Source organism: Cupriavidus sp. D384, assembly GCF_001652915.1.
In the GTDB taxonomy this organism is placed as follows: Bacteria; Pseudomonadota; Gammaproteobacteria; order Burkholderiales; family Burkholderiaceae; genus Cupriavidus.
The window spans coordinates 1-57671 of record NZ_BBQI01000065.1 but is presented as its reverse complement, the minus strand read 5'-3'; the positions used below and the strand labels follow the sequence as shown (position 1 = coordinate 57671).

The window sequence follows — 57671 nt, the reverse complement described above, 5'->3', positions numbered from 1 at the left end:
GCGCCAGGCGTTTTTCAGCAGCCGGCAGCGTGCGCAACCGGCACCAGCGGCGCGCCAGTTCGACCACGAAGCCGATGCGTTCGGCGTCGGGCCGGTAGCGCACCACATCGACTTCGGTATGCGGGCAGCGATAGGCCAGCCCCTTGAAGCTGACCGCGCGCGTGATGATGCGGCCGTCCACTTCGGGCATTGCCACATGCATGGCCACGTCGCGCGTGCCCAGGCCCTGGCTGTCGGCCAGCCAATCCTCGCGGTTGCCGCCGCTCAGGATCACCTGCAGCACCGGCGCATCGTTCGCCAGCGGGTGATCGGCACCGGCTCCGTCCCCGGCGTTGTCGAGCGACGCCACCGAGAACGCCGTGGTGTTGAGCACGAGCGACACGCCGTGCGCGTCGCACAGCCGCTGCAGCACGTCGCGGCAGATCGGTTCCTTCAGCGAGCTGACGGCCAGCGGCAGCGGGCACAGGCCTGCATCGAGCAGCGCCTCGGCCATCGCGTCGAACACATCGGTATTGCCGGCCTGCAGGTGCGACCGATAGAACAGCAACGCCACCACCGGCGCGCCGTCGAGGCCGCGCGCCGTCCATTCGCGCTGCCAGTCTTCCGCCGTGGCTACGCCGCGATCGCGATGGTAGAGCGCGGCCTGCGGCAGCACCTGCGCTGGCAGCACCGGCGTGCCGTGGCCCCAGGCATGCTGACCCAGGCAGCGGAAAAACTGTTCGGCATTGCCGGCCCCGCCCTCGCGCAGATAGCGCCAGAGCTGGTGCGACAGCGCCGCTGGCGCATTGCCAAGCCGCGCCAGGTTGTCGTCCTCGTCCAGGTCGCCGGAGAACATCACCAGCAGCTGACCGCGTGCGCGCGCCAGTTCGGGCAGACGTTCCAGCCCGTAGGCCCAGTCGCTGGCCCCGCCCAGGTGGTCCACCACCACCACCCGCGCGTGCTGCAGCACTTCGTCGATATAGAGATCGAGCGACGCCGGCTGGCGCAGGTACATCTGGTTGGCAAGCCGCACGCTCGGGTAGCCGGCACCGAGCCTGGGCACCGCGGCGGCCAGTAGCGACAGCGTGGTGTCAGCCGCGCTCAGGACGACGATATCGCCCGGTGTCTGTTCGATGCGCAGCACCACGGCGCTGTCTTCGACAAAGCCGCCGGGCCGGGTGGACAGCAGGTGCATCGCTTCGGTTGCCTGGACTGCTTCAGCGGTCAGCGCGCCAGCGCGGCATCCAGCGACGCCTGCAGCGCGGCGCCGTCAAGTTCCTGGCCGATCAGCACCACGCGCGTGCCCTGCGGCTCGCCGGCACGCCACGCGCGATCGAAATAGCTGTCGAAGCGCTGGCCCACGCCATGCAGCACCAGGCGCATGGCCTTGCCCGGCAGCGTGGCAAAGCCCTTTACGCGGTAGATCGTGTGCTCGGCCACCAGCTTCTGCAACGCCGCCACCAGCGCATCGCGGTCCACCGTGCCCGCCTGCACCACCACCGAGTCGAATTCGTCATGATGGTGATCGGCGTGGTCAGGGTCGTCGGCACTGCCATGATGATCGGGGCGCAGGTGGATCGTGTCTTCCGACGCGCGCTGCAGGCCCAGCAGCATGCTCACGTCGAGCTTGCCGGCCTGCGCCGGCACGATCTTGACCTCGGCCGGGATCTCGGGCCGCACCAGCGCTTCCACGGCAGCCAGCTGCGCGGCGTCCATCAGGTCGGTCTTGTTCAGGATCACCAGGTCTGCGCTGGCAAGCTGGTCTTCGAACAGTTCATGCAGCGGCGATTCGTGGTCCAGGTTCGGATCGGCGCGGCGCTGGGCGTCCACCGCCACCGGATTGGCGGCAAACTGGCCGGCAGCGGCAGCGGGACCGTCGACCACGGTCACCACGGAATCCACCGTGAATGCATTGCGGATGCTGGACCAGTGGAAGGCCTGCACCAGCGGCTTGGGCAGCGCCAGGCCCGACGTTTCGATCAGCACGTGGTCGATCTGGTCGCGGCGCTCCAGCAGCTGTTCCATCACCGGAAAAAACTCCTCCTGCACCGTGCAGCACAGGCAGCCGTTGGCCAGTTCGTACAACTGGCCGGTGGGCTCGCCCGCATCGTCACAGCCGATACCGCAACCCTTCAGGATCTCGCCGTCGATGCCCAGTTCGCCGAATTCGTTGACGATCACCGCAATGCGGCGGCCGTTGGCGTTGTCGAGGATATGGCGCAGCAGGGTGGTCTTGCCGCTGCCAAGGAAGCCCGTAACGATGGTGGCCGGGATCTTGGAGGTTTGCATGCTGGGGCTCAGGCGGAATTTGCGAAGGCGATCAGGATACGGAGATCGGCGGGGGCTGTCTATTTGCGTGTGGCGATGGGCTGTCTGCTATCCCGCCCGGAGGCGAGGGCCAGCGGTGCAATCCACGACGGGTCTTCACCTGATGCGCCGCGCCCTCTCCCCCAACCCCTCTCCCGCTCGCGGGAGAGGGGAGCAAAACCCGCCATCGACAAATCCGACGTTGCGGGAAAGCGGAGCAAAACCCGCCGCGGTCTTCGACAAAACCGAGGTTGTTCTCCCCTCTCCCGCACGGCGGGAGAGGGGCGGGGGAGAGGGCCAGCGCATCCACGGCTACTAGCGTCTGCCCCGGCGCCACCCGGCGTAGGCTCCGGCGCCGATGGTCAGCGCCGCCAATGCCAGCGCAAACGCCAGGTGCCGCGCACGCTCGGCGGGCGCTGCCGCTACCGGCATGGCCTGGGGCGCCAGCCGCTGGCCGGTCACATGTCTGGTATCCGCCTGCGCGACAGCTGGAGCGGGCGGCTCGGCAGGCGCTGCAGGCTCCGGCCGCACCGGCGCCACCTTCGCCTCCACTGGCCGGGTCGACGCCGCCTTTGCACCCGGCCCGGCCGGCCCCACCACCGCATCGGCCAGTTCCCGCCCCAGTGCCTTCATGTCGATCCGGGCAGCCCTGCCCTGCCGTGCGATATGCGCCATCAGCACCGGGTTGCCGCAGGTATTGGCCGTGCACGACAGCCCGTCGCGCTGCACGCTTTCGGCGTACTGGCGCAGCAGTTCGCGACGCTCGGCATCGGTAAAGCGGTAGCTGCCCTGGCGGTCCACTTCCAGCAGGCGCGCCAGAATGCCCTGCTGCGCGTGCGGATTGGCCGAGCGGAAGAACGCATCCATGCCCATGCCGAGCTTGTCGGCCACATAGACGTCGTAGGTCTTCTGCCAGAACGCGCCGGGCATCTGCTCGGGCACGGTGGCCTGAAAGCCGTACAGGTGCTCCACTTCCTTGTACATCTCGCGGGCGCCCGCGTAGCCCGAGCGCTGCATCGCGGCGATCCACTTCGGATTCCACTGGCGCGCGTTGAGTTCGGTAGCCAGCCACGTGCGCGCATCGACGGTCTGCGTCTGCCCCTCGCGGCGCAGGTTGTGCAGCCACAGTGGCGGCGCCGTGCCGCTGACCACCCGTGTGGCGGCCGTCAGCCCGCCCGCATACTGGTAGGTGTCATCGTTGTCCAGCGCCCCGTAGAGCGTGCTGGTGCGCGAAAACAGCACGGCCTGGTTCGATTTCAGGTGGCTGGCCAGCGCTGCGGGCGCCGATTCACCCCAGCCATCGGCCGAATACGCGAAGTTCATGTAGCGCAGGTACTGGCGGGCAAGGCCGTCAGGCGGTCCCTGCGCGTCGCGGCTCTGCTCCACCATCTGCTGCACGCCAATCGCGTAATTGCCCGGCTTGGCCGCGAACACGCGTGCCCGTGCCAGCCTGCCGGCCTGCTCCGGCTCCACGCCCTGCCGGGCCAACTCCGCGGCGACGTCCCGGTCATGGCGGCTAATTGCATTATTACCAGCGGCGGCAGCCAGCCGGGCAGCCTTGTCCAGCAGCGCGATCTTGTCGCCAAACCCGTCGCGGTAGATGCCGGACGTGGTCAGCAGCACGTTCACGCGCGGCCGGCCCAATTCGGCGTCAGGAATCAGCCGCACATCCTCCACGTTGCCGCGCGCATTCCACACCGGCTCCACGCCCATCAGGTAAAGCGCCTCGGCTTCCATTGCCCCCTGGTGGCGTTCCGTTTCGCCGTACCAGAGCACCATCGACAGCGATTCCGGCCATGTGCCGTGCTCGCGCCGAAAACGCTCCAGCGTCTGCCCGGCCATCGTCTTGCCCAGCGTCCAGGCGGCACGCGTGGGAATGCGGGCCCCGTCGAAGGCATGCAGGTTGCGGCCCGTGGGCAGGCTGTCTGCAACCCGCACGGGGTCGCCCAGCGGGCCACTGGGCAGGTAGCGGCCGGCCAGCACCGTGACCAGGCCGTCCAGTTCGGCCTGGGGCGATGCACGCAGGTCGGCCAGCCATTGGCGGCCGGCATCCAGGGCGCGGCGCGTATCGTCGCCGGCACCGTCCGCCAGGGCCGGTTGGCGGCCAGCCACCAGATCGGCGGCCCATGCGTGCAACGGGGCCGCATCGGCCCGGGTCCGGGCGCCAAGCATCATCGCCAGCGCGTCGGTCTGGTCGGCTTGTGCCGGCATCTGGCCCAGCACGTGGATACCCAGCGGCATCGGCTCGGCCTCCACCTTGTGCAGGAACGCATGCACGACCGGCTCGATGGTGTCCCACGGCGCCCGGGTGTCCAGTGCCAGTTGCTGGTCGAGCTTCAGCGCCCGGATCTGTTCCAGCGCCTGCTTCCGGTACTGCTCGGACAGTTCCGGCGCGCTGTCTCGCGTCGCATCGGCCTGCTCGATCGCTTCGTCGAGCGATGCCAGCGCCGGCGCCTGCCCTGCGGCCGCCAGCAGCGGCGCCAGATGGCTCACCAGCACAGCCGCGCTGCGGCGCCTGGCCTGGATGGCCTCGCCGCCGCCATCCTGGATGTAGATATACGCATTCGGCAGGTCGCCCAGCAGGGCCTCCGACGCATCGTCGCCAGACTGCCCCACCTGCTTGCCGGGCAGCCATTCCAGCGTGCCGTGGCGGCCCACATGCACCACGGCATCGGCGCCAAAGGCATGGCGGTACCACAGGTAGGCGGCCACATACGAATGCGGCGGGGGCGTGATCGTGTCGTGCGCGGCGTCCATCGCCCGGTCAAACGTGGAGCGCAGCGGTTGCGGGCCGACGAAGACATTGCCGAAGAACAGCCCCGGCACCACGAAAGCCGGCGCGCCATGCGCATCGTGCGCGCGCATCAGCGGATTGCGTTCCGGCGGGCCCCAGGCGCGCAGCACGGATTCGCGGAACGGCGCGGGCAAGGCATCGAACCAGCGGCGGTATTGCGCCAGCGGCACCAGCTTGACGTGTCCGGCGCGAACCATGCGGTCCAGTTCGCCGGGCGACCAGGTTTCCACATTGCGGCCGTTGGCCTCCAGCAGCGCGGTCAGCGTGGCCGTATCGGGCAGGTCGCGCCCGGTGTCGTAGCCGGCCGCCTGGAGCCGCCGCAGGATCTGCGTGAGCGTGGGCAGCGTTGCCAGATAGCTCGCGCCAATATTGCCCCGCCCCGGCGGATTGTTGTAGTAGAGCACTGCCACATGCTTTTGCGCGGCCGGTTTGTCCTGCAGCGCGATCCAGCGCTGCACGCGTGCGACCACCGCATCCACGCGCTCGGGCACGGCGGCACTCGCCTTCGCGCCGTCGCGGTCTTCCTGCGTGGCGAACAGCAATGGCTCCGTGGCGCCGCTGCGTTCGGGCGCGTTCAGCAACAACGGCAGCCGCTCTCCCGCAATGCCGCGCATGTCGGCATGCCAGGCCGCAGCGCTATCGCGCGTGGCAATCAGGTTGATGGTGTGCAGCCCGTGGCGCGCCAGCCAGTCCTTGTCTTCGGCACGCGGAATCGTCAGGTTCAGGGCCAGCAGTGCGCGCAACGGCGTGGCGCCGTCCTGCGTCAGCAGCGCATCCAGGCCCGACACCGGCCAGCCGAAGACCGGCACGGCGCCAATGCCCTGCCGCTGCAGCGCATCGACCAGTGCATCGACGTGCGCCAGGTCGCGCTGGCGATAGTTGGTGGCATAGAACGAAATACCGACCAGCGGTGCATCGCCGCGCACCAGTCCGGCCGATCGATACCAGCGCAGGTATTCGGCCAGCGACGCAAACGGTTGCGGTGCGCGCGGATGATAGATGCCGGCCGCCGGCACAGGCTTGGGCGGTGGCACGGCAATCGGTGTCATGCCGGCGGCGCGCTGCCGGGCCGCCACGGCCACAGCGAGCGCTGCGGCCAGGTTATCGACACCGCCCGCTTCCCAGTAGGGCTGCATGGCAGCGTTCAGCGCAGCGTCGGTGCGTACGTGCCAGGCCGCCTCGGCCACCTCCGCGGGCGCGGCCGACAGCATCGCGCCGCGCATTTGCGCCTGGCGCACGCCCGGCGCCATCTGGCGCAGCACGGCACCGGGTACGAACCAGGTCTGGATGACATCGGCCCGGGCCAGCGTGCCGGCATCGGGTGCGGTCGTCGCGAACGTGAAATCGGCGATGTCGTTGCCGTGCGCGGCGCGGAATGCGTCGGCGGCGGCCGGTAGCAGGTGCGTTTGCGAGGCCACCACCAGCACGTGCACCGGGGCGCCCCATGCCAGCATCGGCAGGATCAGGCACAGGCCAAGAAGGTACGGCAGCAGGCGCTGGCAGGCGGCGGGCATCGCGGACACGTCAGAAGCGGACTGGAATGCTTGAAAAGACGCTTGGAGGCAAGCGTAAAGACGGCGCACGAAGAGACGCCGGCGCGGCATTCTACCCGCCCGGCAGGCGCTCCTGTCATCCGGCTGTGATGTGGCCGTCATGCACATCGGACTGCGTCTGTCCCGGATGTTGCAGGATCCTGACGGTCTGTGGTTTTTTTACCGATGACAGTTTTTGCCGGGCCAGTCCGTGATAACGCTTTCAAACGGCAGCTTTCGCCACAATCGGCAAGTTCACCGTAGGGCCGGAGGTAAAAAAGACAAAGCCGGGACGTACCCCAAGGCACTTCCCGGCTGATGGGCGGTAAATCTACCCCACCATCCAGGTGACGGCAATCATTCTTGTGGGGGACCCCACATGAACCATGGTGACCCATCGTGTACCTTGCGCCGGATCGTCTATATTTGACCGCATGGCGCGCACACAACCGAAACGACTCACCAGCCGTACGACAGCCCCGGGAGGTAACTGCCATGCGTTCGCTTGCAAACTTGTTCAGTCCGCCGACGCCAGAGAAGATCGCCGAGAAGGAACTGCAAGACATGAGGCTGACGCTTTTCCAGGCAGAACGTCGCCTGCTTGAAGCGCAGATGCAAGTCGATTACTACCGCAACATGATCGCCTTCCTCGAAGAGGTACACGCCACCGGCGTGGAAGGCGTGGCCGACCGGCGCTTTGCGTCGGCGCCGCAACCCGGAACGCCCCAGCTGCAATCGGCCCCGGCACGCAGCACCCCTGGCCTGGCCACGATCCCGATCGTTCCCACGGCCGCCTGACCCAGCCTGGAAGCCTGACAAGCCGTCGCACGGACGCCCCGGCGCCCGTGCGATACTGGCCGTTTTCCCGCATCTACAGGAACGGCCATGAGCTTGCTGCCCGCGATTGAAATCGAAACCGCCCCCAATCCGACCCACGCCGTGATCTGGATGCACGGGCTTGGCGCGGACGGCAGCGACTTCGTTCCCGTGGTGCCCGAGCTGGGCTTGCCCGATACGCTGGCCGTGCGCTTTGTCTTTCCGCATGCCCCGGCCATTCCGGTGACCTGCAACGGCGGCTATGTCATGCCCGCCTGGTACGACATCTACTCGCTCGACGAAGCCGGCCGCAAGGCCGACGTGGCAGGCATCGGGCAATCGCGCGACGCCATCCGCGCCCTGATCGACCGCGAAAACGCCCGGGGCATTCCGGCCGCCAACATCGTGCTGGCCGGATTCTCGCAGGGCGGCGCCATCGCCTACACCACGGCACTGACGCATCCGCAGGCACTGGCCGGCGTGATCGCGCTGTCCACCTATATCCCGTCGCCCGAACTGATCGCCGCCGAAGCCACGCCGGCCAACGCCGCCACCCCGGTCTTCGCCGCCCATGGCACCGCCGACGATGTGGTGCCCCTGGGCCTTGGCACCCGCGCCCGCGATTTCCTCACCGAACGGGGCCAGCCGGTAACGTGGCACGCATACGGCAACATGCCCCACTCTGTCTGCCTGGAAGAAATTGCCGATATCGGCACGTGGCTGCAGGCGCGCTTCGGCTGACAGGACACTGCGGGGATTGCGCTACCATTGCGCGCCCCGCCATTCAGAACTTTCGCAAATGATCCCCGCCTCGCCGCCGCCGCGTATCGATTTCAACACCCGCAAGGCCCTGATGTTCGCGCTGATGGCCGAAAGGCTATCCGCCTTCTACGAACACGGCCAATGGATGACCGAGGCACAGGGCGCCACGCTGGCCGGCAACTGGCTGTCGCGCTCGAAGCTGCAGCTGGCGCTGTCCGAACGCCGGCTGCTATCGGACCTGAGCGATCAGCTGGCCCGCCAGCTGGCCGCCACGCTCTCGCGCGAAGCCGGCCTGTACGCATCCCACGAGATGATGGAAGCGCTGGACCCGAACTACCAGTCGGCCTTCGCCCACGACATGCTGGACGAATGCGAACGGATGCTGCGTGAGAACGGGGTGGAGGAGTAAGTCGCGCGAAGGGTTTCCGGGAACGCGGCAAGCCGGACGGCTGGCCGCCGTCCGAAGGCTGAGTCCCGCCGCCCCTACCGCGCCTGCACCGCTGTCCGCTTCACGCTTTTCGGATTCAGCCGTTCGGCGTCGAGCCGGCGGAACACCAGCGAGGACAGCAGCGTGATGATGCCCACGGACAGGAATGCCAGCCGGTAGGCCGGTGCCGCGACGCCGAGTTTTGCCGAGAACAGGCTGACCAGGCCGCCGCCGATGGTGACGCCCAGGCCGATGGCCAGCATCTGCACCATCGAGAACAGGCTGTTGCCGCTACCGGCGTCCTCGCGCGTCAGCCCCTTCAGCGTCACGCTGTTCATCGCCGCGAACTGCATCGAATTGGCGGCACCGAAGGTGGCCAGTTGCACGATCGACATGGCCAGCGGCCAGCCCGGCGAGATGGCCGAGAACGACGCGATGGATGCGCCCACGATCACCGTGTTGACGAGCAGGAACGTGTCGTAGCCAAAGCGGTTCACCAGCGGCACGATCCAGCGCTTGGAGATGGTGCCGGCAATCGCCACGGGCAGCAGCATCATGCCCGAGTGCAGCGGCGAATAGCCAAGCTGCAGCTGGAACAGCAGCGGCAGCAGGAACGGCACCGCGCCCGACCCGATCCGGCAGACCAGGTTGCCGATCAGGCCCACGGTGAAGTTGGGCTCGCGGAACAGCGCCAGCCGGAACAGCGGCGTGGCATGGCGGCGCGCATGTGGAATGTAGAACAGCGCACTGCTGATGCTGATGGCGGCCAGCAGGGCACTCCACGGGCTGTGTACGCCGTTTTCGAGCGCCAGCGAGAACGTGACCATGCACAGCGACAGCAGGCCGCACCCGATCCAGTCGAACGGCGGCGCCGCGCCGGCTTCACCCGCCGGCAGGTAGCGGCGTACGGCAAACAGCCCCACCAGGCCCACCGGCACATTGATCAGGAAGATCCAGTGCCACGACGCGCTCTGGACCAGCCAGCCACCCAGCACCGGCCCGAAGATCGGCCCCACCTGCCCGGCGATCGACACGAACGCCAGCGCGGCAATGTACTGCTCGCCCGGGATATTGCGCAGCACGGCCAGCCGGCCAATCGGCAGCAGCATCGAGCCGCCCACGCCCTGCAGCACCCGCGCGATGACGAGCTGCGTGAGCGTATGGGCCGTGGCGCAGAACACCGAACCCAGCACGAAGATCAGGATGGCGCTGAAATAGACGCGCCGCGTACCAAACTTGTCGGCCAGCCAGCCCGAAGCCGGCGTCAGCATCGCCATGGTCAGCGTGTAGGCCACCACCACAGGTTTCAGGTCGAGCGGCTTTTCGCCGAGGCTGTGCGCCATCGATGGCAGCGCGGTATTGACGATCGTGGTGTCCAGCGTCTGCATGAAAAAGCCGGCGAAGACGATCCACAGCATGGCCTTCTGGGAAAAGGCCTGGTTGGCGGCGGGGGCGGAAGCGGTATTCATTGGGAAAAATCCAGCGGTGATGCCTGTCCGGGGAAACCCGAACCGTGCAAGCATGGTACGCACCCGGCACCCCATCGGGAACCCCTCTGGATTTATTGACTGCCATCGGCAAATCCGATCACAATGCCGCGATGCTCAATCCCGTCTGGATCCGCACCTTCGCCACGGTGGCTACGGCGCACAGCTTTACCGATGCCGGCCGCCAGCTTGGCCTGTCGCAATCGTCGGTCAGTGACCACATTCGCCGGCTGGAACAAAGCGTCAATCGGCGCCTGTTCGTGCGCGACACCCATTCGCTGGCGCTCACCCCCGATGGCGAGGCCCTGCTCGTGCATGCCCGGCTGATCCTGGAATCGCTGGCGCGCGCCGAGCAGCAGTTCAGCGCGCCGCGCCTGCAGGGCCGCGTCCGGCTGGGCTGCTCCGAAGACCTGGCGCAAGGGCCACTGCCCAATGTGCTGGCCGCCTTTCGCGCCACGCACCCCGATGTGGAGCTGGAAATCACGATCGGCATGACCAGCAAGCTATACGAATGGATCGAGGCCGGCACGCTGGACCTGATCATCGGCAAACGGCGGGAAGGCGAGCGGCGCGGGGTGCCGCTGTTTCGCGGCCAGCTCGAATGGCTGGCGCGGCCGGGCACCGTGGTCGATGTGGGACAACCGCTGCCGTTGATCCTGGTCAACGAGCCCAGCGTCACGCGCTCGGTAGTGCTCGACACCCTGGCAACGGCCGGCTGGCGCTGGCGCGTGGTCTGCACCAGCAGCAGTCATTCGGGCTGCATTGCCGCGGCACGCGGCGGCCTTGGCATCACGGTACGGGCGCAGAACCTGACCGGCGGCGGGCTGGTGCCCCCGGTCAATGTCGATGCCCTGCCCGCGCTGCCCGAGGTCGAATTCATCACGCTGGCCGCGCGGCGCCTGTCGCGCCCGGCCGACACCCTGCTGCAACTGATCCGCAAGAGCGACCTGCGAGCCCGGGTGGACTGAGTCGTCAAACGCCCGGAAGACGCCCTAGCCTCCCGGCAGCAACGTGCGAAGCGCCTGCCACGACGTCAGCAGGTGATATGGCGTGGTCGAAGGCATTTCGGCGCGCACCACGGCGCCGTCCGGCGCCAGGCACTCGTGCCACCCGCCAGCATGCAGGAACCGGGCGCGGAATCGGTCGATCCAGGTTTCCAGTTCGGTCAGCGCCGCCGCATCGTTGTCGACCGAAGCCCTGACCATCAGCGCCCGTGCGAACTCGGTCTGGGCCCAGATGCGCTGCGTGGCGTCCTGCACCGCGCCCTGCCCGTCCAGCGCGGCACACACACCAAAGGTGTCGTCGGCCACGCCATGGCGGCGGGCAAACGCAAACGCCTGCGGCAACGACGCGGCCAGCGGGCCGTCGGCAAACAGCGCCGGGGCCGTCATGACCAGCGAATACCATTCGAACTGGTGGCCGGGCTCGATCCGGTTGCCCACCGTGCCCTGCGGCAGTTCGGCAACGCAACCGTCCGCCGGGTCGACAAAACTGGCGTGGACGGCGTCGGCCAGCGTCTTCAGCCGCTGCGCCATCCAGGCATCGCCGGTCACCTCCAGCGCCACCAGGTAGGCCTCGGTCAGATGCATGATCGGATTCTGCTGGACCCCGCTCGCGTTCGGCCCGAAATTCTGGGCCAATGCCGCGTGATAGAGACCGTTGCCGTCGGCAAAACGCGCCTCGATCACGGCGATGGTGCGCTGCATGGCCTCCAGCGCCGCCGCGTCGCCGCTGGCGCGGTAGTAATGTGCGCAGGCGAAGACCACGAAGGCGTGGGTGTAGAGGTCGCGCGTGGTATCCAGCGGGGCCCCCTGCGCATCGATGCTGTAGATCCAACCACCGGCGCCATCGCCAAAATGGCGAAACAGCGAGTTCAACAGCGTGGCCGCGTGCGGCACGTTGCCCATCGTCGCAAAGACATAGAGCTGGCGCGCGCAGGCCATGGCGCGGTAGCGCTTGTCGGGCAGCGGCAGGCCGGACACGCCGTCCAGCGCCTCATGCGCAAGTTCCATCGACGGATTCCAGCCCCGCCCGGTCCAGGCCGGCAGGACGGCGGTGTCGAAATGCGCCAGCAGCGCGGCAATGCGGTCGGTAAGGGTCGTGGAAACAGGCATGGCAGTGGTCCGGTCTTCCGTCCCCGGGGGCGGCTTTGCTCCCAGGAACCCAAGGCCGCACACGATATCAGGACCGATGCCCCCAGCATAGGCCGCCGACGCCGCACCGCATCAATTCCTGCTGGAAATGCCGCGAGCCGGTGCTATGTTGAAAGTCCACCGGGGCCGCCGCCCTGTGGAGAATCAAGGGAGTACCGCCATGCAGACCCATCCGATGTCCCTGTCCGACCAGCGCCGCACCCTGGTCATGCATGTCATGGAAGACCCGCCAGGACGCTATACCTGGCGAATCGTCGTCGAGGAAAAATGCGGCGGCGCCGATTGCGACAGCACCATCGAGGCCCAGACCGACTACCCGTCGCACGCCGAAGCCGAAGCCGCCTGCTGGGCCGCCGGCAATGGCATGCTCGATGGCCCACGCACCGCAAGTGAAGTTACCGGCGCCAGATTGACCCACTGAGCGCCAAACCAATGGTTGCAATGCGTGAATTTGCGTGACATTGCGTGACGATGAGACCGAATGAGCGCTTGAAGCACCTCTGCGCCCCTTGAACATGGCCGGCGCCCGCCATAGGCTGAAAACCCGTAGGGAGAAAAGCGATGGACAAGCCGACCGTCAGCCCCAGCCGCTTTGTCGAAATCCTGAACGAGCGGCTGACCCAGCATCCCCTGTATCGCGAGGGGATGCATGTTTATGCCATTCCGGCCCATTCGGACACCCCGCGCAGCCTGGTCTGCGTGGGGCCGCGTGGCACCGAGGGGATTTGCGCCACGATCGAGAACATCGTGCGTGGCGAGTGCGACGTCTTCCCTGACATTGCACAGGACTGGCATCCCCAACCTCCGGGCCCGCAACGCGCGCATCACGCACGCGCACGCTGAGCGGCCCCCATCATCGAAGGACAGCCCCGGACCCGGCGCATCGCATAGTGCAGCGCCGGCCTGCGCATGCCGGTTTGCCGACTGGCTTTCCGGCTGGACTGTCTTTTTCGACACAATCCTGCACCAACGGCTCCGGCTGGATACAATGACTGCCGCTATCCCTGCCCGGAGCGCCGATGAAGAAAGCATTCGAAATCGAAGGCGAGGTAGACGGCTTGACCGTTGCCCGCCCCCAGTCGATCCCGGAAACCAGCGAGGCCCGCGCCGCCGCCGTGGCCGCCACCGTGGCCCGCACGGCCATCGAACAGGCCGACCATGCCATGCGCAACTGGACGGATCCGCTCGACGGACCGGTGCGCATCGGCTCCGCCGAGCATCTGCGCATGTTCTGCAACATGCTGCTGCAGACCCACAACCCCTATAAACCGTCGGTCATCGACTGGCCGACACTGTCACCCGACGCGCTCAGGCGCGTGACCTCGCTGCCAATCTGGGATATCGCCGTGCAGACCGAAGGGCGCGCCTCGGTTCGGGTGCACAGCTTTGCCGCCCGCCAGAAGGATGCCCTGCTGCGCAGCGCACTGGAAATGGACGGCGACGAGGAAGCGCGCCACAAGGTGGTGCTGTCGAAGCTGGTGCAGGCGTACGGCATCACGCTGGCGCCGGAACCTGAATACCTGCCGCCGGCCGATGCGGAATGGGGCTGGCTGGTCACCGGCTACAGCGAGTGCATCGACAGCTTTGCCGCGTTCGGCCTGTTCACGGCCGCCAGGGACTCGGGCTTCTTTCCAGCCGAACTCGTGGAAACCTTCGAGCCGGTAATCCAGGAGGAAGGCCGCCATATCCTGTTTTTTGCCAACTGGGTGGCGTGGTATCGCGCCAGCCTGCCCTGGTGGCGCCGGCCGGGCTTCGCGCTCAAGGTCATGCGTGTCTGGCTGTTCCTGATCCGCGAGCGCATCGGGCTGGCGAAGGGCATCGACGTCAAGGCCGACGGCACCGCGCAGGACGCCAACTTTCCGATGAACGCGGCTGGCTCGCTGGGCCAGACGTTGTCCGCAGGCGCCATGATCGACCTGTGCCTGGCCGAGAACGAACGGCGCATGGCGGGGTATGATGCGCGCCTTGTCCGGCCAACCACCGTGCCCAGGCTGGCTCGCCTGGCGCGCCGATTCATCAAATAAGACCCATGCTGCTGTTTGGATTGTCCCTGCTGACCCTGGTGGTCTGGTGCGTGCTGGTTTTCGCCCGCGCCGGCTTCTGGCGTGTGCGCAAGCCTGCGCCCTCCCCTCAACTGGCCGACTGGCCGCCCGTGATCGGCGTGATTCCTGCCCGTGACGAGGCCGACGTGATTGCCCGGGCCGTGACCGGCGTACTGAGCCAGCAATATCCCGGCCGGTTGCAACTGGTGGTGGTGGACGACCACAGCACCGATGGCACGGCCGATATCGCCCGTGCTGCCGCCGTTTCCATCGGCAAGGGCGACGCGCTGACCGTGATCGGCGCACGCGACCTGCCGGCTGGCTGGAGCGGCAAGGTCTGGGCCCAGTCCGAGGGGCTGGCAGCCGCAGACCAGCGCATGCCCGACGCCGCGTTCGTGTTCCTGACCGACGCCGATATCTGGCACGGCCCGCAGACCATCCGCGAACTCGTGGCCCGCGCCGAGCACGAGCAGCGCGACCTCACGTCGCTGATGGTGCGGCTGCGCTGCGAATCGTGGTGGGAGCGCATGATCGTGCCGGCTTTTGTCTTCTACTTCGCCAAACTCTACCCGTTCAAGAGCGTGGCCGACCCGCGCAGCAAGGTGGCGGGCGCGGCCGGCGGCTGCATGCTGGCGCGCCGCTCGGCTCTGGCCCGCATTGGCGGGTTCGCGGCCATTCGGGGGGAGTTGATCGACGATTGCAGCCTGGCGGCGAAGATCAAGGCGGGCGGCTCGATCCGGCTGGATCTGGCCGACGACAGCGTGTCGCTGCGTCCGTACGACGACTGGCAGAGCCTGTGGAACATGATTGCGCGCAGCGCCTACACGCAGCTGCACTACTCGCCGCTGATGCTGGCGGGCGCCACGCTGGGCATGATCCTGACGTATCTGGCGCCGCCGGTGCTGGCGCTGGCAGGGGGCGCGGCGGCATGGCCGGCCTGGCTGGCGTGGATCCTGATGGCAATCAGCTACCGCCCGATGCTGCGCGAATACCGGCAACCTGCATGGCTGGCACCGCTGCTGCCGCTGACGGCCCTGTTCTATCTGGGCGCCACGCTCGATTCTGCGCGCCGCTTCTATCTGCGCCGGGGCGGCCAGTGGAAGGGCCGCAGCCAGGCGCCAGTCCGCCCCTGATCGCCCGGAGGCTGGGCCACCTCTGGCCCGGCTGGCGATCTGCTACTTCAGGTAGCCGTTATCGCGGAACCAGTTCAGCGCATCGCGCAGCGCTTCCTGGTACGGACGCGCCGTGTAACCCAGTTCGCGCTCGGCCTTGGCCGACGTAAAGAACATCCGGTATTGCGACATCTTCAGGCCGTCAACGGTCACGAAAGGTTCTTTTTTCGTGAACTGGGCGACGGCTTCGGCCACCCGGGCAATCGGGTACAGCGGCCAGCGCGGCAATTCGATCGTCGGCGCCTTGCGCCCGGCCATGCCCGCAATGTCCGCCAGCATCTGGCGCAGCAGCACATCCTGCCCGCCCAGAATGTAGCGCTCACCGATCCTGCCTTTGTCCAGCGCCAGGAAATGACCGTTCGCCACATCGTCCACATGGGCCAGGTTCAGGCCCGTATCGACGAACGCGGGGATCTTGCCGGTGGCCGCCTCGACGATGATCCGGCCCGTAGGGGTGGGCCTGACATCACGTGGCCCGATTGGCGTGGACGGATTCACGATCACGGCGGGCAGCCCCTCGGCCACCAGGCGTTCCACCTCGCGCTCGGCCAGCACCTTGCTGCGCTTGTAGGCGCCAATGGCCTCGTGCCCGGCCATGGCGGCAGTTTCGTCCACCGGCCCCGTCGCGCCGGCCACCCGAAGCGTCGCCACGCTGCTGGTATAGACAATGCGCTCGACACCGGCGTCGCGGGCAGCGTGCATCGTCGTGACCGTGCCGTCCACATTGGAACGGACGATTTCCTCGGGATCAGGCGCCCACAGGCGGTAATCGGCCGCCACGTGGAACAGATAGCGGACGCCGGCCATGGCGCGCGCCATCGATGCCGGATCGCGCATGTCGCCCTCCACCACCTCTACCGGCAGGCCAGCCAGGTTGGCACGCGGACTGGTGGCGCGCACCAGTACCCGCACCTGGAAACCGCGCTCCAGCGCCTGGCGCATGACCGAAGAACCCAGGAAGCCCGAGGCCCCTGTCACGAGAATGCAATTGTGAATTTCAAATCCCCTATGGGCGTTGCGGACGCGTTGAACGAGAATCCGCCTTTATACCAGTGCAGAGGGCCGCATTTTCACCGGAATGACGCTGTTGGCCTCGGCCAACGCGGCGGCATGAAAATCCGACCCGGTATATAGTACCTACCGTGAACCGGAAAAGTGATGCCGGAATACCAAAATAACTGATGTCTTCGAATCTTCACAAGAGGGTCGGGGGGCCGTCTCGATGCAGGTGATACTCGCCCAACCCAGGGGCTTTTGCGCCGGCGTCGTCAGAGCGATTGAAATCGTCGACCGAGCCCTGATCAAACATGGCGCCCCCGTGTATGTCCGCCACGAGATCGTGCACAACAAGCATGTCGTGGAGTCCTTGCGGCAGAAGGGCGCGCGCTTCGTCGAAGAACTCGACGAGGTGCCGGGTGATGCAGTCACCATTTTCAGCGCCCACGGCGTCTCGCGCAGTGTGATCGATGAAGCACAGCGCCGAGAACTGCACGCGATCGATGCCACCTGCCCGCTGGTCATCAAGGTACACAACCAGGGCCGCCAGTACGCGGCCGCCGGGCGCCACGTGGTGCTGATCGGCCACGCCGGCCATCCCGAGGTGGAAGGCACGATGGGGCAGATTCCGGGCAAGGTGCTGCTGGTGCAGGACGAGGCCGAAGTGGCCCGGCTGGAGCTGCCGGCCGACGCACCTGTGGCATATATCACCCAGACCACGTTGTCGGTAGACGACACCCGTAATATCATTGCGGCGCTCCACTGTCGATTTTCCGATCTGGTGGGGCCCAGCACGCGCGATATCTGCTATGCCACGCAAAATCGGCAAAGTGCAGTGAGGGAATTATCCGCGCGCGTGGATGTCATTCTCGTGATCGGGGCCACCAACAGTTCGAATTCGAACCGGCTGCGCGAAATCGGCACGGAAAGTGGCGTGCCGAGCTACCTGGTTGCCGATGGCAGCGAACTGGACCCGGCGTGGGTCCGCAATGCCGGAGTGGTTGGCATTACCGCGGGTGCTTCGGCACCCGAAGACATGGTGGAAGACGTCATTGCCGCCCTGCGACGCCTTGGTCCGATCCACGTATCGGTCATGGAAGGCATCGAGGAACATGCCGAATTCCGCCTGCCGGCTGAACTAGCCGATGCAACGCTGGCCCCAGGGGCCAGAAGAACAACTGATATCAGTGACGCCCAGCTTGCCGACCATACGGCGGCCGGCTGAACCGGCACACTGAACCTGACAGGAAGCACCCCCTTGGCCATTCCGTTTCTCCAGGTTGCCCGCGTAGGCGCCTACATCGCACGCAAGCATCTGTCCGGGCAAAAGCGCTACCCGCTGGCCCTGATGCTCGAACCCCTGTTCCGCTGCAACCTGGCCTGCTCGGGCTGCGGCAAGATCGACTATCCGGACCCCATTCTGAACCAGCGCCTGTCGGTGGCGGAATGCCTGGAAGCGGTCGACGAATGCGGCGCACCGGTGGTGTCGATCGCCGGCGGCGAGCCGCTGCTGCACAAGGACATGCCGGAAATCGTGCGTGGCATCATCGCCCGCAAGCGTTTCGTCTACCTGTGCACCAACGCCCTGCTGCTGGAAAAGAAGATTGACCAGTACCAGCCGAGCCCGTATTTCGTATGGTCGATCCACCTGGACGGCGACCGCGAGATGCACGACCACTCGGTGAACCAGGAAGGCGTGTACGACCGCTGCGTCGAAGCCATCCGCATGGCCAAGGAACGTGGCTTCCGCGTGAACATCAACTGCACGCTGTTCAACGACGCCAAGCCGGATCGCGTGGCCCAGTTCTTCGACTCGGTCAAGGCAATGGGCGTGGACGGCATCACGGTGTCGCCGGGCTATGCCTACGAGCGCGCCCCGGACCAGCAGCACTTCCTGCACCGCGGCAAGACCAAGCAACTGTTCCGCGACATCCTGGCGCGCGGCAACGCCGGCAAGAAGTGGGCGTTCAGCCAGTCGACGATGTTCCTGGACTTCCTGGCCGGCAACCAGACCTACAAGTGCACGCCGTGGGGCAACCCGGCACGTACCGTGTTCGGCTGGCAGCGTCCGTGCTACCTGGTCGGCGAAGGCTACGTGAAGACCTTCAAGGAACTGATGGAAGGCACCGACTGGGACGCCTACGGCGTTGGCAATTACGAAAAGTGCGCAAACTGCATGGTGCACAGCGGTTTCGAGGCAACCGCCGTGGCCGACACGTTCTCGCACCCGCTCAAGGCACTGGGCGTGAGCCTGCGTGGCGTGAAGACCGACGGCCCGATGGCCCCGGACATCCCGCTGGACAAGCAGCGCCCTGCCGAATACGTGTTCTCGCAGCACGTGGAGATCAAGCTGGCAGAAATCGGCAACCTGAAGAAGGCGCAGGGCAGCCGCGCCGAGGCCGTGCAGGCCGCACAGGTTCACTGAGCACCATGAAAAACGGCCGTTCGATCACGATCGACGGCCGTTTGATGAAAAACCGGGACTGGGCGACCAGACCCGGTTTTTTTATGGCTGGCGCCTTGGCTATGCGCGCGCGTTGTGACTGTTCAGGTACTTGATCAACCCGTCGATGCCGTCGCGCGCCACGATGTCCGCGAACTGCTTGCGATACACCTCGATCAGCCACGCGCCCATCATGTTGATGTCGTAGATCTTCCAGCCGTCGCTGCCCTTCTGCAGCCGGTAGTCGATCAGCATTTCATCGCCGTTGTTCATGACGCGCGTGGCCACGACCGCGTCATTGGCGTTATTGCCAGACTTGGCCGGCTTGTACGAGAACTTCGGGCTTTGCTCGCGCAGTTGCGACAGCGACACGGCATAGCTGCGCACCAGCAGTGCCGTGAACTGTTCCTGGAGCGTTTTTTGCTGCTCTGGAGTGGCCTGTTTCCATGCATTGCCTACCGCCAGCCGCGTGGTACGGCCAAAATCGGTATAGGGCAGGAATTCGCGCTGGACCACGGCGGTAATTTTTGCAAGGTCGCCGGCGCGGGTTTCAGGATCGGACTTGATCTTCGTGATCACGCCTTCGACGGCGGACTGCACGAGCTTGTCCGGCGCGGCGCTGGTGTTGACCTGCGCATGCGCGGCAGACATGACAACCACCGCGGCGATCGGCGCGATGATGGCGGCGGGAAGGATTGCGTAACGGTTCATGACTCATCAAAGCAATACGGCCGGGTTGGCCAGTCGGGCCAGTATATAGCGGATCGCGATGTTGCCTTGCGGTCGGCGGCGGGTGGCGGCGGGTGCGGAATGCCCCGCTTCAACCGCTATACTCCGGGTGCCGCCCATGCGCCCCCGCCGCGTCGGGCGCTGAAGATACAGGACTCATGATCAGACCGCTGCTGGTTCGCACCGTCAAATTCGCCACCGTTCACGCCTGGCTCGTGATCGGCATCACCCTGCTGCTCACCGTCGGGAGCGGCTACTACGCTGCCCGTAATTTCGCCATCAACACCGACATCAGCCGCCTGCTGGAATCGGACGCGCCCTGGGCACAGAACGACGCCGCCATCAGCGCCGCGTTTCCGCAGCGCGACAAGATGATCCTGGCCGTCGTGCAGGCCCCGGCCAAGGAACTGGCCGATGCCGCCGCCAACGAACTGGCCAATGCGCTACGCCAGCAGCCCAACCGCTTCAAGGCCGTGGGCCAGCCCGGTTCGGGCCCGTTCTTCGAACGCAATGGCCTGCTGTTCGCCGATACCGCCAGCGTGCAGGACATGGCCGGCAAGCTCGGCCAGGCCCGCCCGCTGCTGAACAACCTGGCGCATGACCCCACGCTGCGCGGCCTGTCGGACCTGCTCACCACCACGCTCAACCTGCCGCTGCAATTGGGGCAGATCAAACTGTCCGACATGGACCGGCTGCTGGGCGAAAGCGCCCGCACCATCGACGGCGTGCTGGCCGGCAAGCCCGCGGCGCTGTCGTGGGCCGGACTGGTCGACGACAGCCTGAAGCCCAATGCCGACGGCCGTGCGTTCAGCTTCGTCACGCTGTCGCCGGTACTGGACTTCAGCGACCTCAAGGCCGGTTCGGGCGCCAGCGACGCCATCCGGGCCGCCGCCACCAAACTGAAGCTGACCGAGCGCTACAACGCCGTGGTGCGCCTGACCGGCCCGCAGCCGCTGGCCGACGACGAATTTGCTTCGGTCAGCGAAGGCGCCGTGCTCAACGGCGTGCTGACGCTGATCGTGGTGATTGGCATCCTGTGGATGGCGCTGCGCTCCGCGCGCCTGATCACGGCGGTGCTGGTGAGCCTGATCTCCGGCCTGATCATCACCGCCGCCCTGGGCCTGATGATGGTGGGCGCGCTCAACATGATTTCGGTGGCCTTCGCGGTGCTGTTCGTCGGGCTGGGCGTGGACTTCGGCATCCAGTTCGGCGTGCGCTATCGTGCCGAGCGGCACGACCACGGCGACCTGGACCAGGCCCTGACGCTGGCGGCCCGCGACGTGGCCGGCCCGCTGACGCTGGCCGCGGCAGCCACGGCGGCCGCCTTCTTTTGCTTCCTGCCCACCGATTACCGTGGCGTGGCGGAACTGGGCAAGATTGCCGGCGTGGGGATGTTCATCGCCTTTGCCACAACCTTCACGATGCTGCCGGCGCTGATCCGCGTGCTGGCGCCGCGCGCCGAGGAAGAGATGCCCGGCTTCAGCTGGCTGGCCCCGGCCGACGCCTTTTTCGAGCGCCATCGCAAGGGCACGCTGGTAGGCGTGCTGACCGTGCTGATCGGCGGCGCCCCGCTGCTGCCGCACCTGCGCTTCGACTTCGACCCCCTGCACTTGAAAGACCCGCATTCCGAATCGATGTCGACGCTGCTGGCGCTGAAGGATGCCCCGCAGGCCGGCACCGACGACGTCAAGGTGCTGGCGCCGACGCTGAAGGATGCAGAAGCCACCGCCACCAGGCTCAAGGCGCTGCCCGAGGTGGCGCGCGTGGTCACGCTGAAGACCTTTATCCCCGACGACCAGGCGCCCAAGCTGGCCATCATCGCCGGCATGGCAAAGAGCCTGATGCCGGTGCTGACGCAGCCGACCGCCACGCCAGCCACCGACGCGCTGCGCGTGGCGTCGCTGCGCAATGCATCGCGCCAGCTGTCGCTGGCCGCGCTCGATCATCCGGGCCCCGGCGCCGAATCGGCCGAACACCTGTCGCGTGCGCTCAAGCAGCTGGCCGATGCAACGCCTGCCGTGCGCGACCGCGCCGAGCTGGCAGTGGCCCTGCCGCTGCGCCTGGCGTTGGGCACGCTGCAACTCGCGCTGCAGCCCGAACCGGTGTCGCAGCAGACGCTGCCGCCCGACCTGGTACGCGACTGGCTGGCACCGAACGGCCAGGCGCTCATCAACATAAGCCCGAAACTGCCGCCGCCCGGCGTCAGGAACGAAGCCGCCCGCGAAGCCGCGCTGGGCAAGTTCATTGCCGTGATGGCCCGCGTGCAGCCTGACGCCACGGGCGGCCCGATCGCCATCAAGGGGTCGGCCGACACCATCATGACCGCCTTTATCCATGCCGGCATCTGGGCGGTGCTGTCGATCACGGTGCTGCTCTGGATCACGCTGCGCCGCGTGGGCGATGTGCTGCGCACCCTGATTCCGCTGCTGGTGTCGGGGCTGGTCACGCTGGAACTGTGCGTGGTGTTCGGCATCTCGCTGAACTTTGCCAATATCATTGCGCTGCCGCTGCTGCTGGGCATTGGCGTGGCATTCAAGATCTATTACGTGATCGCCTGGCGCCACGGCAAGACCAAGCTGCTGCAGTCCAGCCTCACGCATGCGGTGCTGTACAGTGCGGGCACCACGGCCACGGCATTCGGCAGCCTCTGGCTGTCGCACCATCCGGGCACGGCCAGCATGGGCAAGCTGCTGGCGCTGGCGCTGCTCTGCACGCTGGCCGGCGCGGTTTTCTTCCAGCCGATCCTGATGGGCCGCCCGCGCCGCGAACTGAATGGCCGCGCGGAACCGCTCGGGCCGTCGCTACCCCCTCTCACGGTGGCTACGACCATGGCACAATCTGCCGATAAATCAGCAGGGTCGGATTCTGGCAAGTCCCGGCGATAGCCCGGACGCCCACCGGCGCAGTTCGGACGGATGTGTCCCGGCGCTGCCGGGTGCGCCGTCCCCCATGACAAGAAACGTTCAAGACTGTCTCGACATGCTCTCCCGTCTTTCGCTCCTGCGCGCCGCGGCGCCTGATACGCCCCGGCTTGCCACCGCCTTGGCCGCCGCATCGCTGACCCTGCTCGCCACCGGCTGCGCCAGCGGCCCCAATGCCAACCCGGCGGACCCGCTGGAGCCGATGAACCGGGCAATCTTCACGGTCAACGACAAGGCCGACACCTATGTGGCCCAGCCGCTGGCCAAGGGCTACAAGGCCGTCACGCCGGAGCCGGCACGCCTGGCCGTCACCAACTTCTTCAACAACTTCTCGGACGTCGGCAACTTCGCCAACAACGTGCTGCAAGGCAAGCCCGTGGAAGCGGTGGAAACCATGATGCGCGTGGCGGTCAACACCGTGCTGGGCATCGGCGGCCTGATCGACGTTGCCACCGCCGCCGGCATGCCGCGCCATTCCACGGACTTCGGCCTGACGCTGGGCACCTGGGGCATGCCGGCCGGCCCGTACCTGGTGCTGCCGCTGTTCGGCCCAAGCTCGATCCGCGACGGCGTGGGCGTGGCGGGCAGCATCTTCCTGGACCCGGCGCACTACTTCGATACGGCCTGGCGCTATTCGATGTTCGGCATCAACGTGGTGAACACACGGACCAACATGCTGGGCGCCACCGACCTGCTGTCGCAGGCCGCGCTGGACAAGTACGCATTTGTGCGCGATGCGTATACGCAGCGCCGTCAGTACCTGCTGACCGGCGGCGGCGACGCACTGCCGACGTATGACGAGGACGAGGAATCGTCGGCACCCGCACCGGGCGGCAAGGCGGCGCCCAAGACGCCGGAAGGCGAAGCCAGGCCCGACACGTCGGCCAAGCCCGAGACTCCGGCCACACCGGCCCCGGCACCGGGCATGGCCAAGTAGGCCCCGCTGCTCCCTTCTTCCACTTGCGGGAGAGGGGGACATCAAGCGTAGGGATAAAAAAACGCCCACGCCGGGGCACGACGTGGGCATCAAGACCACGGATGCGGTGTCCGTGGCCCGACAGATCGTAGGCAATTTCTGCAAGAGGGATTGCCAACAATTGTGTCGGCAAGCATCGCTGACGCGCGCGTTGCGCGGTTTGCAGGGCAATCGTCGCGCGACCGATGCGCGCCTTCGGCGTCAACTGGCGCGCGAGCGCAGCGGCAGGCAGATCGAGAACGTTGCACCCGCACCTGGCGCGCTGCGCAGCATCACGCGCCCACCGTGGCGTTCTGCCACGGTTTTCACAAAGACCAGACCCAGACCACTGCCCGACGGCGCATCGCTGGCCGGTGCATGCACGCGGCTGAACGGCCGGAACAGGCGCGCCTGGGCCTCGGGTGCAATGCCGGGGCCCAGATCGGTCACTTCAATGGCCATGTAAGGCCCGAGGCGGCGCAGTCCCACCGTGACCGGCACCCCGTCCGGGCTGAACTTGATGGCGTTGCTCACCAGGTTGGCGATGGCGCGCACCAGCAGCGCTGGCGCGGCACGCAATGTCACGCCGTCGCCATCGAGATCGAGCCGCAGCTCGATACCGCGCGTCTTCGCCAGCGCCCAAAGCTCGTCGGTGGCGTCCAGCACCAGCGCCGTCAGGTCGACTTCGGCAAATGCCAGGTTTTGCGATTCGGCCTGCGCCAGGCGGATGAAATCGTCTGCCAGCGCCAGCGTACGGTGAGCGTGTTCGCCGATACGGCCCAGCAGTTCGGTCTGCGACAGGGCCCGCTCGGGCCGCGACTGCAGGTCGATCAGCGCCAGGATCGATGCCTGCGGCGAGCGCATGTCGTGCGACAGGAAATGCAGCGTCTGCTCGCGCTGGCGTTCGGCGCGGCGCACGGTCGTGATGTCGATCAGGCTGACGATGACACCCGCCGGACGCCCCGCCTCGCCGTGCAGCGGCGCGCCATGCAGCAGGTAGCGGCGGTCGTCCTCGGTGGCAAGCTCCACACCGTGCGAATCGGATGACGACATCACCGGTGCGTCGGCGTCCAGCGCGCCGCACAGGGCATCCCAGTATGCGAGCCCGGGGCCGGGCACCGGGAACAGCGTCTCGATAATGTCGGGCAGGCCCGGACGCTCCAGCCCGCCGTAGGCGTCCACGTAGGCATCCGCATAGGCGCCGGCAGACGGCAGATCGCCCAGCCCGGCCGGCTGCGGCAGGTCGTTGATGCCCTGCAGCACCACCGGCACCAGCGCCACCGCGCGGCGATTGGCCACCAGGATGCCGCCGTCGAGGTTGCAGATCACGGTGGCCTCGGGCAGGCTTTCCAGGCCGTCCGACAGAAAGCGCCGCATGTCGCGCAGCCGGGCGGTCATGTCGTAGACGGCCTGCATCCGGCCATCCAGCGAATGGTCGACACGCGCCGGCGCCGCCAGCAGCCCGGGCTCGCGCACCAGCCGCGCCAGTTCCTCGGACAGGAACCGCAGCGCGGCTTCCTGCCGCCGCCAGCTCCAGAGCGGATACACGAGCAGGCATCCAAACACCGCCGCGGATGGCGCAAACCACAGCTGCATGCTGCCCACGAGCATGATGCTGCCGCCGATCAGGGCCGCCACCAGCACGGCCACGGCGATCAGTGCGTCGCGCGGCGTCAGCATCCAGGCCGCCAGCGCGGCCAGCAGCACCGGCAGCAGCGTGGCAAACCACCCGGCCAGGTCGTGTATGCGCACGATGCCCGTGCCGTCGCGCAGGGCCTGCAGCGTGTTCGCCAGGATCTCCACACCGCTCATGCCGCGCCCGCTGCGCGATACCGGGGTGGCAAAGACGTCGCCGATGCCGGTAGCCATCGCGCCCACGATCACGTACTTGCCCCGGAAAAAGCCGGCGGCAAGCTGGCCCGACAGCACGTCGAGCACCGACACGCGTTCGAATGTGCCTGGCGGGCCCGCGAACGGAATCCGCAGGCGGTCCTGGCTGACCCAGCCGGCGCTGTCGATACGCCGCGCGCGTTCGTGACGGAAGGACTCCGGTGATGGCGGCGACGGCTGCCCGTAGGCGGCCATCGCGGCGGCAAAGTGCCACACCGGCGGCGACTCGCCATCGCCCTCGCGCAGATAGACCGAGCGGGCCACGCCATCGGCATCGACGCTCATGTTGATATGGCCGTTGGTCGCAGCAAACGCCTCGAGCGGATGCCGCATGACGGGGCCCGCCACGCCCGATTCCGCCACCACGGGCAGAATTACGTTACGGGCGCGCGCAATGGCCTGCGCCAGTTCCATGTCGTCGGCCGGATAGCGGATATCGGGCTCGGACAGGATCACGTCCAGCCCGATGACACGCGGCTTGTCGGCCGCGATATGGTCGATCAGTGACGCCAGTACGGTGCGCCGCCACGGCCAGCGGCCGATGGCGCCGATGCTGGCATCGTCGATGGCTACCAGCACGATGTCGTTGCGCGGAGCGTGCGGCTGGCTGGCGATGGCAAAGTCGAGCAGCGCCAGGTCGGCACGCTCGAACCAGTTGAAGCGCGCCACCAAAGCGGTAACCACCACCACGGCGGACAGCAGCAGCACCCACTCCACGCGGGTGCGGCGATGAAAGAAGGCGGCCGCCCGGCTAGCGGATACCCGTCTCGATGCCACGATCCGTGCCCCCCAACACCACCACGCCACCGCGCACATCGCGCAGCACGGCTGGCAGTACGATGCGCTGCGGTGCCGAGAACGCGGCCCCCGGCGGAATACCGGTACCCTCGGCACGCGCCACCCTGACGTAGTACGTGCCAGCCTCCGGGCGCGGCAGGGCCAGTTCATTACGCGCAGCGCGCAGCGTCTCCAGCCCCTGGGCAAAGTTGCCGTCACCGGCAATCTGCACGACGTACCCCGACTGGGCGGCGGCATCGGCAGGCCAGCGCACCAGCAGGTCGGCGCCATTGTCGCTGGCGGCGGGCAGCGGCGGCGCGGGTTCCACGCGCAGGCGCTGGGCATCGCTCCATGGGCCAGGCTGGCCGCGTGCATCCAGCGAACGCAGGCGCCACCACCACTGGCCCGTCGGCAACGTCAGGCGGGATTCCACACCGGCTTCGCGCCGGACGTCCGCCTGCTGCGTAAAGGCGGCATCGGCCGCCACGGCAAGCTCGTAGCCCGTGGCATCGGGCACGGCGGCCCACAGGAACTGCGCGTCACCGCCATAGGCCACGCCATCGGGGCGCGGCGCCAGCGAGAACGGCGCGGGCGGGTGACGCCTGACCGTGACCGGCAACACGCCGGCCTGGCCGGTCATGCCGTCCGCAGCCAGCGCATTGACAACCACGTACAGCGCGCCATCGGGCAAATCGTCCAGCGTCGCGGCGGGTCCGGCCACCTCGGCGGCCGATACCCATTCGGTCAGCGCGGCATCGCGCGCCACGCCAATGCGATAGCGTGCGGCACCAGGCACGGCCTGCCATTGCACGGCCAGCGACCGCGACATCACCGGCTGGGCCACGGGCGCCACCCCGGGGGCCGGCAGCAGCGCCAGCGGCTTGCCCATCTGGCCCCGCGCCGACACGCCTACGCCAAACCCGGCGGCCACATCCTGCGACGCGGCACGTGCACCGACGCCGACCCGCCCTTCGACCACTTCGCTGCGGCTGCCTGCACTGTCCACGGCCACGCGGTAGCGCGTGCCGCGCACCCCCGTCACCATCACCGGGGTACGGATTTCGTAACGGCCGACACCGTTGCCCCTGGGCGCCACGCGGGAATCCGCCGCGCCGCGATCGATGCCGATCACGGTATCGGTCAGCCCGCTGCGTGCGAACGACCGCAGCCGGCGCACGGCCATCGACGTATCGGCCGGCAGCGCCACGCGCGTGCCGTCCGGCAGCTCCAGGGTGACCGCGCCATCGGCGCCCGTGTTGACATGGACCGACTCGGCCAGCGTCTGGCCGACCTGCACCGGCCGTCCGTCGGCCTGCACCTGGCCGCGCACGAAGACCACGCTTGCCGTGGCAGGTGCCACCGGAATCCTGGACAGCGGCATGCGGATGCGCGATCCCGGCACCAGCCGATACGGATCTTCCACACGATTGCGTGCCTGCAGCAGACGCCAGTCATCGGGGCGCTGCATATAACGGGCAGCCAGGCCGATCAGCGTGTCGCCTGGCTCCACCTCGTAGATAAAGTCACCGCCCTGGCTTCCGGCTGGACCGGCCAGCGTGCCGCCGGGCAGGATCAGGCAGGCCATGCCGCCGCACAGCGCCGCACGGCCAAGCCAGCGCCGTCTACGCATCGGCGGCCCCCGCGGCCTCGAAACGATAGCCGTGCGAGTAGACCGAGGTCAGCCGCACCCCGTGCTCGGGGCGCAACGCCAGTTTGATACGCAGGCGCGAGACATGGGTATCGAGTGTGCGCGAGCCGGCATCCATGGCGCGGCCCCAGACGGCCTGCTCGATCACGTCGCGCGACAGCAGCCTGCCGATATTCCGGAACAGGAACAGCGCCAGGTCGAATTCACGTGGCGACAGGTCGGCAATCTGCCCCGCCAGCGCAATGGCGCGGCGGCGCGCATCCACCACGTAGTCGCCCTGCCGGATCAGTTCGTCATCGTGAACGGCGTCGGGATAGGCGCGCCGCAGCAGCGCGCGCACGCGCGCCACGAATTCGGCCGGACGCAGCGGCTTGGCAAGGTAGTCGTCGGCACCCACGCTCAGGCCCGCGACGATGTCGGCCTCGTCAATGCGGCTGGTCAGGAACAGGATCGGCGGCAGGCGGCCAGAGTGCTGGCGCACCCAGCTGACCAGTTCGTATCCGCTGGTATCGGGCAACTGCCAGTCCATGAGGATCAGGTCGAACGCCTGATCGCGCAGCGCGCGCAGGAATGCGGAACCGGTCGCAAAGCTGGTGCAGCTAAAGCCCGCTTCTTCCAGTAGCTGCCGGATCTGATCGGCCTGGGCGGCATCGTCCTCTACTGAGGCAATTCTCATTACATCCCTCTGATGACTGCGGCCTGTGTGTCTGGCACGGCGGCGTCATGTTACCGAAACGCGCCATGAAACGTCGAGGCTACATTAGAGGGGATACCCCGCGCAGGGTGTTGCAGGCGCGCCGCAGGCCGGCCACCTGCCTTGCGGGCGTAATGAAAACGTGGCCCGGAGCAGGCCAGATGGAAGGCTCCGGGGCGCCGCCGCGCTGCTCGGGCGGCGGCCCCGGCACATGCAGCCTTACTGCAGCATGTAGGTTTCGTACTCCAGCCGGTCGAGCTTGCGGTCCAGCAGGTACAGCGCCAGCGCCACCACGATCAGCAGCGACACCGCGAAGCCGTAGCCGTACCAGGCCGGGCCCAGCGACAGCGTCAGGCGGGTCAGCACGAAGTTCAGCACCACGAACGTGCCGGTCAGCATCAGCACCTCGCGGCGGCGGTCCAGGTAGAAGTAGATGTTCAGCACGCCCAGCAACACCACCTGCAGGCTGGCGCCGATCACGTCCACATAGAGCAGCGGCAGGTAAAGCTCGGAAATGCCCAGCAGCCGCAGCAGCCAGCCGCCCACCACGAACAGCAGCAGCGACGCGATGGCCTGCACCTTGACGATCTCGTACAGGCCCAGGCGGATGGTCTGCACCATCGTATTGCGCATGTCCTCGATATGCTCCAGCGAACTGCCGCCGCGCACCGCGTTGTAGAACGCGTCGTAGTACTCCACGAAGTCGGTCTCGATGCGCACCAGGAACACGGCCATGCCCGGGATGATGGCCAGGTAGGCCAGGAACACCGGGATGTCGTAGATGATCGACGCATGCAGCGGCCCGATCACGGGTTGGCCCGTGGACGGCGCGTACCAGAACATGAACTTGTCGATCCAGATGCCCAGGTTGTAGAACAGGCCGATGGCGATCAGGCTCGGGTAGGCAAAGCGCCGCTGGAACACCTCGAACGACATGAACCGGTGGCTCGTGTAATTGCGGTAGATCAGCGTGATCATGCCGATCAGCAGGCACAACTGCCCGAACACGAAGCCGCCCAGCAGGCCTTCGAGCCCGTGCGAGCGCAGCGCCAGGGCCGCCAGCACGGTGATCGTGTAGCCGACGAAAAACGTCCACACGATGGCCTTGTACTGCTTCATGCCCGACAGGAAGATGGCCGCGATCCAGATATTGCTCATGATCACGAAGCCCGCCATCATCTGCAGCCGGTACAGCACCGACTGCTCCGGGAACGCCCAGACTGCGCAGGCCAGGCCAATGGCGCCCGCCAGCGCCGTGCACAGCAGCGCCACGGCGTGATAGTTCGACAGCACCAGGTCGGCGCGCTTTTCGAACAGGCGGTCTGACGTGAAGCGCGTGAACGACAACTGCATCGGCCCGGTCAGTATCAGGCTGCACGCTATCAGGTACGTCACCGACACCTGGAACTGCGTGATCAGCGCCCCGGGAATGACCCAGCCGATCGACAGCAGGCCGATCAGCAGGATGCCCAGGATCGACAGCACCCACGGGCCCGAGCTGATCACGCCCGCATACGCATACGCGCTGAGCATGCCCGACAGGCTGTCCCGCCGGAGCATCTTGCGAAGTTCGAATCCAATACCGGCCATCTCAGCGTCCTCCTGCCTGCGCGCCGTGGTGCACCGGGCACTTCGCGGGGCTGGCGCCGCCATGCTCGCGGCGCGTGTTATCCGGCATCGCCATCAGTTCGGTATAGAGCGTGCGATAGCTGCCCACCATCTGTTCCTGCGTGTAGTACTTTTCCACGCGCGCAATGCCCGAAGCCTGTGCTGCGTGCCAGCGGTCCGGATGCTGGAGCAGGCCCAGTGCCGCGCCAGCCAGCGCAGCCGGATCGGCAATGCGCACCACGTCGCCCGCGGCACCCAGCGCAGCGTCGTCGCCGGGCAGGCCGAAGATCAGTTCACTGCACGAGCCCACGTCCGTGGTCACGCATGGCACGCCCGCGGCAAAGCCTTCCAGCACCACCAGCGGCAGCGCCTCGGAGATCGAGCTCAGCACCAGCACGCCCACCTTGGGCAGCAGTTCGTCGATCTTCTGGAAGCCCAGGAACTTGACCTTGCCGCCCAGACCCAGGCTTTCGGCCAGGCTGCGGCACTCGTGCGCGTATTCGGCATCCTCGTCCTCGGGGCCCGCAATCCAGCCTTCGGCCTCGGGATACTCGCGCACCACGGTCAGCATCGCGCGGATAAAGGTCTTGATGTCCTTGATCGGCACCACGCGGCCGATCAGGCAGAGCACCGGCGGCACACCCGGCGCGCGCTTCTCGCGCAGCGCCGACAGGCGCGGCAGGTTGATGCCGTTCGGGATATTGCGCGTGCGCTCGGCCACCGCGCCGTCCAGCACCTGGCGGCGGCGGTTGCCCTCGTAGAGCGCCGTGATCTCGTCGCCGGCCTCGTAGCAGACGCGCCCCAGCGTTTCGAAGAAACGCACCCAGAGTTCGCGAAAATAGCTGATCTGGGAAATATCGCGTTCGAAGATGTTCCGGTTGTCGCGAATCCACTGGCTCTGGAACAGGTCGATCTTGCGTTCCTTGGTATAGATGCCGTGTTCGGACACCAGCAGCGGACGGCCGTTGCGGTGGCGCAGCATCGCACCCAGAAAGCCCGCGTAGCCCGTGGACACCGTGTGGTAGACCTTGGCCGGGATCAGGCCGTCGGCAATCCGCACCAGCTGCCAAAGCGGCTTGTGCATGATGCGGATGGTCCAGAAATAGTCCGTGAACGATGGGTCCGTGCAGAACTGGCGGTACTGGCTCGTGATCGTGTCCCAGGCCCGCTTGCTGTACAGGAACGCGTCCTCGGACAGCGCCCCGCCCTCGCGCAGCTGCGGCATCAGTTCGCGGATCAGTTCGCCGGCCTCGGCTTCCTTGCCCGGCTCGCGCAGCAGTTCGTGCAGCGCGTCCGACTTGTCGAACGCGCGCGGGTCGCCCGGCGTGCCATGCACCAGCGGCGGCGGCGGAAAATCGTACAGGAAATGGGTTTCCAGATGCACGACGTTCCCGGGCAACGGGTAGACCATGTCGCCATAGTCCTCGCGGCGGCTGCCGATGAAGACGATGCCGAACCGGATATCGGGAAACGCGCGGATCATCTGGTTGACCCAGCTCGACACGCCCCCGCTTACATACGGGAACGTGCCTTCCAGCAGCAGCATGACGTCGGCAGACGTTCCCTTGACCAGAATTTCGCTCATGATTGCCAGTACCGCAGCAGGGGCCGCACCAGCGGGAGCGGCGAAGGACTGTCGAAAGCCGCCATCAGGCGGCGGACCGCGGCGTAGTCGCGTTCCAGGAAGGCGGCTTCCGCCAGCAGCGGCAGCACCCGATCGCGGGCAAAGCCCAGCGCCTCGGCACGGCCCAGGAAGTCGCGCGCCTCGCCAGGCGCATTGCGTGACAACGCCAGGCGGCCGCGCATGTACCACAGCGCGGCATTGCTGTCGTCGATCTCCAGCGCGGCGCTGGCGTAGCGCTCCACCTGGCTGGCCGTGTAGCGATACACGTCGCCCTGCACCAGGTTCTGGTAGATCAGTTCCCAGTACAGGTCGGCCAGGCGCTTGTTGATTTCCAGCCGCGCCTGCGGCGTGTCGGCCGATTCCAGGCGGGGCAGCTCGGCCAGGATCTTCTGGGTCAGCTGCTTCTCCGCGCCGTCCAGCATGCCGTATGCCAGCAGGCGGATATCGTCGGTGCTGTCGGCCAGCAGTTCGCGCAGCACGGGGCTGGCCGTGCGCGTGGGCATCGATTGCATCGCCACCAGCGCCGTCATGCGTTCCGGCAGCGGCGCACGGGTGTTGCCCAGCTGGGCGCGCAGGCGCGCACCGCCGCCGTGCGTCACACGCTGGATCAGGTGCGTCACGAATTCGGGCAGCGCCACCGAGGCAATGCCGGCGCTGTCGCGCTGCTGCGGGAACAGCTTCGAGAACAGCAGGCTGCCCGCGCAGACCAGCGTCCCGCCCAGCGGCACGAAGAAGCAGAACGCCGCCATGTAGGCGTAGCTCCACCCGAACGGCGTGCGGAAGCGGCGCGGCAGCAGGCGCCACACGGCCAGGCCCAGCAGCCCGGCTGTAATCGCCTGCAACCCCAGGAACGACAGCAGCAACGGCAGCCCCGAACCGCCATGGAACAGCAGGTACAGTGCCGCGATCTGCGAGGCGGTGCCACCGATGGTCAGCTTGCCCATGCGTCAGCCCGCCTGCGTCTGGCCGGCGGACGGAGCAGTGCCCGGCCTGGGGGTGGCATTGGTGCCGACCGCCGCCGTGGCGTTGCCGCCGCCGTCCTTGCCGTCCTTGCCATCCAGATGGCAGCGGTGCAGCAGGCGCACCAGCGCCTCTTCCGCGCCGGCGGCAGGCACCGGCAGCGTGTACACGCCGATGTGCGCACTGGCGAAATCGGTGCCGAACTGCGCACGCAGCATGTCTTCGATACGCACCAGGTACGCCGACACGGCCTGGCTGTCCGACAGCGGCATCAGCGTCAACATGGCGCGCTGGTGCGCCCCGCGCGCGGGCCAGGCCACGTCCAGCGCCCGGCGGCTGCGCACCACCTGTTCGAACAGCGCGTCGCGCGCTTCGTCCAGATCGAACACCAGCGCCACCACGGAACTCTGGATCCCGGTTTCGCGGCGCAGGCGCGACAGGCGTGCGTAGTCCAGCGCGAACGCGTATGGAATGGCCGGGGCCAGTTCCTGGATGCCGTGCGTGGCCTGGGCGTGCTCCACGCCATCGGCGTAGTAGCCCATCAGCACCATCAGCAGCTGCAGGTTTTCATAGGTCAGCGACAGGAACGGCATGCGCTCGACGACCAGCACCCCGATCAGGCGGTCGGAACCGGCCAGCACCGGCGCCACGGCCACGTAGCGGGTCTCGGCGTCCTGCTGCAGGCCAGTGGTGCGCAGATGCGCAAGTTCGCGCGTTTCCATGCAGTGGCGCACCAGCGGATCGTCAACATCCAGCGTGAAATCCGGACCGATGGCGGCCACGGCTTCGGGCTGGAGCCTCTCGCCCACGCACGCGAACAGCGCGGCACCCTCCAGCTGGCAGGCCTGAGCCACCACCTGCAGCATCGGTTGCGCGCCAGCCAGGAGTTCGGCCTTGCTGCCGCGCGCTGCATCCTGCATGGCCACGGCACGCAGTTGCGACAGCGTGTCGCGCAGCGTGGTCGGGCGGGCCAGCAAGTCGTTTTCCAGGCGGGCGTGCGAAATGCGCAGCAGATAGTGGTTCTTGGTCAGCGCGGAAAGCCGTTCGTCCAGATAGCGGTTCACGGCGCGTGCGCGTGCCAGGCGCGTGTTCCACACGTCGCCGAACTGCCCGGCCACCAGCACCAGCAGCAGGCCACCCAGGAAGAACATGCGCGGGAACGCATCGCTGTGGCCGCCAATGCCATCAAAGAAGAACCACCCGCCCAGCAGCATCAGCACGGCGCCCACCCCCACCAGCGTGCCGTAGCGCAGCGCCAGGATGACCGGCAGCAGCCAGGCCCACGGAAAGCCCAGACCCAGCAGCAGCGGGTTTTGCGGCAGGATCGCCCACGTGATGGCCATTGCCACCGCCATCACGACGATCATTTCCAGCACAGCCGCCGCCCCGCCTCCCGCGGGCGCCAGCCAGCGCGCATAGCGCCCGCCAAGGCTGATGCCCTGCCCCTGGCGAGTCGTCTGGCGCTTTTTATCCGCGGTGTTAGCCACGCTTGTCACCCGTCCTTTTTTCTACCCGGTTCAACTCAACCCTGCATCAGCGGTGCCAGCAGGCGGCGCAGCAGCTTCTGGGCCACGCCCGACAGCGACTCGCGGCTCCAGCCCGCGTTGCTGCCCGTGGCCGACCACACCACCTGCCCGCTCGACACGTCGATCAGTTGCAGCGAGATGCCCACGGCCGGTTCGCCATCGACGCCAACCTTGTAGCGCCATTCCTGCACCGCGCCCGTCAGCGCATAGCGCGCCCGTTCGCCGCGCGCCCATTCCAGCGCCTTGTTCACCGATTCGCGCTCGGCTGGCTCGAACAGCGTTTCCGGGTTCAGCGACGCCGGATAGCGCTTCAGGTTCGCCACGCCGCCCGTCTTCAGCAGCGACTCGGCAATGGCTTCGGCACGCAGGCCAGCCTGCGGCGTTTCGGTGTAGTTCACGATCGGCAGCACGGCAACGGTGTCGCCGGCGGCCATCTGGGGCGCGCGGCCCACGTCGGTCACGGCGCAACCGGCCAGCCACAGCGCGGCACCGATTGCCGCAGCCCATGCCATCAGGCGACCCGTGCGGGTATTGGTCTTGTTCATCTTCGATCCCCCTCGTTACCTTGAAATCCAGTCAATTGTTCATCAATAGAGCCAGCGATAACGCAGGCCTACTTCGGTCAGCGGCGTACCCGTGGTACGGGCCGCGGTGTCGTGCGAGACATAAAGCGACAGATGGTCGTTGCCGAACACCGACCCGGCCACGCCCACCTGCCCGCGGAAGTTGTGGCCCGCGCGCGTGTCGTACAGCGCACCGGCTTCCAGGAACGGCCGCCACTTGCGCGTGTAGTCGTCGATCAGGTCGGTGCCGAAACCGAACAGCACGCCGGCCTGCGTGAAGCTCTGCGGCATATAGAACGCCGGCGTCGCCTCGTCATCGCCGGCTGGCAGCAGCCGCTGCATGGTCGACGACAGCGTGCCGCCATTGGCGCTGTAGATGCCGCGCGTGCCGACGATGCGCACCGTGTAGTCCGGATACTGCGTGCGGATGCGATAACCGGCCTCGACGTCGAAGACCATGCCATGGCCCAGCGCAGTGCGATCCTGGCCGTAGAAGTGGTTGTACTGGGCGCGGCCGCTGATGAACTCGCGCAGGCCAAGCCGCCACGTCGCGCCAAGTTCGACCACGTCCTTCATGCCGCCGACGCGCAGTTGCGCCGATTCATCGGCCTGCTGGTTGTAGCCCACCGTCCCCGTGTACTGAATGCGCCCTTCCTGGTTCCAGTTGCCGGTCAGTCGGGCCGTGGTGAAGCTCTCCAGGCCGTCTCGCCGGCCCACCCCGAGCAGCCAGCTTTTCTGGCTGTCGCGATAGCTCAGCGCCAGTTCGGCACGGCGGTCCGATGCGGGCACGTTGTCCAGCTGGGTGCGGTCGGCGCTGCGCTGGTCGCGGAACACGCCACGCAGGTTCAGCGCATAGCCGTCCCACAGGCGTGCGCCGCCCGCCAGGCTGTACTCGTAATATTCGAGCGGCTTCTGGCGCTGGAACGTCACACGCGGCTCGATGGCCTGGGCGTTGAACAGCAGCGCGTCTTCCAGCGTCTGCTGCAGCGTGTCGTCGGTACGGGCCAGTTCCTGCGTCTCGAACGCCTGCGTCTGCGCAGCGGACAGGCGGTCCAGCTGGCGATTGGCCTCGATCTGGTTCGCCACCGGCACGCGGCCGCCCTGGCGCTCCATGATCCGGTCGAGCTGATCCATGTCGTTGCGGTCCAGCGCGATGGAAATCTCGGCATACGCGGGCCGCTGCATCCGGTCGGCATAGTGCCGGGCCAGCCAGGCCCGCGCCAGATCGTTCGATTCGGATGACATCGCCCAGGCCAGCGCTACCTCGCGGCTGGCCGCCGAGATCTGACCCTGGCGGCGGCGTTGCGCCTCGGTCAGCGCGGCGGGCGGCACCGGCTCCAGCGACGGCAGCCCCGGCACATTGCCGAGTTGCGACGGCGCCCTGGCATCGCCCGGCGCGGCACGGCGCGCGGCCACGTCGGCGCGATCACGCCGCAGCATCTCGATGACGAGACTGCGCGACACATCGCCTGACGCGAAGATCTGCCCAAGCGCCACGGTCTGGCGGCGCAGGTCGCCCCGTGCCGGACCCTCCTGCGCGTCGTCTTCCGCGTCGCCGTCTTCGTCGTCGCTTGCCGATGCATTGGCCCAGTTCTGGCCGCCTGCAGCCCACGCATGATGCAGGTCGATCCACGCCTGCCTGCGGATGCGCCAAGCCGTCGACGTCTGGCCGATGGCTTCGTAGGCGTCGGCGGTCAGGCCAAGCCAGAGCGGATCGGCGTTCTTGCCCTGCTGCATCTTGCGCAGGTAATGCAGCGCCGTGTAGCCGTCCTGGAAGCGCATGGCGCCGGCGGCATACGCGCCCCACAGGCCCGGGTCCTGCTCGGCACTGGGCTTCAGGCGCTGCATCACCGCGCGCACTTCGCTGTCGGTGCCGCTGTCGACAAGCGCCCACAGCAGCGCACCGAAGGTCTCGCTGTCGGCGTCGGGCTGCCCGGCGGCCCGGCGCAGGTCGGCCAGCGCCCGGTCGCGGTTGCCGGTCAGGCGCCAGTACTCGGCGCGGCGCATCAGGAATACGGCCGACGATTCGGCTTCGCTGCGCTGCTCGGGGGTCAGATCGGCCAGCAGCTGGTCGATGCGGCGCCAGGCGTGCGCGCGCGTGTAGTAGTACACCGCGAGCTGGAACTGGTCGAACTTGCCGTTCTTGCGCCAGCTTGCTTCGGCGATCCGTCCCGCGTCGATGGGCGAGCGGTCGTAGTACGCGATCAGGTTCGAATAGTCGGCTTCCACCGTGTCGCGCACTTCGGCAATGCAGTCATTGCGGGCGGCGCCGGGCGGAAACTGCATGCAGTGGTCGTCACGGGTCTCTGCCATGGCGAACATCATCTGGCGATAGCCGTCCTTGAGCAGGTCGTCGCGTTGCGTCAGGCGGGCCAGTTCGGTGTACGTACGCCAGTACAGCAGGTCCTGCGGACCCGCCTGCTTGCGGGCCGGCAGCAGCGCGTCCATCGCCTCGTTCAGGCGGCCTCGTACGAAGAGGATGTTGGCGCGCTTGACTGCATACCGCGGCCGGGCGCCGAAGCGCTTTTCCAGCTGCCCGTAGAGTTCGAAGGCGCGATCGTCCTTGCCCGCGCGCTCGGCCAGATCGGCATTGCGCTCCATCGCCTGGCGGCCGGTCGGGCCGTTTGCCAGCGTGTCCAGGAACGCCATGCCGGCCTCCGGCTCGCCCAGCCGCTCGTAGGCAGCCACCACCTCGTCGATGGTCTTCAGGTCGCCGCCCGTGGCGCGGTGGCGCAGCGCGGCCAGGTAGGCGCGGTCGTCGTTAAGACCCGGCGCCAGGCGCATCACGTTGTTCCAGGCGCGCTCGTCGTTGGTCGCCTGCGCGTATTCAAGCCAGCTCTGCAGCGCAATCATCGGCTGGCGGTTCCATTCGGATACCTGCGCCAGCCGCTCGCGCCAGACCGGCTCGTGCGGCAGCTTGCGCACCGCCGTCTGGGCCACTTCCTGGGCCTGGTCCAGCTTGCCGGCCGCCAGGAACACACGGTAGGCCAGGTCGTAGTCGTCGGCGTTGAAAGACTTGCCGGCCGCCACGGCTGCGGCCACTTCGTCCTTGGCCGACGCCTGGGCCTCGGCCTGCGTGGGATTGCCCGGGCCCGGCTTTGGCGTTGCCTGGGCCAGCATCGGCGTCGACGCGGGCTCGGCGTGAACACGGCGCAGGCCGAAGCCGCCCATCTGTTCACGCTTGGCGGCGCCACGCGGGCCGTCGAGGAAGACATAGCCGCGGGTCAGCCACGGCTCGGTGTCGGAAACACGGCGCACTTCAGCGCGAACTTCGGCACGTGCGGCGTCGCGGCGCAATTCGGCCAGCGCAATCTGCGCCGCGCCGGACGGCTTGCTGGCCGACAGCTTCAGCAGCCGCTCGACATACTTTGCCGCCACATCTGGCTTGTTGGCGGCCAGCGCCAGCCTGGTCAGGTAGCGCAGCACTTCGGGGTCGTCGAGCAGCTTGCCACCACGACGCTCGGCTTCCACCAGTGCTTCGTCCAGCAGATTGCCGGATTGCAGCGTCTGCAGCGCCTGCAGGAACAGCGTGCGCTGCTCGTACAGGTTCTTCGCACGCGCCTGCGCGTCGAACAGCGCCTGCGCGGAGTCGCGATAGTTGCCACCGGCCAGCGCGATGCTGGCGAGCTGGCGGTTATAGAAGTCGAGATTGGCCGGATCGCGTTTGCCCAGCGCGCGGAACAGCACGCTGGCCGCTTCGGCATCGCCAATCTGGCGCGACTGCGTGGCCAGCGTCTGCAGGTCTGCCAGCGACCAGCGGCGCATCGCGCTCTCGGCAGTCGCCTGCTTGAGCAGGTCCTTCATCAGCGCCAGGCGCTCGGCGCGTTCGGGCGATTCGGGCTGCGCCGCGTAGGCGCGCTGCTGCGTGATCTCGATGCGCGTGCGCAGGATCTGGCCACCCAGGTCCTGGCCCTGCACCGCCATCATGCGTTCGAGCATCTTCTCGGCCTCATCGAGCCGGCCGCTGCGCGCGTACTGTTCCGCCAGCACGCTCATGAAGCTGGTGTCGTTGGGCGCCACGCGCGACCACGCTTCCAGATAGGCCACGGTCAGGCCATCGACCGTACGGCCCTGGCCAAGCAGGCGTTCGCGCAGCGTCTCGCGCGGGAACATCAGCGCCAGGCCAACACCTACCATCGCGGTAAAGGTCAGAACCAGGGCCGGCGGCAACAGCCGCTCGCGCTCAGGCGCCGCAGCGGACTTCGACTTGTTGCTGGACATGGATCGGATCATTCACCGCAGGGGTATCGAAACGCAGCGTGTTGTTCTCGTGCACGCCACGGGCGGGCTTGCCATCGATGGTCACGCTGCACTGGCCGGCATTGGCAAGCCGGAAGAACGGCTTGTAGTAGCCGGAGAAAGCAAAACGGGTCACGCCGCCGTCGCGACGCCAGTCGCGCACCAGGCCATTGGCCTCGGGCAATTCCGGCACGGCGCGCGTGGCAGCCGGCACGAAGCTGAAGCGCGCATTGCCGCCGTCCAGATGCACATAGACGCCGCCGCCGGGCGCCGGCGACGAGCCGGTCACGCCCGTTGCCGAAGCCACGTCGGGCACGCCGGCGCCAACCCAGCGCAGGTTGCGCAGGTTGCCGTCGCCACGCACCACCCACGCGCCGCTGGCCGCTGCGCCATCGGTGCCGTCACCCAGTTCGCGCGCCACGGCCATGTTCTGCCAGTCGAGCACCTTGAGCACGTAGTCCGTGGAATGCATCGGCAGCAGGTTCTGCGTCAGCACGTAGTCGTACACCTTGCGCAGCGCCTTCAGCGATGCGGCCTTGGTGCCCGCGTAACTGTGGTAGTAGATGTTCACGGCCTTGAAGCGGTACGGCTTCTCGGTCATCTCGTAGGTCTCGATCACGCGCTCGAAGCCGTAGTACGGACCCCGCCACAGGTTCGTGTAGACGTTCTCGTTCTGGTTGGTCGCGAATACCTGGAACGTGTGGTCTGCCTTGTGGATGCCCAGCGGCGCGATAGCGGTCCAGGTGGGGTTGCTGCGCGTGATCAGCGTGTCGCCACCATTCATGTTCAGCACGCCGGCGGCATCGGTCAGCTTGATGGCTTCCGGCGGGGCCTGGCAGTCGCCCGGCCACAGCAGCATCTTCACCGGCTTGTTCGGCGACAGCACCTTGTTGATATAGTCGATGGACCCGCCGATCTCGCGGTTCAGATCCATTCTGTATCCAGGGATCGCCAGGTGAAATTCCTCGTCGCCCTCGGTAATCCTTGCGTCGCTCTGCTGGCCAGGCACCGTGCGGCCCCATTCGAACGGGTGCGAATAGGTATGGCTGGCCACCTCGACATACGGCTGCGCGAAGATCTTGCGTGCAATCGGCTCCAGTTCGGCAGTCAGCTTCGGGTACATGCCCGACTTGCCGACCTCGCCCTCGATCACCGACATCGTCATCGGCAGGCGATAGCGGTCGAAGATTTCCCGGAACAGCACCTCGCCGGAGAAGCCGCCGCCCGGAATCTCGGCCTTCGAGGCAAACCCGTCGCCGTCGATATGGATCGTCAGCAGGCGGCGCCCGCTCTCGGTGGTGGTGTCGGGCACCGGCATCGGGCGCAGGCGCAAGGCTTCGCGCAGGAAATCGAGCGGTTGCACGATCCAGCGGTCCTGGTCGCTGGAGGAATTCTGGCGGATCGCATAGTTCTGGCGGACGGCATAGGGGCCCGTCACATAGCCACCCCAGTTCGTGATGGCCGCGGCGTCGTAGGTCAGCGTACCGGCGCGCAGGCGCAGCAGCGAACGCGTGCTGGCCGCCCCGTCCTGCACCTGTACGGCGACCGCCTCGGTGGCATCGGGTGCCACCGGCTGCTCGAAGCCCATCATCTTGTCCTGCGAGACGATCTGCACCGGGCTGGACGCACGCCCCTTGACGGTCTTCAGGCCAAGACTCCGCAGCAGCGGACTGTTTGCGGGCATGCCAAAGCCGTTCATGAATGCCACGGGCACGCCCTGCTGGGTCAGCTTTTCGAGCCAGGTCTGGTAGCGGCCGGCGTTACGCGAGAAATAGCCGTTGGACCAGACCACCACGCCCGCATAGCGGTCGGGCGTGATCTCCGGCAGTTCATCGCGTGTCTCGGCAAATTCGACGCGATAACCAAGGTAGTTCAGCGGCATCGACACGAAGCGCACGCCTTCGCTGTTGTCGATCGACACGCCCGGCTGGCTTTCCTGCAGCACCAGCACGCGGCGCGGCAATACCTCGATCTGGCCCACGCCCACCGTCTGCAGCCCGGAATCGGTCACATACGGCGTAATGCCGAGCGCGCGGATACGGCGAGCGGCGTCGCGCTGGCAAGTGCGGTCGGCCGGCGGGCAATAGTCGATCGAGATGACTGGCAGCTTGTACTGGTCGCGGATGATGCGGGCCTGGTTCAGCAGCCAGTCGCGGTCCTGCTGGCTGACCTCGGTGTAGGCGCGTTGCGCCTGGTTCCAGCCCCGGAACAGCGATTCGAAGACCACGCCATAGGCCAGTCCGTGCACCTGCGGCAGGATCTCGAAGCCGCGGTTGAACAGCAGCTTCGCGTCGGGATAGCGCGCCTTGATGGCCTGGATCACCCGCACCATGCCGGCTTCCTGCCTGGCGCGGTCGGCGTCGGTCTTGGCAACGAGGTGGTAAGAATCCATCGTGTCGATGAAAAAGCCTCGGTAGCCGCGATCCCACAGCGGCGCGATGACCTTGTCGACGTAAAAAGCGGGCCAGCCTTCGGCGGCCTGGTCAACCACCCGGGCGTTCCACGCGTCATTGCTCCCGGTGAGCCATGCCTTGGGGATGGCGTTGAAGTAGGCGCGGCTGGGCAGCACCTCGCCCAGGCTCACGTAGGCAAACCAGGCGGTATTCGGGGTCTTGGCCTTGCGCGGGTCGAAGCCGCTGTCGGGCTCGACAACGGCCACGTCGAACGCCTGCAGCAGGTCGACGGGCGGCTTGCTGCCGTAATGGAAGGCCACGTTGGGCGCGGCGGGGGTGCTTTCGGCCTGGAGGGCCCGGCCCGCCTGGACGGCCGGCGCCGCCTGGGCCAGCGCGTCGGCCGACGGCGTCAGCGCGCCCAGCATCACGGCGCCCGCCGATGCCACGACGGCCACGGCCAGCATCGTGTGACGGCAAATGCGCCCCACGGCGCGGCGCGGCGCATTGTTGCCAACTTCATGGAAAAGGCCCCGGATTAAACGCTGCAATGGCTTCACTCGTTGCTGTCCGCTTTTTCTTTGTTGGTATGGCGCGCGGTCGTTGCTGCGCGTCGTGACGCAAGCAGCGTCGTGCGGCGCGCGACCCGCATTATGCCGTCGACCCATTCGAACTAGTGTTTTTCCTAATTCCCGGGCAGGTCGGATGCTAGGCCATTCGCCGAACCGAGATTGTCAAAAATTGTGCCGAAGCCACCGTGACATATGGCGGACACTGGCGCGTGCCACCCTGCCGGGTTCGGCATGGCATGAACCTGCAATAACCGCTGCAAGGCGCAAGACGCGGCAGGAAAATGCGGCAGGAAGACGGCCGGCATCATGCCGGCGGCGGGCATTCGACAGCCCGCGTGCCACGGATCTGGCTAGCTATGTATTGACATCTGATTCCCCGTTCTCGGATCCGGCGCCTCGGGCACCGCGATTTTCCCGGCTTGCGCGCAAGGCTGCGGCCGCCAGCTTCTGGTTATGACGCGCATTGTCACGGCATCATCCATTGGTAGCCATAGTCCATATGGAGTAGCGTTGGCGGAACGGTTTTGTGGCATACATGTCGGCGTGGTGCCGCCAGCGGTTACGGCTGCGTACGAACTGTCGGTACCACAGATATGGAAATGCGTGTCGGACTGCCAGGCGAATCAGTCTGATGTCAGACAAATCCCCAAATGATCTAGAAATCTCTAATATCTGCTGTTCGCATGCCGAAATACCGTTAGGGGCATAGTCTGATTGACACGCGAAAAAAAACCGTCAGAATGACTGCTCGCATGTGCACCGGCCTGTAGCGTTTTTGCTCCGGTTCGTTGTGGGCAACATGCTTGGTCGGGCAATCACGCTCATTTGAAATTCAAGGTTGGATAGGAATATGGAAACCGGTACCGTTAAGTGGTTCAACGACGCCAAGGGCTTCGGCTTCATCACCCCGGACGCAGGCGGCAACGACCTGTTCGCGCATTTCTCGGCGATTGAGGGCAATGGCTTCAAGTCGCTGAAGGAAGGCCAGAAGGTCCGCTACGTGAAGGCGATGGGCCAGAAGGGCGAGCAAGCCACGAAGATCCAGGCTCTCTGAGCCTGAATCGCCGGGCCAATTATCTGGCCTGGGAAGCCCCGCTTCGGCGGGGCTTTCTGCTTTTATGCCGATCGATAATGTATTGCCTTGCTGACGTTCCGACCGGTTGGTCGATTAATAGGCGAATGGCATGGATTGTCGGGATTCCAATTGTCGTCTTATTTATAGTGGCGACAAAAATCGTGCATGCTCAATCGCTGCACAACTTTGGCAACGATCCGTTCCTGCGCGTTTCAAGCGCCGTCGCGGATTGCCCCGAACCGGCCGGACCAAGGGTTTCCGAGGATGAATGGAAACGCGAGGCTCACCATCGCATCGAGGAAGGCAACCACTGCCATGCAGAAGGCCGCTGCCGGCTGGCGAATGCGTACCAGTACGACAACGAAATCGCCGAATCGCTGCAACGGCGGCTGCAGGACCTGCGCCGTACGCTGCCTGCCTGGCAAGACAGTTCGCTCTGGATCATGGTGCGCGGCCGCTGGCTGACCGTGCAAGGCTGCGTGGGCGCCGGTTTCAACCGGCCGGCATTCCTGGCCGCGATGCGTGAAATACCCGACGTAGAGAAGGTGATCGACCAGACTACCGCGACGCCGTCACGTGGCGTACCGTACGTGCGATACCCCGCCCCGGGTGGCTCATCATCCACAAATACCCCGAATCGGTGATGTTGCTATAATCGCCCGACCCTGAAAAACCCGAAACCGGGCGGCTTCCCATAGACCGCCTGACATCTAGCGTGCCGAGGAAACCCGTGGCCGGTACTGAAATCGCAACGCCTGGCGCTCCGCTCGCCGGACCCACCGTGTCTTCCGGTAGCTCGTTCCATACCGCCATGCGGATCCTGCCGCCGTCGCAGCGGCAGGCCATGTTCGAAATCTACGCGTTCTGCCGTGCCGTTGACGACATCGCCGACGGCGATACCCAGCACGCCGACCGCCTGGCAGCACTGGAAGACTGGCGCGCGGACATCGCCGCCTGCTATGCGGGCAACGCACCCGCCGCGCTGCGCTCGCTCGACGAACAGATCAAGGCGTTCAATCTGCAGCAGCAGGATTTCAATGCCGTCATCGACGGCATGATCATGGACGTCGTCAGCACGATCGTGGCGCCCGATGCGGCCACGCTCGACCTGTATTGCGACCGCGTTGCCAGTGCTGTGGGCCGCCTGGCGGTACGGGTGTTCGGCCTGGAAGAACAACCGGGCATCGAACTGGCCCATCACCTGGGCCGGGCGCTGCAACTGACCAATATCCTGCGCGACCTGGACGAGGACGCCGAGATCGGCCGGCTCTATCTGCCCGCCGAGGCGTTGGCCGCCGCCGGCATCCCGTCCGGCGCCCCGCGTGCCGTGATTGATCATCCGGCGATCGATACGGTCTGCCGCGGCATCGCCCGCGACGCCCAGGCGCATTACGACGCGTCGGCCGCCATCATGGCGCGCTGCCCGTCGCGCGTGGTGCGCTCGCCGCGCATCATGTACGAGGTCTATCACGAGATCCTGACGCGCCTGCTGGCCCGTGGCTGGCTGGCCCCGCGCACGCGGGTGCGCGTCAACAAGGCCAAGCTTGCCTGGATCGTGCTGCGGCATGCCATTGCGTGACCCCGTGTTTTTTGCCGATGTGATGCACGCGGCCGTGGCCGCCGCATCGCCATGAGAGAAGTGCCCCCGAATAGATGAACCAGGCTGCAACGATCACCCGCCCTCATGACGACGCGCTGAACCGGCGCTCCACCGAGGCGTCTCTGCCCGACCCGCTCGACGACGGCATCGCGCATGCCGTGGATACGCTGCTGGCGCAGCAGCAGGACGACGGCCACTGGGTCTACGAGCTCGAAGCCGATGCCACCATCCCGGCCGAATACATCCTGATGGTGCATTACCTGGGCGAGACACCCGACCTGGTGCTCGAAGGCAAGATCGCCGCCTATCTGCGCCGCATCCAGAATGCCGACGGCGGCTGGCCGTTGTTCCACGCTGGCGCGTCCGACGTCAGCGCCAGCGTCAAGGCGTATTTCGCACTGAAGATGGCCGGCGACGACCCCGAAGCCGAGCATATGCGCCGGGCACGCGGCCGCATCCACGCGATGGGCGGTGCCGAGGGAAGCAATGTGTTCACGCGCACGTTGCTGGCCCTGTACGGCGTGATGCCGTGGCAGGCGGTGCCGATGATGCCCGTGGAAATCATGCTGTTGCCCGAATGGTTTCCGTTCCACCTGTCGAAGGTCTCGTACTGGGCGCGCACGGTCATCGTGCCGCTGCTGGTACTGAACAGCCTGCGGCCGCAGGCGCGCAACCCGCGCAAGATCGGCATCGACGAACTGTTCGTGCGGCCGTGCCAGGCAGCGCGCCTGCCGCGCCGCGCGCCGCACCAGAGCCCGCTGTGGGTGGGCGTGTTCCGTGCGCTCGACGCCGTGGTGCGCATGGCCGAACCGCTGTTTCCGCGCAGCATGCGCCAGCGGGCCATCGAGCGCGCCCGCGCGTTCACCGTCGAACGTCTCAACGGCGAGGATGGCCTGGGCGCGATCTTCCCGGCAATGGTCAATTCGGTGCTGATGTTCGACGTGCTGGGCGTGCCGCCCGACGATCCCGACCGCGCCATTGCCCGCAAGTCCATCGACAAGCTGCTGGTGGTGCGCGACGACGAAGCCTACTGCCAGCCGTGCCTGTCTCCGGTATGGGACACCTCGCTGGCCGCCCACGCCCTGCTGGAAGTGGGCGAACCCCGCGCGATTGCCGCGGCTTCGCGCGGGCTGGACTGGCTGGTGCCGCTCCAGGAACTGGAACTGCGCGGCGACTGGACCGTGCGGCGCCCGCACGTGCGGCCGGGCGGCTGGGCATTCCAGTACAACAATGCGCACTACCCCGACGTGGACGACACAGCCGTGGTGGCTGCCGCGATGGACCGCGCCGAGCGCGGCGATTGCTCGAACCGCTACACGCCCGCCATTGCGCGCGCCTGCGAGTGGGTCATCGGCATGCAGAGCGGCAACGGCGGCTGGGGAGCGTTCGAGCCCGAGAACACGCACCTTTACCTGAACAATATTCCGTTCGCCGATCACGGCGCGCTGCTGGACCCGCCCACCGCCGACGTATCCGCACGCTGCCTGGCCATGCTGTGCCAGCTGGGCCAGATGCCGGCCAACAGCGAACCGGCGGCACGCGCGCTGCGCTACCTGCTGGATGAACAGGAAGCCGACGGCAGCTGGTTTGGCCGCTGGGGCACCAACTATATCTATGGCACGTGGAGCGCGCTGTGCGGCCTCAACGCCGCCGGCATCGGTGCCGACGCACCCGAAATGCAACGCGCCGCACGATGGCTGGCATCGATCCAGAACGCCGATGGCGGCTGGGGCGAATCGGGCGACAGCTACAAGCTCGAATACCACGGCTACGAAAAGGCGCCCAGCACCGCATCGCAGACCGCGTGGGCCATGCTGGGCATGATGGCCGCCGGCGCCGGCGATCACCCGGCCGTGGCGCGCGGCGTGGAATACCTGCTGCGCACCCAGGCCAGCCATGGCCTCTGGGACGAACCCTATTTCACCGCGGTGGGCTTCCCGCGCGTGTTCTATCTGCGTTACCACGGCTATTCGCGCTTTTTCCCGCTCTGGGCGCTGGCGCGCTTCCGCAACCTGCTGCGCGACGGCAACCACGCCGTGGCGTGGGGTCTGTGAGCGCCGTGGCTTCCCCGCAGTCGCCGGTGCTGGTGGTCTGCGGGATGGATTTCGAAGCCCGCATCGCGGCCAGCCCCGATGTGGAGACGCTGTTCGGCCAGCGCGGCGTGATGCTGGCGCGCGCGCTGGATGTGCGCCTGATGCAGGGCTGCGCCGGCGTCATCAGCTTTGGCGTGGCCGGCGGGCTCGATCCCACGCTGCCGCCCGGCGCCGTCATCGTGGCTACCGCCGTGCGCAGCGGTCAGACGTCGTACAGCACGGCACCCTACTGGACCGCGGCATTGCGACGCGCGCTGCCCCACGCCGAAAGCGGCCTGCTGGCCGGCTCGGACACTCCCGTGCTGACCGTGGCCGACAAGACCGCACTCCACGACGCGCACGGCGCGCTGGCCGTCGACATGGAATCGCATATCGCCGCACGCGCCGCCCAGGCGCTGGGCATCCCGTTCGCCGCGCTGCGCGTGGTGATCGACCCCGCCGACCGTGCCGTGCCACCGCTGGCATTCGCCGGCATGGCAGCCGACGGCAGTACCGACGTGGGCGCGATCATTCGCGGCCTGTTGAAGGCGCCACACCAGATCGGCGGCCTGCTGCGGCTGGGGCGCGACGCGTCGATCGCGAAGAAGGCATTGGCGGGGGCCCGCCAGGCCGTGGGCGCCGGGTTCGCATTGCCGGAACTCGCCGCCGCCTGAAGGCGGCACCGCCTCCGCTTTTCCTCCCTCCTGTTGCTCTCCACCTCTTCCGCGAATGCGGCAGAGGAAGGCACACCCACGCCAGTCCGTCCAACGCCAGGTGCTCCCTGATCCACTGCGGATTCGGTGCCGGGCGAGCGTTCGCCTTTCAGATTCCTTACCCTGACAAGGCCCGGCTTGACAGCCCTCCCCATCGCTCCTATTCTCACGATCATTCCTTCTTTAAGATCGTCGTTCTATCTTATAGAACACAAGAAATGGAGACACGCATGACCCGTCTGCCCTTGCGCCGCAAGTTCGCCTACACGTTGCTGGCTATCGCCGCCGCCCCCGCGCTGCTGGCTGGCCCGGCCATTGCCGCCGATGCCTACCCTGCCCAGCCGATCCGCCTGGTGGTGCCGTTCCCGCCGGCGGGCGGCACCGACGTGCTGTCGCGCCTGGTGTTCAACAAGGTGGGCATCGCCACCAAGTGGACCGTGGTGGTGGAAAACCGCGCCGGCGCGGGCGGCAATATCGGCCTGGATCTCGTAGCCAAGGCGAAGAACGACGGCTACACGATCGGCATGGGCCAGACGGCCAACCTGGCGATCAACCCGACGCTGTACCCGAAGATGCCGTATGACGCGCTGAAGGACTTCACGCCCGTGGCGCTGGTGGCGGCGCAACCGGTGGTGCTGATCGTGCGCCAGGATGCGCCGTACAAGAACCTGGCCGATCTGGTGGCCGCCGCGAAATCGAAGCAGCTGTCGATGGCATCGGCCGGGACCGGCACGGTGGGCCACCTGACCGGCGAGATGTTCCAGCGCCGCGCCGGCATCAAGGCGCTGCACGTGCCATACAAGGGTGCATCGCCCGCGCTGACCGACCTGATGGGCGGCCAGACCGATTTCTATTTCGCCACGCCGCCCATCGCCATGCCGATGATCAAGGCCGGCAAGCTGCGCGCGCTGGCGGTGACGTCGGCCAGGCGCGTGGCGCTGCTGCCCAACGTGCCGACCGTGGCGGAACAGGGCTATGCCGGTTTCCAGGCCGAGGACTGGAAGGCGCTGGTGGCACCGGCTGGCACGCCGGCCGACGTGGTAGCCAGGCTCAATGCCGAAGTCAACAAGGCGCTGAAGGACAAGGACACCATCACCAAGCTTCATGACGAAGGCAGCGAGCCGCGCGGCGGCACGGCGGCAGAGCTGGCTACCTTCATCAAGAGCGAGAACACGCGCTGGGGCGCGATCGTCAAGGAATCGGGCGCTCGCGTCGACTGATCCGCGTCGACTAACCATTTCCTGGCAGGACCGTATGTACAAGCCGCTTCGCAATATCCGCGTGCTCGACCTCACCAACGTGCTGGCCGGGCCCTTCTGCTGCCACCAGCTGGCCCATATGGGCGCCGAGGTCATCAAGGTGGAAACGCCGGGCACCGGCGACCTGGCGCGCCAGCTGGGCGCCGACGCCGAGCTGAACCGCAACCTGATGGGCGTGTCGTTCCTGGCGCAGAACCCCGGCAAGCGATCGATCACCATCAACCTCAAGCATGCGCGCGGCAAGGAAGTGTTCCGCAAGCTGGTGCAGAGCGCCGATGTGGTCGTCGAGAACTTCCGCCCCGGCGTGATGGCCCGGCTGGGTCTGGGCTACAGCGACCTGAAACTGGTGAATCCGCGCCTGATCTACTGCGCGATCTCCGGCTTCGGCCAGGACGGCCCGCTATCGGACCTGCCCGCCTATGACCAGATCATCCAGGGCATGTCGGGTGTGATGAGCATTACCGGCGACAAGGAAAGCGCACCGCTGCGCGTGGGCTATCCGGTTTCCGACACCATCGGCGGCATGACAGCGGCGTTCGCCATCGCCGCGTCGCTGGCCGACCGCGACCGCACCGAGGGTTATTTCCTCGACGTGTCGATGCTCGAAGCCACCATGGCCACGATGGGCTGGGTGGTGTCGAACCACCTGGTTGCGGGCAAGGACCCGGTGCCGATGGGCAACGAGAACATGACCGCCAGCCCTTCGGGCACGTTCCGCACCGGCGACGGCCCGCTCAATATCGCGGCCAACAAGCAGGAGCAGTTCGAAGCCGTGTGCCGTGTGGTGGGCCGGCCCGACCTGGCCAGCGACCCGCGCTTTGCCGAGCGCCAGTCGCGCCTGGCCAACCGTACCGCGCTGACCGCCGAACTCGAAGCCGAGCTGGCGAAGAAACCGGCCACCGAATGGTGGCAGCTGCTGAACGAGGCCGGCGTGCCGGCTGGTCCGGTGCTGAAGGTGCCTGACGTGCTTGCGCATCCGCAGGTGCGGGATCGCGGCATGATCGGCGACTTCGCCAACGTGCCTGGCGTGGGCCGCGACATCCGCCTGGTCCGCACGGGCTTCAAGGTCAACGGCACGGCGCCGTCGGTGGACACCCCGCCGCCACAGCTGGGCCAGCATACCGACGACATTCTTGGCGAACTCGGCTACGCCGACGACGACATCGCCACCCTGAAACAGGAGCGCGCACTATGAGCGAAGCATTCCCGATGGACGCCGGCCGGCAGGCCTCGCAGGACTGGTGGCGCACGAAGATCATCGACATGAAGCCCGGCGAGATCCGCTACCGCGGCTACCCGATCGAGCAGCTGATCGGCAACGTGTCGTTTGCCCAGATGATCTGGCTGATGCTGCGCGGCGAACTGCCCGGGAAGCGCGAAGGCGAACTGCTTGACGCGGCCCTGATGGCCGCCGTCGACCACGGCCCGCAAGCGCCCAGCATCGCCATCGCCCGCATGGCCGCCACCTGCGGCGTGGGGCTCAACAACGCGATGGCCTCGGCCGTCAACGTGCTCGGCGACGTGCATGGCGGCGCCGGCGAGCAGGCCGTGGAGCTTTACCAGGATATCGCGCGACGCTTCGACGAAGGCGTGCCGTTCGACGACGCCGTGGCCGCCGGACTGGCGAACTACCGCGATCTGCACGGCAAGTTCGTGTCGGGCTTCGGCCACCGCTTCCACCCGCTGGACCCGCGCGCCCCGCGCCTGCTGGCACTGGTGGACCAGGCTGCCGACGCCGGTGTGGTCTCCGGCCGCTTTGCCGCCATCGCACGCGCCGTCGAAAAGAAGCTTGGCGAAGGCCGCGAGAAACCGATCCCGATGAACATCGACGGCGCCACCGCCGTCATCTACGCGGAACTGGGCTTCCCGGCACCGCTGGCGCGCGGGCTGTTCTGCCTGTCGCGTTCGGTGGGCATCCTGTCGCACGCCTGGGAGCAGTCGCAACAGGGCGGCCGCAACAAGGGCCCGATCCCCCGGCAGTTCCTGTGGACTTACGACGGGCAGCCGCAGCGGGATGTGCCGACGGGAGACTGAGTTCGGTCGGGGGCACGGCCGGCGTGCCCTCTCAATGAAAATCCCGGCTCCCCACCATCAGCCTGCCCAGCAGTGGACTCAGGTCCACCAGTTCGTGGGCCACCAGGTGCCTGACGTCGCCCTGCCGTTGCCAGGTGCCGATCACGCCCAGCAGCGTGGCACCCAGCACCTCCTTGCGCTGGCGTTCGACCAGGTCGGGCCAGATGATCACGTTGATCGATCCGGTTTCGTCCTCGATGGACGTGAAGATCGTGCCGCTGGCCGTGGATGGACGCTGACGCACCGTCACGATGCCGCACGCGCGCACGCGGCGGCCGTTGCCCAGGCGTGACAGCTGCTGCGCGGTAAGGTACTTGAGCGCGCTCAGCCGGCGTCGCAGCAGCGTCAGCGGGTGGCATTTCAGTGACAGGCCCATGCTCGCATAGTCGGCCGCCACGTCCTCGCCGATCTTCGGCTCGGGCAATGCCAGTGTCTGCTCCTGCGGCGGCGCCTCGTGCAGCAGGTCGCGATGGGCGGTCTGCACCGCCGCGCCACGTGCATGCCAGCGCGCCTGGCGCCGATGGCCGGCCAGCGACACCAGCGCGTCGGACGCGGCCAGCACGTCGATATCGTGCGCATCGAGCCCGGCGCGGCGCGCCAGGTCTTCCACGCTTTCGAAAGGCCGTTCGGCACGCGCGGCCTCGATGCGCAGCGCGGCGGCCTCGCGCATGCCCTTGACGCGATTCATGCCCAGCCGTACGTCCCGAAACCGCTGCCCCGGCCGCTGCGGTTCCAGCGCGCTTTCCCAGCCGCTGATCGTCACGTCCACCGGCTGCGTCTCCACCAGATGACGGCGCGCATCCTGCACCAGTTGCGATGCCGAATAGAACCCCATCGGCAGGCTGTTGAGCAGCGCACACAGGAATGCGTCGGGGTGGTGGCACTTGATCCACGCGCTCACATAGACCAGTTTGGCAAAGCTGGCCGCATGGCTTTCCGGAAAGCCATATTCCCCAAAACCTTCGATCTGCTTGCAGATCGCCAGCGCGAATGCCTCCGGGTAACCGCGTGACGTCAGCGCGCGCACCAGCGCGTCCTGGTGCTTCTTGAGATCGCCCCGGCGGCGCCAGGCGGCCATCGACCGGCGCAGCTGATCGGCCTGCCCGGGCGTGAAGCCTGCTGCCTCGATAGCCAGCTGCATCACCTGTTCCTGGAAGATCGGAATGCCCAGCGTGCGGCCCAGCACGCGGCGGATCACGTCATTGAAGTAGGTCGGCAGCTTGCCGGTGCGGCGCAGGTCCTCGCGCCGCTTCAGGTACGGATGGACCATGCCGCCCTGGATCGGGCCGGGCCGCACGATAGCCACTTCCACCACCAGGTCGTAGTACTGGCGCGGCTGCAGGCGCGGCAGCATCGACTGCTGCGCCCGCGATTCGATCTGGAACACGCCGATGGTGTCGGCCCTGCAGATCATCGCGTAGGTGGCGTCGTCGGTCTCGGGCAGGTCTTCCATGCGCGTGGGCAGCCCCGCGCGCTCGGGCTCGGGGTTCGGGATCATCGCCAGCGCGCGGCGGATAGCGGTCAGCATGCCCAGCGCCAATACGTCCACCTTGAGCAGGCCCAGCGATTCCAGGTCGTCCTTGTCCCATTGGATCACGCTGCGATCCTTCATGGCGGCGTTCTCGATCGGCACCAGCCGCGACAGCTTGTGCCGCGCGATCACAAAGCCGCCCACATGCTGCGACAGGTGGCGCGGGAAGCCGCGCAACTGCTCGGTCAGGCTGGCCCATTGCCCCACGGCCGGTGAATCGGGGTCGAGCCCGTAGCGCGAGATCCGCTCGATGAACGCGGTGCCGCCGTCCCACCACGCCTGGCCCTTGACCACCTGCTCCACCACACCTGGATCGATGCCGAGCGCGCGCCCCACGTCGCGCAACGCGCTGCGCGAGCGATACGTGATCAGCGACGCGGCCAGCGCGGCACGATGCCGGCCGTACTTGTCGTAGATGTACTGGATGACCTCCTCGCGCCGCTGGTGCTCGAAGTCGACATCGATATCGGGCGGCTCGTCGCGCTCGCGCGACAGGAAACGCCCGAACAGCAGGTTGGCCTGCTCGGGGCTGACCTCCGTGATATGCAGGCAGTAGCAGACCAGTGAATTGGCGGCCGAGCCGCGCCCCTGGCACAGGATGCCCAGCCTGCGCGCATGGCTGACGATGTCGTAGACGGTCAGGAAGAACGGCTCGTAGCTCTTCTCCTCGATCAGCTCGAGTTCGCCTTCGAGCTGCTTTTCCCATTCGGGCTCCAGGCCATGCGGGAAGCGCGCCTTCACGCCTTTCTCGACCTCCTGCCGCAGATAGCCGATCGGCGTCAGCCCATCGGGCACCAGTTCCTCGGGATATTCGTAGCGCAACGTGTCAAGCGAGAACCGGCACTGGTCGGCGATATGCAGCGTGCGCGCCAGCGTCTCGCGCGGATAGAGCCGCGACAGCACCTGCCGCATGCGCAGGTGAGCCTCGGCATTGGGCGCCAGCGCCATGCCGCAGGCGGGCAGCGGCTGACCAAGCCGGATGGCGGTCAGCACATCGGACAGCGGCTTGCGCGAACGCACGTGCATATTGACCGCGCCGGTAGCCACCAGCGGCACCCCGGTGTCGCGCGACACCTGCTGCAGACGCTCGCGGTGCAGCGCTTCGGCGTGACCCTGCAGCAGTTCCAGCGCGATCGATACCCGATCGCCGAACACGTCGCGGCACCACTGCGCCTGCGCGCGCAGCACGTCGGTATCGGGGCAGTAATCGGGCAACAGGATCGCCAGGCAATCGGGCATGCCGCGCAGGTGATGCTCGTCGGGCTGCGGATCGGCGATATCGGACGGATACAGCACGTAGCTGCCCTTGTCGGCGCGGCGGCGGCCGAGCGTGATGAATTCGCTGAGATTGCCAAAGCCTTCGCGGTTCTGCGCCAGCAACACCAGGCGGGGCGGCGGCATGGTGCCGCCGGGGTCCGCAGTCAGCGTGAAACGGCTGCCGATGATCAGGTTGAACGCATCGGCCGCGGCGGCCAGCGTTTCCAGCATCGCATGCCGGCGGGCGGCGGCATCGGCGTCTTCGCCGAAGTCGACCGGCGCCCCGTGCCCCTCTCCGTCATCGCCCCCTTCATCGCCCTCGCCTTCTTCGTCGCCGTCCTCCTCGACGAAGGCCACGATGTCCTCCACGTCGTCGGCCTCCCCGGCGGTCTGCCCCGCCGCCAGACGCCGCGCGCTGCGGGCCACGGCCTCCCACATGTCCTCGCGCAATACCTTGATGGCGTGGTGCGCGCGGGCGGTGCCGGCGACCGAACACTCGTCGGTCAGCGCCAGGCCGCTGTAGCCCAGTTGGAACGCGCGGGAGATCAGTTCCTGCGGGTGCGACGCACCGGTCAGGAACGTGAAATTGGAAATGCAGTGCAGCTCGACATAGTCGGGCAACGACGGCAGCAGGGAAGACAATCCGGGCAACATCGCCAAACTCCCGGGCACTCAGGCAAACAGGCCGTGCAGGAACCAGCGGTATTCGCCGCCGTCTTCCTGCCCGTCGCGCGTGGGGCGGCCGGGGCGTTCGCGATAGACCCAGCAGCGCAGCCCGTCGGCACGTTCGGCAATGAAATAGTCGCGCGTGGCAAGGCCGCCGTCCCACCAGCCGGCCTCGATGCGTTCGGGGCGCGTCAGCATGACCAGCGGCCCCTGGTACACGGGGCGATGCCTTTCCACGCGCAGCGGCTGCGGCGCTTCCAGCAGCCAGAGCGGCCGCTCCGGCGGCAAGGCTCCCGCCGCCGGCGCACGCGTGGGCGTCTCGCCCACCGGGCACCACTGGTTGGCGCGTTCGGGACGATGGTCGGGCAGCGGCTGCGGCTGCAGCACGTTGTCGCGGCCCAGGCGGGCCACCAGCGTATCGAGCAGCCGGCCCAGTTCGGCCGGTTCGGCGCCGGGCTCCGGAAACAGCGAATCGCTCTGCGGCACGCAGGTTTCCATCGTCTCCACGCGCAGCCCCAGGCCGCCCACCGGCGCATGAAAACGCACCTTGTCGAGCTTTTCGCGCAGCAGCTTCGACAGGTGTACGGGGTCGCGGCTCGGTTGCGCCAGCGCCAGCGGCACCGGCGTGCTGTCGGTGTCCTCGCCCAGCCGGTAGCGCTCGTGTTCCAGCATCAGCACGCAGCGCGTCACGCCGGCCTGCTGCGCCGCCAGCCAGCCCGACAGCGCCAGCAGCAGCCGCTGCGCCCCGGCCAGCACGCCTTCGGCCGATTCGATACGGCCCGGCAGTTCCATGCGTTGCGCAAACGCGGGCGGCGCTTCGAACCATGCAAAGCCCGAAGGCGCCTTGCCATAGGCCTGGTCCAGCCGCGCCAGCAGTTCGGTGCCGATGCGGCGCGACAAACCCGCGCGCGGCAACTGCCGCACCTGTCCCAGCGTGTGGCAACCGACGCCTTCGAGCCAGTCGGGATCGGTGTACGCCTGCAGGCAGCTCACGGGCAGGCGGTCCAGCAGGCGCACCATGCGCGGCGCCTGCACCGCGCGCCGGGCCGGACGGACGATGCCGCGCGGTGTCTTGCGCAACGGCTGGCGCGCCAGCCATGCCGCGCCCTGCGCCGTGGTGCCGCTGCCGATCTGCACGAACGTGCCCAGTTGCCGCACGCGGGTACGGATCGCCCGGCACAGCGCGCGATGCCCGCCGAACAGGCGCAGGCTGGCCGTGACGTCGAGCATCACCGTGGCCGATTCGGGTTCCGGATCGATCGTCACGGCTGGCGTGAAATGCAACAGCGTCAGCGCCACCGAGGTCACCAGATCGGTCTCGGCGGCCGGGTCGCGTTCGAGCTGCACCACGTCGGCCGACAATGCCTGCACGCCGCCGCGCCGCATGCCATAGCACACGCCCAGCGCCGCGGCCGGGCCATTGGCCAGCACCACGCGCTCGTGCGCCATCACGGCCACCGGCAGTTGTTGCAGCGTACCGTTGCCATGCGCGGAGGGGCTGCCGGCGGGCTCAGGCCAGCTCGGTTGCAGCGCGTCCAGCGGCAGGCGCGGCAGATGTACCGCGATCCAGTACGTCATGGGCAATCGGATCGATACCCGCCGGAACGGCGGGCGTGGGAACAGCAGGCACGCCCGTGCGCCGGGGCACATGGGCCATGCCTTCGAGTGGCAACAGCAACGGCGTATCGCGCACCGGGCCGCGCCGCTTGTGGAAGACGATCGACATCAGGTTGCCGGGCTGCGGCGACAGCGCCAGCCGCAACACTGCCGGCGACGAATCGTGCAGCACCCGCATCGGGCGCAGCACCCACACCACGGTATCGCCGGCCTGCGCCAGCACCTGCAGGCGCCGCAGCGCCTCGGGCCGCGCGCCGGCCAGCCAGACCAGCACCGCGCCAAATGCCTGGCTGCGCAGCATCTGTTCGGCTGCCCAGAGCATGTCTGTGCGCTGCGAGGCCATCGTGGCGGCCACGGGCGGGCGCACCCAGTAGAGCTGCCGTGCGGGCAGGCGGCCATCGTCCAGTGCGCCCGCCAGTGCGCCCGCATTCGGCAGGTAAGGCGGGTTGACCAGCGCGATGCGCCGGCCACCGGCCGCCAGCGTGCGCAGCGCCGGCATCAGCAGACGCAATTCGCCCGCCCCATCCTGCGTCAGCAGCAGTTCCGTCACCGCGCCGGCCGGCCAGCCGCCACCCGGCAACTCGGCCGTCAGGGCGTCATAGCCGGTCGGGCAGACAGGCAGCCGGCCGGCACGGCCCAGCTGGCCCGCACGCCACAGGCCGGGATACCGCTGTTCGAGTTCGCGCACCGATTCGCGAGGCGGCTCGGCAGGCGGGAGGGATGGGGGCGCATGGTCTTCCGCCAGAAGCGAAGGCTGCCCATGCGGGGCTGGGATCATGATCGGGTGCCGGGCCCACGCGCAGTTGGCGCGGGCATAGGAATTCGTCGAATACTGTATGTTTATACAGTATCGATGCCAGCGCAAGGGGTACGCTATCCGGGTGCCTAAATCGACGCATTTGAAGTGATTTTTGCGTCCTTGCCACACTTGCAAGCGGACGAATGCAAACAAGTGTCAAGTGTCATTGTGAAGTGTCAGGCAGTGCGGAAAAATGCGCGGCATGAAAAGGAATACGCGCGAATGCGTGCATCTGCTGATCGAAGGTTTGCAGCGTCAGGGCCCGGTGCGCCGTGACGGGCTGGCCGACGCCTGCGGCCTGTCCGCCGAGGAAACCACGCGTGCCTTGAAAGCCGCGCGGCAGATGAGCGTGATCGACCATGTCCCCTACGGCCCCGGCACGCCGCCGGCCGCCGTCTTCTATCAGCTGACCGGCCGCCAGTTGCCGCCGGCCCGCAAGAGCACGCGCATTCCGCCAGCCCCCGACGACCGTTTCCAGCCGCTGCTGGAAGCCTGGTGGAACAGCAGCGAACTGGACCGCGCCTGAATTCAGGCGGGTCGCAGGATGACCGGCTGCATCGCCACGATGGCCGCCTCGGCCCCGTGGCACGCCACGTAGTGGTCGCACCCCTCGCATGACGGCTCCGGGCACGGATGGATGTCCAGCCGCTCGCAAACCCGGTGGTAGAAGAACTTCTTCCACTTCATTTCGGTGGTGTTGGCCGCGAATACCGGCTCGAAGACCTGCTGCAGCAGCAGCGATACCTCGTCGCGCCCCGACAGTCCCATGTCCTGCCACAGATGCGTATGGCCGAAGCAGCCGGACGCCAGCGCATGCGCGGCCCAATGGACATCGGGGCCGTACTGGCCCGGCGTGTGGCCGTCTTCCAGCATGTCGACCAGATCGGCGAATTCGCATGGCAGCGCACCGGCATCCTGGGGTGGCGCATCAGGCTCCCAGCCAGCGGCTGCGGCCCCCGGAAAATGGTGATCCAGCATGCACCGGAATTCTCCGGCCGGCAGG

Annotated in this window: 42 protein-coding genes (1 of these 42 running past the window's edge); 21 read left to right on the top strand and 21 right to left on the bottom strand. The window is 67.2% G+C overall.

Features of this window, described 5'->3' with window-relative positions; translation table 11 throughout:
* The 3 genes from cobN to A9J21_RS15450 all read right to left on the bottom strand — a co-directional run.
* Positions 1-1174, bottom strand: partial view of a cobaltochelatase subunit CobN gene (cobN, locus tag A9J21_RS15460; RefSeq protein ID WP_066737107.1) — the 5' portion only. It extends 2618 nt beyond the left edge of the window; only the first 1174 of its 3792 coding nucleotides appear in the window; it begins with the start codon at positions 1172-1174; its stop codon lies off the left edge, out of view.
* Positions 1175-1203: 29 nt separating this feature from the next.
* Positions 1204-2268 (bottom strand): cobalamin biosynthesis protein CobW, encoded by a 1065-nt coding sequence (cobW, locus tag A9J21_RS15455; protein ID WP_066737105.1) that lies wholly within the window; start codon positions 2266-2268, stop codon positions 1204-1206.
* Positions 2269-2601: 333 nt separating this feature from the next.
* The gene (locus A9J21_RS15450; protein ID WP_066737103.1) at positions 2602-6594 is read right to left on the bottom strand and encodes a cobaltochelatase subunit CobN; all 3993 of its coding nucleotides are present in this window, start codon (positions 6592-6594) and stop codon (positions 2602-2604) included.
* A gap of 513 nt (positions 6595-7107) precedes the next feature.
* On the opposite strand from A9J21_RS15450, the gene A9J21_RS15445 reads away from it, so the two are divergent.
* From A9J21_RS15445 to A9J21_RS15435, 3 genes are all read left to right on the top strand, one after another.
* Positions 7108-7410, top strand: a complete 303-nt coding sequence (locus A9J21_RS15445; protein WP_066737101.1) for a hypothetical protein — start codon at positions 7108-7110, stop codon at positions 7408-7410.
* 87 nt (positions 7411-7497) lie between these two features.
* Positions 7498-8169, top strand: coding sequence for an alpha/beta hydrolase (locus A9J21_RS15440; RefSeq protein WP_066737099.1), 672 nt, complete (start codon positions 7498-7500; stop codon positions 8167-8169).
* A gap of 58 nt (positions 8170-8227) precedes the next feature.
* Positions 8228-8599, top strand: a complete 372-nt coding sequence (locus tag A9J21_RS15435; protein WP_066737097.1) for a hypothetical protein — start codon at positions 8228-8230, stop codon at positions 8597-8599.
* 74 nt (positions 8600-8673) lie between these two features.
* Here the strand turns inward: A9J21_RS15435 and mdtD are convergent, their stop codons facing one another.
* Positions 8674-10086, bottom strand: a complete 1413-nt coding sequence (gene mdtD / locus A9J21_RS15430; protein ID WP_066737096.1) for a multidrug transporter subunit MdtD — start codon at positions 10084-10086, stop codon at positions 8674-8676.
* 131 nt (positions 10087-10217) lie between these two features.
* On the opposite strand from mdtD, the gene A9J21_RS15425 reads away from it, so the two are divergent.
* Positions 10218-11072, top strand: coding sequence for a LysR family transcriptional regulator (locus A9J21_RS15425; RefSeq protein ID WP_066737123.1), 855 nt, complete (start codon positions 10218-10220; stop codon positions 11070-11072).
* A 24-nt stretch (positions 11073-11096) separates the two neighbouring features.
* Here the strand turns inward: A9J21_RS15425 and A9J21_RS15420 are convergent, their stop codons facing one another.
* A complete protein-coding gene (locus A9J21_RS15420) occupies positions 11097-12218 on the bottom strand; it encodes an AGE family epimerase/isomerase (protein ID WP_066737094.1) in 1122 nt (373 codons plus the stop codon).
* A gap of 199 nt (positions 12219-12417) precedes the next feature.
* Between A9J21_RS15420 and A9J21_RS15415 the strand changes: the two genes are divergently transcribed.
* The 4 genes from A9J21_RS15415 (at position 12418) to A9J21_RS15400 (ending at position 15432) form a co-directional block, all read left to right on the top strand.
* Positions 12418-12678, top strand: a complete 261-nt coding sequence (locus A9J21_RS15415) for a hypothetical protein (RefSeq protein WP_066737093.1) — start codon at positions 12418-12420, stop codon at positions 12676-12678.
* 140 nt (positions 12679-12818) lie between these two features.
* Positions 12819-13100 (top strand): hypothetical protein, encoded by a 282-nt coding sequence (locus A9J21_RS15410; protein ID WP_066737092.1) that lies wholly within the window; start codon positions 12819-12821, stop codon positions 13098-13100.
* A gap of 320 nt (positions 13101-13420) precedes the next feature.
* Complete coding sequence (locus A9J21_RS15405) at positions 13421-14281, top strand: ferritin-like domain-containing protein (RefSeq protein WP_404851382.1); 861 nt, start codon at positions 13421-13423, stop codon at positions 14279-14281.
* 5 nt (positions 14282-14286) lie between these two features.
* A complete protein-coding gene (locus A9J21_RS15400; protein ID WP_066737089.1) occupies positions 14287-15432 on the top strand; it encodes a glycosyltransferase in 1146 nt (381 codons plus the stop codon).
* A 42-nt stretch (positions 15433-15474) separates the two neighbouring features.
* On the opposite strand, the gene hpnA is transcribed toward A9J21_RS15400, so the two are convergent.
* On the bottom strand, positions 15475-16455 hold the full coding sequence (gene hpnA, locus A9J21_RS15395; RefSeq protein ID WP_404851381.1) for a hopanoid-associated sugar epimerase: 981 nt from the start codon (positions 16453-16455) through the stop codon (positions 15475-15477).
* A gap of 238 nt (positions 16456-16693) precedes the next feature.
* On the opposite strand from hpnA, the gene ispH reads away from it, so the two are divergent.
* Both ispH and hpnH read left to right on the top strand, forming a co-directional pair.
* Entirely contained in the window at positions 16694-17692 is a 999-nt protein-coding gene (gene ispH / locus A9J21_RS15390; protein ID WP_066737086.1) for a 4-hydroxy-3-methylbut-2-enyl diphosphate reductase, read from the top strand.
* A gap of 33 nt (positions 17693-17725) precedes the next feature.
* Positions 17726-18892, top strand: a complete 1167-nt coding sequence (gene hpnH, locus A9J21_RS15385; RefSeq protein ID WP_066737085.1) for an adenosyl-hopene transferase HpnH — start codon at positions 17726-17728, stop codon at positions 18890-18892.
* A 99-nt stretch (positions 18893-18991) separates the two neighbouring features.
* Here the strand turns inward: hpnH and A9J21_RS15380 are convergent, their stop codons facing one another.
* Positions 18992-19621 carry a phospholipid-binding protein MlaC gene (locus A9J21_RS15380; RefSeq protein WP_066737084.1) on the bottom strand — a complete coding sequence of 210 codons (630 nt, stop codon included), beginning with the start codon at positions 19619-19621 and terminating at the stop codon, positions 18992-18994.
* Positions 19622-19797: 176 nt separating this feature from the next.
* Between A9J21_RS15380 and A9J21_RS15375 the strand changes: the two genes are divergently transcribed.
* Together A9J21_RS15375 and A9J21_RS15370 are read left to right on the top strand one after the other, a co-directional pair.
* The gene (locus A9J21_RS15375; protein ID WP_066737082.1) at positions 19798-22524 is read left to right on the top strand and encodes an MMPL family transporter; all 2727 of its coding nucleotides are present in this window, start codon (positions 19798-19800) and stop codon (positions 22522-22524) included.
* Positions 22525-22618: 94 nt separating this feature from the next.
* Positions 22619-23497 (top strand): VacJ family lipoprotein, encoded by an 879-nt coding sequence (locus tag A9J21_RS15370; RefSeq protein ID WP_066737081.1) that lies wholly within the window; start codon positions 22619-22621, stop codon positions 23495-23497.
* Positions 23498-23737: 240 nt separating this feature from the next.
* On the opposite strand, the gene A9J21_RS15365 is transcribed toward A9J21_RS15370, so the two are convergent.
* The 10 genes from A9J21_RS15365 to A9J21_RS15320 form a co-directional block, all read right to left on the bottom strand.
* Complete coding sequence (locus tag A9J21_RS15365) at positions 23738-26221, bottom strand: CHASE2 domain-containing protein (protein WP_082926440.1); 2484 nt, start codon at positions 26219-26221, stop codon at positions 23738-23740.
* Positions 26157-27812 (bottom strand): FecR domain-containing protein, encoded by a 1656-nt coding sequence (locus tag A9J21_RS15360; protein WP_066737079.1) that lies wholly within the window; start codon positions 27810-27812, stop codon positions 26157-26159. The genes A9J21_RS15365 and A9J21_RS15360 overlap by 65 nt, the downstream gene beginning before the upstream one ends.
* On the bottom strand, positions 27805-28506 hold the full coding sequence (locus A9J21_RS15355) for a response regulator transcription factor (RefSeq protein WP_066737077.1): 702 nt from the start codon (positions 28504-28506) through the stop codon (positions 27805-27807). Before A9J21_RS15355 ends, A9J21_RS15360 begins: the two co-directional genes overlap by 8 nt.
* A gap of 237 nt (positions 28507-28743) precedes the next feature.
* Positions 28744-30114 carry an exopolysaccharide Pel transporter PelG gene (gene pelG / locus A9J21_RS15350; protein ID WP_066737075.1) on the bottom strand — a complete coding sequence of 457 codons (1371 nt, stop codon included), beginning with the start codon at positions 30112-30114 and terminating at the stop codon, positions 28744-28746.
* 1 nt (position 30115) lies between these two features.
* A complete protein-coding gene (gene pelF / locus A9J21_RS15345) occupies positions 30116-31717 on the bottom strand; it encodes a GT4 family glycosyltransferase PelF (protein WP_066737074.1) in 1602 nt (533 codons plus the stop codon).
* Complete coding sequence (locus tag A9J21_RS15340) at positions 31714-32700, bottom strand: lipopolysaccharide assembly protein LapB (RefSeq protein ID WP_066737072.1); 987 nt, start codon at positions 32698-32700, stop codon at positions 31714-31716. Before A9J21_RS15340 ends, pelF begins: the two co-directional genes overlap by 4 nt.
* A 3-nt stretch (positions 32701-32703) precedes the next feature.
* Entirely contained in the window at positions 32704-34212 is a 1509-nt protein-coding gene (locus A9J21_RS15335; protein ID WP_082926439.1) for a PelD GGDEF domain-containing protein, read from the bottom strand.
* Between the two features lie 26 nt (positions 34213-34238).
* Positions 34239-34787 (bottom strand): penicillin-binding protein activator LpoB, encoded by a 549-nt coding sequence (locus tag A9J21_RS15330; protein WP_066737070.1) that lies wholly within the window; start codon positions 34785-34787, stop codon positions 34239-34241.
* 42 nt (positions 34788-34829) lie between these two features.
* Positions 34830-39026, bottom strand: a complete 4197-nt coding sequence (locus A9J21_RS15325) for a tetratricopeptide repeat protein (protein WP_066737069.1) — start codon at positions 39024-39026, stop codon at positions 34830-34832.
* Positions 38989-41901: a bifunctional glycoside hydrolase 114/ polysaccharide deacetylase family protein gene (locus A9J21_RS15320; RefSeq protein ID WP_066737068.1), complete on the bottom strand. Its 2913-nt coding sequence runs from the start codon at positions 41899-41901 to the stop codon at positions 38989-38991. The genes A9J21_RS15325 and A9J21_RS15320 overlap by 38 nt, the downstream gene beginning before the upstream one ends.
* Positions 41902-42856: 955 nt before the next feature.
* Between A9J21_RS15320 and A9J21_RS15315 the strand changes: the two genes are divergently transcribed.
* The 8 genes from A9J21_RS15315 to A9J21_RS15280 all read left to right on the top strand — a co-directional run bounded on the left by A9J21_RS15315 (position 42857) and on the right by A9J21_RS15280 (position 50759).
* Positions 42857-43060, top strand: coding sequence for a cold-shock protein (locus tag A9J21_RS15315; protein ID WP_066737067.1), 204 nt, complete (start codon positions 42857-42859; stop codon positions 43058-43060).
* A 125-nt stretch (positions 43061-43185) separates the two neighbouring features.
* A complete protein-coding gene (locus A9J21_RS15310; RefSeq protein ID WP_066737066.1) occupies positions 43186-43725 on the top strand; it encodes a BON domain-containing protein in 540 nt (179 codons plus the stop codon).
* 86 nt (positions 43726-43811) lie between these two features.
* Positions 43812-44660 (top strand): presqualene diphosphate synthase HpnD, encoded by an 849-nt coding sequence (gene hpnD, locus A9J21_RS15305; protein WP_066737064.1) that lies wholly within the window; start codon positions 43812-43814, stop codon positions 44658-44660.
* A 74-nt stretch (positions 44661-44734) separates the two neighbouring features.
* Positions 44735-46735: a squalene--hopene cyclase gene (gene shc, locus A9J21_RS15300; protein WP_066737059.1), complete on the top strand. Its 2001-nt coding sequence runs from the start codon at positions 44735-44737 to the stop codon at positions 46733-46735.
* Positions 46736-46740: 5 nt separating this feature from the next.
* Positions 46741-47427, top strand: a complete 687-nt coding sequence (locus tag A9J21_RS15295) for a phosphorylase (RefSeq protein ID WP_255366026.1) — start codon at positions 46741-46743, stop codon at positions 47425-47427.
* Between the two features lie 269 nt (positions 47428-47696).
* On the top strand, positions 47697-48686 hold the full coding sequence (locus A9J21_RS15290) for a tripartite tricarboxylate transporter substrate binding protein (protein ID WP_082926442.1): 990 nt from the start codon (positions 47697-47699) through the stop codon (positions 48684-48686).
* 34 nt (positions 48687-48720) lie between these two features.
* Positions 48721-49920, top strand: coding sequence for a CaiB/BaiF CoA-transferase family protein (locus A9J21_RS15285; protein WP_066737054.1), 1200 nt, complete (start codon positions 48721-48723; stop codon positions 49918-49920).
* Positions 49917-50759 carry a citryl-CoA lyase gene (locus tag A9J21_RS15280; RefSeq protein WP_066737052.1) on the top strand — a complete coding sequence of 281 codons (843 nt, stop codon included), beginning with the start codon at positions 49917-49919 and terminating at the stop codon, positions 50757-50759. Before A9J21_RS15285 ends, A9J21_RS15280 begins: the two co-directional genes overlap by 4 nt.
* Before the next feature lie 31 nt (positions 50760-50790).
* Here the strand turns inward: A9J21_RS15280 and A9J21_RS15275 are convergent, their stop codons facing one another.
* From A9J21_RS15275 to imuA, 3 genes are read right to left on the bottom strand one after another with little or no spacing between them, the layout of a single operon-like run.
* Positions 50791-54240, bottom strand: a complete 3450-nt coding sequence (locus A9J21_RS15275) for an error-prone DNA polymerase (RefSeq protein WP_066737051.1) — start codon at positions 54238-54240, stop codon at positions 50791-50793.
* A gap of 18 nt (positions 54241-54258) precedes the next feature.
* A complete protein-coding gene (locus tag A9J21_RS15270; RefSeq protein WP_066737049.1) occupies positions 54259-55830 on the bottom strand; it encodes a DNA polymerase Y family protein in 1572 nt (523 codons plus the stop codon).
* A complete protein-coding gene (imuA, locus tag A9J21_RS15265; RefSeq protein WP_066737047.1) occupies positions 55763-56647 on the bottom strand; it encodes a translesion DNA synthesis-associated protein ImuA in 885 nt (294 codons plus the stop codon). Before imuA ends, A9J21_RS15270 begins: the two co-directional genes overlap by 68 nt.
* Before the next feature lie 223 nt (positions 56648-56870).
* On the opposite strand from imuA, the gene A9J21_RS15260 reads away from it, so the two are divergent.
* Positions 56871-57194, top strand: coding sequence for a hypothetical protein (locus A9J21_RS15260; protein ID WP_029051142.1), 324 nt, complete (start codon positions 56871-56873; stop codon positions 57192-57194).
* Between the two features lie 2 nt (positions 57195-57196).
* Here the strand turns inward: A9J21_RS15260 and A9J21_RS15255 are convergent.
* On the bottom strand, positions 57197-57671 hold a 475-nt coding region (locus A9J21_RS15255), incomplete at its 5' end, for a nitrogen fixation protein NifQ (protein ID WP_066737043.1).

Excerpts from the sequence above, each read along its gene's own strand:
- cobW (WP_066737105.1), bottom strand. The coding sequence starts at position 2,268 with ATGCAAACCTCCAAGATCCCGGCCACCATCGTTACGGGCTTCCTTGGC.
- A9J21_RS15450 (WP_066737103.1), bottom strand. The coding sequence starts at position 6,594 with ATGCCCGCCGCCTGCCAGCGCCTGCTGCCGTACCTTCTTGGCCTGTGC.
- A9J21_RS15445 (WP_066737101.1), top strand. The coding sequence starts at position 7,108 with ATGCGTTCGCTTGCAAACTTGTTCAGTCCGCCGACGCCAGAGAAGATC.
- A9J21_RS15440 (WP_066737099.1), top strand. The coding sequence starts at position 7,498 with ATGAGCTTGCTGCCCGCGATTGAAATCGAAACCGCCCCCAATCCGACC.
- A9J21_RS15435 (WP_066737097.1), top strand. The coding sequence starts at position 8,228 with ATGATCCCCGCCTCGCCGCCGCCGCGTATCGATTTCAACACCCGCAAG.
- mdtD (WP_066737096.1), bottom strand. The coding sequence starts at position 10,086 with ATGAATACCGCTTCCGCCCCCGCCGCCAACCAGGCCTTTTCCCAGAAG.
- A9J21_RS15425 (WP_066737123.1), top strand. The coding sequence starts at position 10,218 with ATGCTCAATCCCGTCTGGATCCGCACCTTCGCCACGGTGGCTACGGCG.
- A9J21_RS15420 (WP_066737094.1), bottom strand. The coding sequence starts at position 12,218 with ATGCCTGTTTCCACGACCCTTACCGACCGCATTGCCGCGCTGCTGGCG.
- A9J21_RS15415 (WP_066737093.1), top strand. The coding sequence starts at position 12,418 with ATGCAGACCCATCCGATGTCCCTGTCCGACCAGCGCCGCACCCTGGTC.
- A9J21_RS15410 (WP_066737092.1), top strand. The coding sequence starts at position 12,819 with ATGGACAAGCCGACCGTCAGCCCCAGCCGCTTTGTCGAAATCCTGAAC.
- A9J21_RS15405 (WP_404851382.1), top strand. The coding sequence starts at position 13,421 with ATGCGCAACTGGACGGATCCGCTCGACGGACCGGTGCGCATCGGCTCC.
- A9J21_RS15400 (WP_066737089.1), top strand. The coding sequence starts at position 14,287 with ATGCTGCTGTTTGGATTGTCCCTGCTGACCCTGGTGGTCTGGTGCGTG.
- ispH (WP_066737086.1), top strand. The coding sequence starts at position 16,694 with ATGCAGGTGATACTCGCCCAACCCAGGGGCTTTTGCGCCGGCGTCGTC.
- A9J21_RS15380 (WP_066737084.1), bottom strand. The coding sequence starts at position 19,621 with ATGAACCGTTACGCAATCCTTCCCGCCGCCATCATCGCGCCGATCGCC.
- A9J21_RS15375 (WP_066737082.1), top strand. The coding sequence starts at position 19,798 with ATGATCAGACCGCTGCTGGTTCGCACCGTCAAATTCGCCACCGTTCAC.
- A9J21_RS15370 (WP_066737081.1), top strand. The coding sequence starts at position 22,619 with ATGCTCTCCCGTCTTTCGCTCCTGCGCGCCGCGGCGCCTGATACGCCC.
- A9J21_RS15365 (WP_082926440.1), bottom strand. The coding sequence starts at position 26,221 with ATGTGCGCGGTGGCGTGGTGGTGTTGGGGGGCACGGATCGTGGCATCG.
- A9J21_RS15360 (WP_066737079.1), bottom strand. The coding sequence starts at position 27,812 with ATGCGTAGACGGCGCTGGCTTGGCCGTGCGGCGCTGTGCGGCGGCATG.
- A9J21_RS15355 (WP_066737077.1), bottom strand. The coding sequence starts at position 28,506 with ATGAGAATTGCCTCAGTAGAGGACGATGCCGCCCAGGCCGATCAGATC.
- pelG (WP_066737075.1), bottom strand. The coding sequence starts at position 30,114 with ATGGCCGGTATTGGATTCGAACTTCGCAAGATGCTCCGGCGGGACAGC.
- pelF (WP_066737074.1), bottom strand. The coding sequence starts at position 31,717 with ATGAGCGAAATTCTGGTCAAGGGAACGTCTGCCGACGTCATGCTGCTG.
- A9J21_RS15340 (WP_066737072.1), bottom strand. The coding sequence starts at position 32,700 with ATGGGCAAGCTGACCATCGGTGGCACCGCCTCGCAGATCGCGGCACTG.
- A9J21_RS15330 (WP_066737070.1), bottom strand. The coding sequence starts at position 34,787 with ATGAACAAGACCAATACCCGCACGGGTCGCCTGATGGCATGGGCTGCG.
- A9J21_RS15325 (WP_066737069.1), bottom strand. The coding sequence starts at position 39,026 with ATGTCCAGCAACAAGTCGAAGTCCGCTGCGGCGCCTGAGCGCGAGCGG.
- A9J21_RS15320 (WP_066737068.1), bottom strand. The coding sequence starts at position 41,901 with ATGCTGGCCGTGGCCGTCGTGGCATCGGCGGGCGCCGTGATGCTGGGC.
- A9J21_RS15315 (WP_066737067.1), top strand. The coding sequence starts at position 42,857 with ATGGAAACCGGTACCGTTAAGTGGTTCAACGACGCCAAGGGCTTCGGC.
- A9J21_RS15310 (WP_066737066.1), top strand. The coding sequence starts at position 43,186 with ATGGCATGGATTGTCGGGATTCCAATTGTCGTCTTATTTATAGTGGCG.
- shc (WP_066737059.1), top strand. The coding sequence starts at position 44,735 with ATGAACCAGGCTGCAACGATCACCCGCCCTCATGACGACGCGCTGAAC.
- A9J21_RS15290 (WP_082926442.1), top strand. The coding sequence starts at position 47,697 with ATGACCCGTCTGCCCTTGCGCCGCAAGTTCGCCTACACGTTGCTGGCT.
- A9J21_RS15285 (WP_066737054.1), top strand. The coding sequence starts at position 48,721 with ATGTACAAGCCGCTTCGCAATATCCGCGTGCTCGACCTCACCAACGTG.
- A9J21_RS15280 (WP_066737052.1), top strand. The coding sequence starts at position 49,917 with ATGAGCGAAGCATTCCCGATGGACGCCGGCCGGCAGGCCTCGCAGGAC.
- A9J21_RS15275 (WP_066737051.1), bottom strand. The coding sequence starts at position 54,240 with ATGTTGCCCGGATTGTCTTCCCTGCTGCCGTCGTTGCCCGACTATGTC.
- A9J21_RS15270 (WP_066737049.1), bottom strand. The coding sequence starts at position 55,830 with ATGACGTACTGGATCGCGGTACATCTGCCGCGCCTGCCGCTGGACGCG.
- imuA (WP_066737047.1), bottom strand. The coding sequence starts at position 56,647 with ATGATCCCAGCCCCGCATGGGCAGCCTTCGCTTCTGGCGGAAGACCAT.
- A9J21_RS15260 (WP_029051142.1), top strand. The coding sequence starts at position 56,871 with ATGAAAAGGAATACGCGCGAATGCGTGCATCTGCTGATCGAAGGTTTG.